The following is a 57671-nucleotide window of genomic DNA, read 5'->3' on the forward strand; positions in this document are numbered from 1 at the left end:
CCGCCGCTACGCGCGGCGTGCAGCGCGAAAGCCGCAAGCGTGAGCGGCGGCGGTCGGCGTAGCCGGCCGCCTAGACCCCCGTTTACTAACAGGGGGGTCGTAAATGACACCTATCAACCTGATTTCCCGGTAGAAACGTTGATAGATCGCAAGAGCCAATGACTGGACAATTCCGGTGATTGTCTGGAAGCAAGACAAATTAGGAGGTAGACGATTGGGATATTGGAGCGATTCAGTCCGGCGACGACGCAAGGAACTGAATTTGACACAACTACAATTATGCAAGCGACTAGGCATTACACAGCGCCATTTGAGCCGGATTGAAAATGGTGAATCTTGTAGTGGTGGCTTACAGATGCATATCGACAAACTGCTAAATAACTGGACTGATGAGCCAGAACTGCAAATGATGATTGATTATGTACGAATCAGATTCCCAACGAATGATATCAAGCGGATTGTTCGCGAGTTCTTGCGGCTAAATGAAGATTTGGTCGGATATGATGACAGAGCCGCTTTTGGTTACGTGTACACAGTGTCGCTTGGTCAAATCAAGGTGTACGGATCAACGCCGGATACCAAGCTCGGTACCCTAGTGGAGCTACGTGGCCAAGGGTGCCGACAAATGGAGAGCATTTTGCTCGGCCGTGGAGAAACCTGGTACGACTTCCTAGACCAAGCACTCGATCGAGGCGGCGTTATCAAGCGCTTGGACTTGGCAGTGAACGATATGGCAAACCTACTGGACATTCCCAACCTGATTCAGAAAATTCGGGCTAACGAGTGCATATCTGTCATGCGTGAATATCAAGGAATCGTTTCGGGTCACATTTTCCATGAAGATGACGAAGACATTGACGATGAGGTCGGCACAACATTGTATATAGGCTCCACCAAAAGCGAGTTGTACTTCTGCCTTTACGAAAAGGCAGCCGAGCAGCATAAGAAAGGGCTGACCACTCAGATTCGTAACCGGTTCGAGGTACGCTTGAAGAATGATCGCGCAGCTAAGGCCGTTGAAGATTTGCTTTGCTATCGCGATGAGGAAAAGACAATCTTTGGTATCATCACACGGTATCTGCGGTTTGTCGACGCGCGGCCGGGTAGCCCTCGATTAAAGTGGCCCACCAACAAGAACTGGGAACGATTCGTCGGGCATGATCGTCAGCCACTTCGGTTGACGATGGCGCCTGTGCCTTTGGATCTGAACCGCACGCGGGCTTGGATCGACAAGCAGGTCGCTCCGATGCAACGTGTGCTGCATGAAATTGACGCTTATTGGGGGAACCAGGAAACGATGAATGCGATTCGGCATGCACCCTTAACTGATAAGCACCGGCAGTTGATTGATCAGTACACAGTTGGTGCCGAGCAGCTTGAGAATGGTTTGTTCAAGGAAGCAACACCTGAAAGTGAGCAATCAAAAAAAGGATGACCACGCCGACCAAAGCAAGTAGTCACCCTTCACAGATAAGATATGGGTCCTATCTGGTTTGATTATCTCACACAAACTCTATTCGTAGAAGGAGTGAGATTGAAATGGAATATCCAAACGCTATGCAACTCCCGTATTTGCTGAACCGACAACAGGCCGCTGACTTTCTCGGCGTTGATCCAGTGACGTTTGATAAAGTCTTTCGGCGGCACCGCGACTTCCGGTGTTTCATGATCGGTAAGCAGGCTCGCTTTACCATCGAAGAATTGACCAGTTTCGTGCGCGAGCATCTGGTCGATTAAGTTGTAGTTGTCGTCCAGACAAATTGGATGCTAAGCTGGACCTAAGTATTTACGGGGCCAGCTTAGTTTATTTAGGAGGTAAACGAGCATGGCTTCATTTATGAAACGTGGAAAAAGTATTTTGACGCAAGTCGCATTCACGAAGAAAGGAAAGACCTATCGACTGTCAAAGTCGTTTTCGAATAAGCAAGACGCCAGATCTGGCGCATACGCTGGAGATGAAGAAGGCTGGTGGCGTGGACTTAGTTGATCGTCAAACGCCGATGATGGATTACTATGACTACTGGCTTGAATTTGCCAAGAAAGGAGAGTTGAAGGAAACGTCTTACCTGTCATATCACCGGATTGGTAAGACCTTCCGCAAGCTATTTGAGGAGGTAAGGTTGTGCGATGTGACCGATACTTACTTGCAGACAATGCTCGATGAGTACGGGAAGACCCACGCGCAGAAGACGGTGAGTGATATGATTCGACCGCTGCGTTCCATGCTCAAATACGCTTTCGCGCATGGGTTGTTGGTCAATGACATTTCCAGCCTGATCAAGGCACACGGGAAGGCGTCAGAGAAACGGAACGTGCCGCTATCGATCACCGATATGAAGACGTTGAAGCAATACTGCTTTGAACATGCCGCCGAGGACGAGTTCTGCGTCATGGTGTTGGTGGCGTTGCTGACCGGATTGCGCCGAGGCGAGTGCCTGGGGCTGCGGCCGGAAGCATTATATGACGAGCAAGGTGACTGTGGCATTCACGTTAACCAGCAGCGAAGTCCTTGGGTGAAGAACGATACTACCTTGAAGACCAAAAAGGCGTATCGAACGGTATCATTGCCTCGTGAGCTATATGATCTCCTCAAGCAGGTCAAACCAAAGGCTGACGGCTACATCTTTGAGACATACGGATTCCGGGTTGCGCTACGATTGGAGCCGCTATTGAAAGAGGCAAAAGTCAGTCATACGACCTTCCATGGTTTGCGCGACACGTTCGCTTCATTTTTATTCAGCCAAGATATTGATTTGGCCTATGTTTCGGCGCATCTAGGCACGCGAGCTTGAGTATCACACAAGACTATTACATCTCGTTAATGCCCGAAAAAAAACACGCCCAGAATGGGCGTGCAATGGATTTGCTATCCGAGTTGTAAATTCTGCAACAATCTGCAACAGTAGAAGTCCGGTAAACGTTGCGGTAACGACGTTTGCGAGGCTGAATATTACAGCAACTGGTTGTAGTATTCAACGACGAGGGCTTCGTCGATTTCTGGTTCGAGTTCTTCACGCTGTGGCAGGCGAGTCAGCTTACCTGACTTCTTGTCTTCATCGAATTCTACGTATGCCGGACGGGCAACAGTAGCTTCGATTGCGGCATTAACAACAACCAGGTTCTGGGAACGTTCGCGCAGGCTGATTTCCTGACCAGGCTGTACTTCGTAAGAAGGAATGTCAACGCGCTTGCCATCAACCAAGATGTGGCCGTGGTTTACCAACTGACGAGCCTGAGGCGGGTAGTAGCCAAGCCCAGACGGAAAACAACGTTGTCCAAACGCTGTTCCAGCAAGATCATGAGGTTATCACCATGGGTACCCTCAGTAATCTTACCGGCACGAACGAACAAGTTACGGAATTGGCGTTCGTTCAGACCGTACATCAAACGTAACTTCTGCTTTTCACGCAGTTGTGTACCGTATTCAGAAATCTTCCGACGGCTGTTAGGACCGTGGTCACCAGGTGCATAGGGGCGACGTGCGAGTTCCTTACCAGTACCGGAAAGGGATAGACCCAGACGGCGTGAAACCTTCCAGGTAGGGCCAGTATAACGAGACATATTAATAGTCCTCCAAAAAATTTTATTGGAGTAAAATAAAGGTTCGTGGGTTTAACACACGGGCAGTTGACCCTAGGGTTTCGCCATTGCAGCGCGGTTACTTCCCAAGTAGATCCTTAGTCAACTGGAGCCGACCATGCCGCCCACAGCTGCATTATTTTACACGCATGCTAGCATACCGCAGCAAGTGCCTCAATGTCAAGGTGCGCGGCGAGTTGCGTGGCGAAGTCCACCAGCACTTTTTGGTCGTTTTGGCTGAAACGGTCCAGGCTTGGGGAGTCGATGTCGAGGATGGCAACAGTCTGACCGTTAACGGTGATGGGTACGACGACTTCCGAGTTGCTAGCGGCATCGCAGGCAATGTGGCCGGCAAAGGCGTGCACGTCCGGCACAATCATGCTGTCCCCGCTGGCAAAGGCGGTGCCCACAACACCTTTGCCTGGCTCAATGTGCATACAAGCAACCTTGCCCTGGAAAGGACCGAGGTCGAGTTGCTTGCTAGCGCGATTGAATAGGTAGAAACCAACCCAGTTAACGTCGGTGAGTGAATCGTTTAACAATGCCGCGGCGTTCGCGAGGTTGGTGATGGGATTATGCTCATCCGTAAGCAGTGCGTCGACCTGAGCAACAACGATTGGGTCTAATTGGGACATAAAATTGCCTTCTTTCAGTAGTAATTTGCAAATAGGGGTTCTAACTTGCGCCGGTTTTTGGGATACTGGACAATAGGAATCAGTACATACAAATACCATTTCTTTATTAACGGTATTGTAGCCGCCAACGGTGTAAAATGCAATCGTAGCGGTATTCGATTAAGAGGGTGACACGGAATGTTGTGGATAGTGTTGACGGTCGTGGTCCTACTGGTGGCCGCGTTAATCGTGGCGTTAGTGCTCAAAGGGCGCTACACCAAGCAAATTAGTGAGCTGGACGCGCGGTCTGCGGATTTGGCGAATGCAGATATTGAGCAGACCATTCATGTCCTGAAGGGTGCCCACTTAGGCGGTGAGAGTCTCAAAACCCTCACCCGGCTGGAGCGCGAGTACCAACAGGCTAGCGAGGGACCGGGGGCCGAGGTCGAGGCCATTTTGCTGGACCTGGAGACCGCCAATGCCCAGTTCCGCTTTGCCGCGGTGCGCGAGCAGTTGCAGGACGCCCGGGCGAAGCTAGATGTGGTGGCGAAAAAGTATGAGCAGGTGGACGCGGAGTTGCAGCGTCTGCAAGCGGCCCAGGCGGCCAACCAGCACTTGCTCGACCAGCTTCAAGAAACCTACCAGAACGCACGCAAGGATCTTCTGGCCAAAAACTTTGCTTATGGGAGTGCCATGGCGCCTTCGAGCAAGAGTTGGCCGATTTAGCTACGGAATTTGCTAACGTCGAGGAAATCACGGCGGCTGGTGACCACCAGGCGGCAGCCGTAGCACTTAAAGACCTCAAGCAAAGTGTCGGGCAGTTGGCTGATAACGTTGCCGCGGTACCGCCGCTAGTGACAAACCTGGTCAAGGTCTTCCCGGAGCAGTTGGATGAGATTCAGACGTCTTACCAGTCGTTAACTAAGCATAACTTCCACTTTCCCGATATTGATATTCCCGCGCAGATTGAGCAGGTTCAGGAACAGATGGCGGCCAGCGATAAGGCAATCGCGGCGATGGATTTGGTTCAGGCCCAATCGGATAACCAAGCCGCGGCGGACGCAATCGACAGCATGTACGCCGCGATGGAACGGGAAATGACGGCTCGGCGGACGGTTGAGCGTGACGAGGCCATGGTGAGTCGCTTTATTGTGCATGCACAGCGGCAGAACCACGCCTTAATTGTTGAGCTGGACCACTTGAACCAAAGTTACACCCTGAATAACGGTGAACTACAGGAAGCTAAGGACCTCCGCGAGGAATTAGTGACGTTAGACCGACAACACCAGGCGGACGTCCAAGCGGTTGATGACCATACAGCCGTGTTCTCCGCTGTCGCCGATCACCTCAACGCCGCTACAACAAGGTTACGGGCAATTGAGGAGCGTCAGGTAGCGATTAACGCGGCGGTTTCGAAATTAAAGGATGGCGAGAAGTCCGCTAACTTAGCGTTGAAGGCGCAGGTGACGGCCATGCGCGCGGTACAACGGTCACTGGACCAACTCCAACTGCCAGGGTTACCGGAAAGCTATACGGACCGGCTACACCACGTGCAATCAGAAATTGATACCATCGCCACGGCACTAGATCAGATTAAAATTGACTTGGATGACATTAACCAGCAACTCGTTGGTTTGGCTAGCGACGTCAGTGACCTCGAAGATGAGGGACGTGCACTAGTGGACGCGGTGGGGATGACTGCCCAGTTGTTGCAGGCAGCCAACCGCTACCGTGATGAACACCCAGAGGTAGCGGATGCGGCCCGCAAGAGTCGGGCGTTGTACAACGAGTACCGCTATCAAGAAGCGGCTGATAACTTGGCCACGGCTTTGGAAGAGGCCGTCCCGGGTAGCTATAAGCGCGTTGAGGACGCCTACCTCGATAGCAAGGACAACGTTTGATGATATTAACGCAACAGGAAGGCGGAGCAGTCGGCTCCGCCTTTTAGATGAAATCAGGTTGGCACCGGGTGTACCTTTGCCTAGTTTGAAAAACCTGTTATAATGCGGTACGACATTACTTATTTTTTGGAAGGACATACGCGATGATATATTTCGATAATAGTGCAACGACAAAGCCACTCGACAGTGTGTTGGACACCTACCGGACGGTGGCCACAGACTTCTTTGGCAATCCCAGCTCGCTCCACAACCTGGGGGATCAGGCCCGGGCAGTGGTTGATCAATCGCGGGCACAAATTGCACAACTGATTCACGCGCAGCCAGAGGAAATCTACTTTACCAGCGGTGGTACCGAAGGCGATAACTGGATTATTAAGGGTACGGCCATGGCGAAGCGCCAATTTGGCAAGCACCTGATTACCACCCAAATTGAGCACCCGGCCGTGCGTAACAGCATGCTACAACTAGAAAAGCTGGGCTTTGACGTGACGTATTTGCCGGTCGACAGCCGCGGATTTGTGAGTGTTGACGCCGTACGGAACGCCATCCGGCCCGATACCATCCTGGTTTCGGTCATGGCGGTGAATAACGAGGTCGGCAGCATTCAGCCAATCGATGCCATCGGCGACCTGCTGGAGGACTACCCGACCATTCACTACCACGTGGACGCGGTGCAGTCCGTGGGCAAAGGTGTGCTGGACAAGGTGCGCCACCCACGGATCGATTTCCTGACGTTTTCGGGACACAAGTTCCACGCGCCCCGCGGTACAGGGTTCATCTTTGCCAAGTCGGGCCGTATGATTGACCCGTTGATGGCGGGCGGTGGTCAAGAACGTGACTGGCGTAGTGGGACGGAAAACACGCCGGGTATTGCGGCGATGGCGAAGGCCTTGCGCGTATGCCTAGCGGACGAAGAGACCAACGTAGCGCGTGAGCAGGCCATTCGGACCGAAATCGCTAATTACGTCAACCAACAGGATGACGTGACGTTGTTCAGCCAGCTAGACGATGGCTACGCGCCGCACATTTTGACCTTCGCCATTGCGGGTGTCCGCGGCGAGACCATTGTGCACGCCTTTGAACATGAAGGCATTTTTATGTCGACGACGAGTGCTTGTTCGAGCCGGTCGGGGGCCGAGAGTAGTACGCTGAAGGCCATGCGCGTCCCGGATGCCCTGGCTACCAGCGCCATTCGGATTAGTCTCGACGAGGAGAACACGATGGCGGAGGCACAGGCCTTTGAACGCGCATTCGACAAGGTACACGCGGAGTTTCAGAAGCTTGCTCCGGCCAAGTAGTCATTCAACCAAAGAGGATACGATTTATGGAATATAGCGAAATTATGGTTCGTTACGGCGAACTCTCTACGAAGGGTAAGAACCGGCGGGCATTTATTGGCCGGCTACAGGGTAACATCGTGAAGGCGTTGCACCAGTATGTTGACCAGCTGACGATTCGCCCCAAGCGTGACCGTCTGCACATCGAGTTGAACGGTACCGACGCCGAGCCGATTATGGACGTGCTCAGCCACGTCTTTGGTATTCAAACGTTCTCGCCATCAATTAAGGTGGACAAAGACGACCTGGATCACGTGAAGCAGGTGGCCCTGGAGCTCGTTAACGCAACGGTGCCAGCCGGTAGCACGTTTAAAGTCCAAACTAAGCGGGCCGACAAGCAATTCCCACTGGATACTTACGGCATGGACCGGGAGATGGGGGACTTTTTGACTGATGCCCGCCCAGATTTGCAGGTACAGATGAAGCGTCCGGACGCGACTTTGCGTGTGGAGGTGCGGGTCGACGGCATTTACCTGTCGACGGAAACCATTCAGGGTGCCGGTGGATTACCAGTCGGGACGGCGGGCCACGCGACGATGATGCTGAGCGGGGGAATTGATTCACCCGTGGCGGCGTACTTAGCGTTGAAGCGTGGCGTTGACATTGAGATGGTGCATTTCTTCAGCCCGCCGTACACTAGTGAAAATGCGTTGAATAAGGCCAAGCAGTTAACGGCCAAGTTGACACCGTACGTTGGCCGCATCAACTTTATTCAGGTGCCATTCACACACATTCAGGAAGAAATTAAGGCCAAAGTTCCGGAAGGCTACCTGATGACGATTCAACGCCGTTTGATGTTACGGTTGACCGAGGCAATTTCGGAGCAGCGGGGTGACTTGGCAATCTTCAACGGTGAGTCGGTGGGCCAGGTTGCGAGCCAGACGTTGTCGTCGATGGCCGCAATTAACGACGTCACAACGATGCCAATTGTGCGGCCGGTCGCAACGATGGACAAAACGGAAATCATTGCGCAGGCAGAGAATATCGACACGTACGAACTGTCCATCATGCCGTTCGAGGATTGCTGTACCATCTTTGCACCGCCATCACCAAAGACGCAGCCGAAGATGGACAAGGCGCGCTATTACGAGACTTTCATCGACGTTGACGCGTTGATGAAGGAGGCGTTGGATGGCATCGAGGTCACGGAAATCAAAGTCGGCGACGAGTACATGAACCAGCAGCAAGACATCATTGCGGAGTTGCTGTAAACGTAACGGTCGTCGGTTAGTGGTGCGGTAGGAAGAGTTGATTGCACCAATGTGAATGTTATCAACTACAGCGGACGTCCAGACAGTACGCCCTTTTCTTAACGGTTCATGCTGTTTTTTTGTATAGACTAGCGATATTGCTCAAACGGATTCCGTGGGCAAGGTCTGTGCTGAAGTGTTGACAACAGTAGTGTGAGGCCGCGTCAGTTGGACCGGGGAGCGGAGGCGTGTGGGGTCGGAATGGTAACCACTGCCAGGGGGGACCGCCGTAGGAACGCAGTGACGTACAGCGCGACGAGTTCGGAAACTGACCGGTGGTTTTCCGGGCAGGTTCCGAATCGCGGCGGAAACACGCCCGCACTTGGCGGGTTGGAGCCTTCGCCCTAGCAGTGGTTACCATGGAGCACCCCACGTAAGCCGCAGCTCCCCGGCCCGACCGACGCTGCCGTTCGCTAAAAAGCCATCCTTTTACAGTCGCCAACCGTTGACCGTTCACCGGCTATCGGCTATACTGTAGCCAATACGTTGAGCAAGAGGGTTAACAGCGCCGGCTTCACAGAGACGCAACGGTGAGTGCAAGTTGCGACCGGGTTGTTAATTGTAGCTTGTGAGTGCCGTCCTGAACTAGCAGTAAGGATGGTCGGCTACGGCCGTTATCCGTACTGAGTGGGTTGCCGCAGGGCGACCAATTTAGGTGGCACCGCGAGTAGACTCGTCCTAATACGTTAGGATGGGTCTTTTTTTGTTTTCGCGGAGCACAGTCACGGCGACAGTCACTTTTTTTGCACTAACGAAAACACTTTTTATGGGGGAATCAGCATGACGGAACACAAATTAGCACCAAAGTACGATCCCAAGTCCGTTGAAAACGGCCGCTACCAGCAATGGGTCGAATCGGGTGTCTTTAAACCAAGTGGCAACCAAAAGGCCAAGCCATACACTATCGTTATCCCACCGCCAAACGTAACGGGTAAGCTGCACATGGGGCACGCTTGGGACACGACTTTGCAGGACATGATTATTCGCCAGAAGCGGATGCAGGGCTTCGACACCCTCTACCTGCCAGGGATGGACCACGCGGGTATCGCTACCCAGGCCAAAGTTGAGGCCAAACTGCGTGAGCAGGGGATTAGTCGCTACGATCTCGGCCGGGACAAGTTTGTTGAGAAGGTCTGGGAGTGGAAGGATGAATTTAGCAAGATTATCCGCAACCAGTGGGGCAAAATGGGCCTGTCACTCGACTACGACCGCGAACGGTTCACCCTGGACGAGGGGCTGTCTCAAGCCGTGCGCAAAGTGTTCGTCGATCTGTACAACCAAGGCTTAATCTACCGTGGCGAGTACATCGTTAACTGGGACCCGCAAGCCCGGACCGCGCTGTCCGACATCGAGGTTATTCACCAGGACGACGAGGGTGCCTTTTACCATATGATCTACAAGTTTGCTGACGGTACGCCGGGCGGCATCGAAATTGCGACGACGCGGCCTGAAACCATGTTTGGTGATACCGCGGTGGCCGTGAACCGCCACGATCCGCGCTATGAGAAGGTTATTGGTAAGAAGGTCATTGTCCCTGGCGTTGGTCGGGAAATCCCGATTATCGCTGATGAGCACGCCGACATGAACTTTGGGACTGGTGCCGTTAAAATTACGCCCGCCCACGACCCTAACGACTTCCAGGTCGGCCTGCGCCACAACCTAGAACGCATCAACTGTATGAATGATGACGGCACGATGAACGACGAGGCTGGTAAGTATGCAGGCATGGACCGGTTTGATTGCCGCAAGGCCCTGGTAAAGGACCTGCAGGCTTCCGGTGACTTAATTCAGATTGAACCAATCGTGCACTCGGTTGGGCACTCTGAACGTACCGGTGTGCAGGTGGAAGCCCGCCTGTCGACCCAGTGGTTTGTGAAGATGAAGCCACTAGCCGAGAAGCTGCTGGACAACCAGAAGACGGACAACAAAGTCGACTTTGTGCCTGGCCGCTTTGAACACACACTCACTAACTGGATGGAAAACATCCATGACTGGGTTATTTCCCGTCAACTTTGGTGGGGACACCGGATTCCGGCCTGGTTTAACAAGGAAACCGGAGCCATGTACGTGGGGATGGAAGCACCAGAAGACGCTGAAAACTGGGAACAGGATCCCGACGTTCTGGATACCTGGTTTAGCTCCGCGCTCTGGCCGTTCTCCACGCTGGGCTGGCCGGACACGGATGCGGCTGATTACAAGCGCTACTACCCGACCAACACGTTGGTAACTGGCTATGATATCATTCCGTTCTGGGTTGCCCGCATGATGTTCCAGGGGCTACACTTTACCGACCAACGTCCTTTTGAGCACGTGTTGATTCACGGGTTGATGCGTGACGAGCAGGGCCGCAAGATGAGTAAGTCTTTGGGCAACGGGATTGATCCCATTGACGTCATTGATAAGTACGGGACCGACGCACTGCGCTGGTTCCTGGCCAACGGGACGACTCCTGGGCAGGACGCCCGCTTTAGTTACACGCAGCTGGATTCGGCCTGGAACTTCATCAACAAGATTTGGAACGTTTCGCGTTACATCATGATGAACCTGGATGCTGACCAGGCCCCCGCCCACAAGCCCGACCCAGCGAAGTTCGATTTGGCCGATAAGTGGATCTTTGCTGAGTTGAACCGGACGGTTGCCAGTGTAACCGCCAAGTTCGATAAGTTTGAGTTTGGTGAAGCTGGCCGTGACCTGTACAATTTTATTTGGGGCGAATTTGCGGACTGGTACATCGAAATCAGTAAGGCTACGCTGACTGGCGACGATGAGGTGGCCAAAGCCGAGAAGCGCAACAACCTGTTGTACGTCCTGGACCAGATTCTGCGGTTGCTCCACCCAATCATGCCGTTCGTTACTGAAAAGCTGTGGTTGAACATGCCACATGAAGGTGATTCAATCGTGACGGCGGCCTACCCGGTCACGCACGCCGAGTTCGATAACGATGAAGCCGCTGCGGAAATGACGAACGTGCTCGACTTGATCCGGGCCGTCCGGAAGATTCGTAACGACGTGAACGCCCCATTGAGCACGCCAATTGACGTGATTATTTCGCTGAACGACAACCAACTCGAAAATGCGTTTACTTCAAACCGCGAAGTGTTGGATCGGTTCCTGCACACCAAGACGCTGGAAATTCTGGCTGACGGGGTGGAGGTCAAAGAGGCGCAGAAATCGGCGTCCGCCGTTATGGCCGGTGCCACCGTCTACGTGCCCTTGGCTGAGTTAGTCGACTTTGACAAGGAAACTGCCCGGTTGAACAAAACCCTCGCTAAACTTGATGGTGAGATTACGCGGATTGATAAGAAGTTGGGTAACCCCGGCTTCACCAAGAACGCACCTGCAGAAGTCATCGAGGAACAGAAGCAAAAGCGTGCTGGCTTCGTCGCTGAGCAGGCAGCTGCTCAGGAACGTCTGGCACAGCTGGATGCTGCACAAAACTAATTAATGGTTCCGTAATATTGTGTGTTAGGCGATAGGGCCGCACGCACCGCTCATGGAGGGCGGCGCGTGCGGCCCTATTAGCGTGCGCCAATAATTGTATTTTGGTCACTACGGTTAACGTCGTGGGTGGGTAACATGGTAAAATTAACTTAACGGTAGTGGATGTGAAGGGGGAAAAGTAGTGGTCGATTTTAACTTTGTGCCGAACGTCACTAATCAGGCGGCGATGGCTAAGTATATGCTCAACCAGTTTCCCTTTGCGGGTTTGAAGACACCCGAGCGCAAACTCCAGTCGCGGCTGTTGCTTCTGTCTAGCCGTGGCTGGTCGGTGCCCACGGTCATTCAAACCGTTAATGATTTGTATGCCCGTGATGAACGCGAATATCAGTACCTGGCAATCGATTTGGCGCGGAAGCACGCGCGCCAATATGAATTAGCGACTTGGTGGCACTGGGTCCACTAGTCATGCGCAAAAGCTGGTGGGATTCCGTCGATGCGTGGCGGCCACTATTTGGCGACTATGTGCGGCTGTATCCGCAGACGCTGGCAGATGTGTTCGGCATCTTTGCGGAGCACGATAATTTTTGGATGCGGCGGGTCGCCATTACCCTACAACTGGCCAGCAAAGATGCTACGGATACCGCGCTGTTAACCCGGGCCATTGAGTACGACATCGATACGGACGAGTTCTTTATCCAGAAGGCCGTTGGGTGGGCGCTACGGCAATACAGTAAGACGGATTCAGCTGGGTACGGCAGTTCATGACTGATCATTCACAACTCAGCACGCTTGCGGTACGTGAGGGCAGTAAGTACTTGTGAAGCCCAGCGCGAGCAAACAGTGTTGGTAGCGATAATGAGGAGGAAAAAGGAATATGTTTACAGATTATGCGGGCGCGTTGGCGTTTATTCATGACTTACCCCGGATCACCAAAACGGCGGACCACACAAACCTGTTGAAGGTCCTCGCAGCACTCAATCATCCGGAGCAGCATGGTCATTATATCCACGTTACCGGGACCAACGGTAAGGGCTCGACGACCAACATGATTGCCAGTATCCTCCAGCAAAGCGGCCTGACGGTGGGGATGTTCACGTCCCCATTCATCAACCGCTTTAACGAGCGTATTCAAATTGACCGGACTCCCATTAGCGACGATGAGTTACTCAACCTGGCCCAACAAGTTGCTGGTATATACACAGAACTGCGGGCTCAGGATAGCGACTTTGTTTTGAAGGAGTTTGAATTTGTGACCGCCATGGGGTTCGCGGCGTTTGCCCAGCATAACGTGGACGTAGCGGTCATTGAGGTTGGCATCGGGGGTACGCACGACGCGACCACGGTGATCAAGCCGGATGTGGCCGTCATTACCAACGTGGCTTTGGACCATACGCGGATTTTGGGCCATACCATTGGCGCCATCGCGACCGAAAAGGCGGGGATTATCACCCCTGGAAGTTCGACGGTGACGGCGGACTTGGTTGCGGACGCGTTGGGCCCGGTGCGTAAGCAGGCTGCGGCGGTTGAAAGTCCGCTGGCTACGCTGGGCGACGCCTTTGCGGTTAGCGGGGTGCATTACCGGAATGGTGGCACCGTGTTTAAGTACCAGGACGGGGATGGCAGTATGGCCGGCCTGTGGGTCCCGATGGCCGGTGATTACCAGGCACACAACGCGGCTGTGGCCGTGCGGGCGGCGAAAACCTACGCCCGATTGCAAAGTTGGCCAGTAACGGCTTTGGAAATTAAGCGGGGATTGAAGGCGGCAGTCGTGCCAGCACGTATGGAAGTGATTAGCACGGACCCGACCGTGGTGCTTGATGGTGCCCATAATCCTGACGGTATGCGCAACGCGTTGGGTGCGGTCAAACTTTTTGGTGGTGCCGGCGACGTGGTCATTATTGCGGGCATTCTGCACGATAAGGATCTGGACACCATGATGGGGCAGCTGGCCAAGACGGATTGGCCCGTAGTGTACGTGCCGGTACCGGACAACCCACGTGCGGCCAGCATTGACGAGTACAAAGCGGTCGAGGAGGACGCCATGGTGGCGGCTAGTTGGCAGGACGCCCTGGCCACCATCTTGGCCGGTGACGCAAGTCGCACGGTGGTGATTATGGGCTCGTTGTACTTAGTGAGTGATGTCCGCCAAACTTTGTTAGGTACTAAGTAGTTTTGTGTCACCCCCTTGCGAAATATCTTTGCGAGGGGGTGTTTTGGTGGAACAAAACGAACGTATTATTGCTATGCCGACTGCGGCCAACTTGCTGGGGGACCGCGAGTTGGTGACGGCTGCCGTCCACGTAGCGGGTGCGGCCGACGCTACGCGAGCCGTCCAGTCGGTATTGCAACATTATCCGGATTTGGAGCAATTAGCCGCAGCGACGGTGAACGAGGTAGCCGCATTACCGGGATTGAGTAGCACGGTGGCGCAGAAGTTATTGCTGATGGTTGAGCTAGGCTGCCGGGCGCAGTCGCGGTTGGCGGTGCGGCACGGCAAAGTGGTGAGTGCGGGTGAGCTAGGGTCAACGATGATTCGCCACTTTGCGGGCCGGACGTACGAAGAAATGCTGATTCTGTACCTGGACGTGAAGAACCAAATCATTAAGCAGGAAACCGTATCGGTAGGTGGGATTGAAAGTAGCCTCATTGACCAACGGGTGTTGTTGCGGAAGGCAATTCTGTACGGCGCGGCCAGATGATTATGGTGCACAACCATCCGAGTGGTGATCCGCAGCCGAGTTCAGCCGATATTAGCGTGACACAAAATGTGTTGGAGGCCAGCAACTTGGTGGGCATCGCGTTGGTAGACCACCTGGTGATTGGCAGCACGGACTACGTATCGTTCCGCGAGCACGGGTATATTTAGGCATTGCATCAACGGCTGGTCGATCGCGGAGACGTGACGTTCCAGCCGTTTTTGCGTGGGGTGGTTGTGGCCGGTGGGGGTGCCGTGAGGTGCTGCGACTTGGTGGACCGCTCCACGGTGACCGCTGCTAGGGCGAAACCTCCAACCGCAAAGACCGCGGTTTCCGGTGCGACTTAGAGCCTGCCTGCCAAGCCCGGGCAGTCAGTCTCTAAGTTCGTCGCGCTGTACGTCACTTCGCCCTCGGGCTGGCTTTGCCAGACCTGCGAATTAACTCCCAGTAAGGTGCTAAAGCACCAACTGGAAGTAAACCTACTGCGGCAAGCCCCTAACAGCGGTCACCGTTCCGGGTCCAGTCGTCTCCGCACCCCACGGCACCCCCACCGGCCAGAACCACATTTGCGAACGGATTTATGTGGTAATAACAGCCAGTCACCGTTTGTGAATTAATTCTAGCAAGCATTCAGCTTTATAAAATTAAGTTAGTTCAACCGATACAGTTTTGCAGATCTAATCTGCTTTGGTGGACCGACAAACGGTCAATGGATTTAGTGTTTACGGTTTGGACTGGGTGTCGCGACTCTAAATGTAGTGTGAGGCCGCGTCGGTCGGGCCGGGGAGCGGAGGCGTGTGGGGTCGGAATGGTAACCACTGCCAGGGGGTACCGCCGTAGGAACGTAGTGACGTACGGCGCGACGAATTTCAAGACTGACCGGTGGTTTTTCCGGGCAGGCTTGAAATCGCGGCGGAAACACGCCCGCACTTAGCGGGTTGGAGCCTTCGCCCTAGCAGTGGATTACCATGGAGTACCCCACGTAAGCCGCAGCTCACCGGGCTGGCCTACGCTGCCGCCATACGCCAACCCTAACTGTGTTGAAACGCGGCGCTGCAAAATGTTACCCTATGTACTATAAGGAAAGACTAAGACTATGAAATTTCCAGTACCGAGCATTGGTATCGCCTGCAACTGTGATATACTGCTTTTGTTAGAATTTTCATGATGCCCAAAGGAGAGAACGGCTTGTTTGGATTAGGGACTAAAAATATTGGAATTGATTTAGGTACAGCGAACACATTGGTTTACGTCGAGGGTAAGGGCATCGTTTTGCGCGAACCTTCCGTTGTGGCCAAGGATACCCACTCGGGTGAAATCACCGCTGTCGGTACTGAAGCGCGGGATATGATTGGCCGTACGCCGGTGAACTTGACCGCCATTCGTCCCATGAAGGACGGCGTAATTGCCGACTACGACACCACCGCAGCCATGCTCAAGTACTTTATCCAGAAAGCCCTGGGTGGCAACGCACATCCATACGTTATGGTTTGTGTGCCAAGTGGTGTAACCGAAGTTGAAAAGCGGGCCGTTATCGATGCCGCGAAGGTTGCTGGTGCCAAGGAGGCCTACGTCATCGAGGAACCGTACGCGGCTGCCATCGGTGCAGGTTTGCCCGTCATGGACCCAACCGGTAGCATGGTGGTTGATATTGGTGGTGGTACTACCGACGTTGCCACTATCTCTTTGGGCGGAATTGTATCCAGTCGTTCAATTCGTATGGCTGGTGACAAAATTGACGAGGCTATTATTACCTACGTTCGCCAGAAGTTTAGCCTGCTGATTGGTGAACGGACCGCTGAAGACATCAAGATTGCGATTGGTTCGGCCTCGGTTGAGGAAGCCAAGGACATCGAGGTACGGCCATTCGTGGGCGTAACCTGTTGACCGGCTTGCCAGAAACGGTCGAGATTGCCGCTGTAGACGTGGCAACGGCCATCAACGAAATTGTGCAGGAAATTATTACTGCCATCAAGGAGACCCTGGAAGAAACGTCACCGGAAATTGCGGCCGACGTCATCGACCACGGTATCGTGTTGACTGGTGGTGGTGCCCTGTTGAAGGGTATCGACGGCGTCATTAGCGACGCAACAAAGGTGCCTGTATTTATCGCGCAGGACCCACTGGACTGTGTGGCTACCGGTACCGGTGAATCCCTGAAGAACATCGAAGCGATGAAGAAGTAGAGCAACAGGGTGGGCCGGGACAAGTTATTTTGCCCCGGCCCTTTTTTTTGTTGAGGGTACGTACCAGTTGCTTGCGTGGTTGAACAATTGATGTGGTCCCAGCACCGGCAGAAGCGGGATGGCAACCAGCGTCATCCTGGAGGAGCAGTGTCATGCAGAAGTTTTTTCTCAAACAAACGGTTAATTGTGCTGATGGTGTCGTTATTGGTCTGTGTAGGGCTAATTGCGGCTTCAGTTAGCGTCAGGAACAACAAAAACACCCCACCAGTTGTACAACAGGTGGGGAACGACGTGGTGGGTATCACCAGCTGGGTGGTGGCTATTCCCGCCAACGGGATTAGTAACGCCCTGGACGACGTGGCTAACCTTTTCAATACTTATTCCGAAAACGAACGGTTGAAGTCCAGTTTGGACGACTTAGCCCAGACTAAGGTGCAAAACCAGTCGTTAAAACAGGAAAACAAGCGCCTGAAAAAGGAGCTGGCCCTCAACGCGACTTTGACTGATTACAGCAAGGCCACGGCCTCAGTAATCTCACGGTCACCTTCAGATTGGACTAACACCGTGGTGATTAACAAAGGGTCCGTGGCGGGCATCAAGAAGAACATGCCCGTCATGTCCGGCTCTGGTTTAGTCGGCCGGATTGTCGAGGTTAATAAGACTAACTCTAAAGTTGAAATGATCAGTACTAACAGTTCGGCATCGAACCGTTTTGCGGCCGAAGTCGTCCGTAGTAGTGGCAACGCGGTTAATGGTATCATTACTGGGTATAACAAGGCCCGGGTGAACTGGTGCTGGGCCAAATTTCTACTAACCAAACGATTAAGAAGGGCGAACAGGTGATGACATCCGGATTGGGTGGACTCACTCCGAAAGGCCTATTGATTGGTAAGGTGGCTTCGGTTAAAACTGATAACTACGGTTTAGCGGACAAAGTTTACATCAAACCGGCCGGTAACTTGGACGATATGGATGTAGTAACGGTGATCAAGCGGACAATTGGGGGGTAACGGCGTGGACGAAAAGAAATTTACCCGGCACTGGGTTGCCATTGCCACCGTCTACTTGGCCGTCTTGCTCGATGGAGCGGTCGCGCACGTACTGGTCAGTGGATTATGCGGGCCACGTACACTGGTGTACCCCAATTGACTTTGCTGAGCCTTGTACTGGTCGTCGTCTTTGTGCCCCAGGAAAACTGGGTGATGCCCATTGCCATCGGCGCGGGCTTAATCACTGACTTTTTCTACACTGGTATCTTGGGCGTGAATACCTTTATCCTGCCATTGATTGTATTTCTAGTGACGCAGGTCCGCCCAATCGTTCCGCGACGGTGGCTGTTTGTATGGGCCGTATTTGTCATTGCGGTGACCATCAGCGAAGTTGCTAGCTACGTGGTGGCGATGATGCTGGGGAGTACAACCGCTTCGGTTGGTGCGCTGATTACGCAACATATTGCACCCGGTTTGACCGTGAATATTATTCTCTTTGCAATTATGTACTACGTTTTATCACGATTACTGGTAAAATTAACGCAAGACTAATATTTGGATGGAGGGGTGCGTTGTGGATGCAGTTGTGTTGAAGGCCAGTTCGGATGGGTTTACCCTCCGGTTGGATGAAGACGCCAGCTTTGAGGCCATTCTCGCCCAGTTGACTGATTTAATAGCACACTTGTACGCGGAAACACCTGAGGGCAACGTTAGCTTCACGGTCACGACGGGGAATCGCTTGTTGACAGAGGATCAGCGGCAGCATTTGGCCGCGGTCTTTGACGACTATCCGCGCTTTGCTGTGAGCGCGTTGACGGCTGATGTGGTTGATGCCCAGGTAGCCGCAGCCAAAGTAGCGGCAGCACGCACCCACTTTGCGGGTGGGGTGGTGCGCTCCGGTCAAGACCTGCGTTACGAGGGTGACGTGGTCTTTACGGGTGTACTCCACCCTGGCGCTAGCATTAAGGCGACCGGCTCAATCTTTTTGTTGGGCCATGCTGAGGGTGTCGTCCACGCTGGGTTTCCCGACAACGCTCGCGCAGTGGTTGTGGGTGACATGACGGGTGTGGAACAAGTGCGGTTGGCTGATGCAGTGGCCATTATTGACGATGAGCATCCAGCCGCGGGCGATTTGTGCTACATGGATGACGCACACATGCTCAACTTTGCCCCTAGTGTGCAGCTACGGCAGTTACGCCCGTGGATTTTTGACCAAGTGGAGGATAAATGATGGGAACAAGTTACGTTGTGACCTCCGGTAAGGGTGGGGTCGGAAAAACGACAACGAGTGCCAATATTGGCACCGCGCTCGCACTACGCGGCAAGCGCGTGGTGTTGTTGGATTTGGACATCGGGTTGCGTAACCTGGATGCGGTACTGGGGTTATCCAACCGCATTATTTACGATATCGTGGACGTGGCGACGGGTCGCGCCAAGCTGCGACAGGCCCTGATCAAGGACAAGCGCTTTGATGATAACCTGTACTTGTTACCCGCCCCACAAAATGCCGACAAAGACGCGTTGGAACCAGAGCAGGTAGCCGCGGTGGTGGCAGAGTTGAAGCCCGACTTTGACTTCATTATTTTGGATTCACCCGCGGGGATTGAACAAGGATTCCGGAATGCCATTGCTGGCGCGGACGGAGCCATCGTGGTGACCACTCCAGAAGTGTCGGCGGTGAGTGACGCTGACCGTGTCGTGGGTCTGATTGAACAGTCGAGCATGTCGTTGCCACCCAAGCTCATTATCAACCGGGTGCGGCCACACATGGTCCAAAACGGCACCGCGATGGACGTTGACGACGTTACGCAGCACTTAGGCATTGATTTGCTGGGACTGATTACGGATGACGATGACGTCATCGTGCAATCCAATAAAGGCGAGACCGTAGTGATGGACCCGGACAATGACGCCAGCAAACGTTACCGCAACGTGGCCCGGCGGCTGCTGGGCGAGACGGTGCCATTACTGCCGGTTACCGCACAAAAGACAGGTTTTTGGCACAAGCTGTTCCACCGTTGATAAGTTAGGTGGGCAGGCTGGTTGGCGGTTCTGACCGGTGGGAGCGCTGTGGTGTGCTGCGACTTGGTGGACCGCTCCACGGTGACCGCTGGTAGTGGCTGGTCGTACTGGCGCGGTGGCTCCGTTTGAGCGGCTGGTCCCCGCGACCGGTGCTGAGAGCCTCACGCTCACGCCCGTTCCGGGCTACCGCGAATTGCCCTAGCCCGAGAAAACCACTCGGTCTAGCCAATTTGATTCTGTAATTCATAACTGCCAGTAGGTGCTTACGCACCAACTGGCAGTAATTCCAACAGAACTACGGGCATACAGCCGTCGCGGGAACCAACCGCTCAACCTCCGCCACCACGCCAGTACGACCAACGGTAGAGGGTAACAATTAGGTTGATAGGGCAGCTAATAGTCCAAAAACCAGAAAGCAGCCCCCGGATAGTCCTGGATACTGACGATAATATTGAACCCTGTACCGGTACTACTTCAGCTGGACAAAGCTTGGGTAAGGGATCACATAGTCTGAGATTAGAAACCACGAATTATCGGGAACCCGTGGGTGGCATTTGGATGGAGGCGTCGTGCCCGGAGACGTAGTTGCTGCGGCCCCGGAGCGCTGTTTGAGCGGAGCGAATTACAGCGGCAAATTCTGGAGACAAAGTGGTTTTTCTTTGGCTCCAGAATTCGTGGAAGCCCGGCACGGGCTGGAGCGTGCGGGTGTAGCAACCTACGGCGTAGGGCACGTAAGCCGCAGTCCCAAAGGCCACCCGCGTGTTCGTAACCACCTGGCCTTCGCCCTAGCAGTGGTGACCATGGAGTACCCCACGAAAGCCGCGGCTCACCGCCCCGGCCTACGCTGCCGTTTCACAAAAGTTGAAACTTTTTGACGAATGTTGTTGACATTAGATTTACGTGAGTGTAGATTAAGAGTCAATCAATGAGTACATAAATCTTTGAACGGAATTGGTTAGGTGCATTGGCGCACAGAGACCCTGCGGTGCTGGGAAGCGGGGGGCCACCACCTATCCTCACATCCGCGAGTGGGACGTTGAAGCCTGTTAGTAGGCGTCCTCGGTTGGGCCCGTTAGCGCCGTGGTTGTTGAAGCAACCAGCTAAGGTAATACCGGTGACGGTATTGCGTACATGAGGTGGAACCGCGAAGCTAATTCGCCCTCTGATGACTCCGGTCATCAGGGGGCTTTTTTTATTTGCGCAACTGCACATGGCTGGTACCCAACAACCACATAAGGTTAGCCGTGTGAGCGGCTAACGTATCAGAGGTGGAACCGCGCATGGCGCCCTCTGTGGTTACTAAGGTAATCACAGGGGGCGCTTTTTAAATTGAAGGGGGAAGTTATTATGCAATACATTGCCGAAATTATGCCCGCCCTGCTCAAGGGCACCTGGACAACGCTCTGGGTATTTGTTATCACGTTGGTTTGCTCGTTACCACTAGGCTTGGTGCTGTCGCCAGGACTGGGCTCTCGCTCAAAAAATCCGCTGGCGGTTGCGTTACGGTGGTTGCTGAGTGCTTATACTTGGATTTTCCGTGGCACGCCACTCTTGCTGCAGATGATTTTCATCTTCTACGGATTACCAACCATCCACATTGTCTTTGACCGCAATTCGGCCGTTCTGGTAACGTTCATCCTGAACTACGCGGCGTACTTCGCGGAAATCTTCCGTGGTGGCTACCAGGCAATCGACAAAGGCCAATTCGAGGCGGCAACCGTCCTCAAAATGTCGCGCTGGCAGACATTCCGCTACGTAATTATGGGTCAGATTACCAAGATCGTTTTACCAAGTATTGGGAACGAAACAATCAACCTGATCAAGGACAGCTCGCTGGTATACGTTATCGGGATTGGCGACCTGCTCCGTGCCGGTAACATTGCCGCCAGTCGCGACGTGACGCTGGTACCGTACCTGTTGGTAGGGGTCATTTACCTGTTCCTGACGTTCATATTGACCGTCGCGCAGAAGCGGGTTGAGAAGCGCTTTGCCTTTTACCGTTAGTCAAAGCCGAGCGTAACCAGGCGTTTAGGAGGAATCATTATGCTGGAATTAAGTGGAATTAGTAAACAATTTGGTAGTCGCAATATTCTCAACGGTTTGAACTTGACCGTTCCTGACGGGCAGACACTTGCTATCGTTGGACCTTCAGGGGTGGGTAAAACAACTTTGCTGCGGATTATCGCGGGTCTGGAGTCGGCTGATGCCGGAACCATCGCGTGGGATGGTCAGGCAACCATTCCAGAGCAGCTACGCGAACAGGGAATTCTTGGGGTAGTGTTCCAGGGCTTTGAACTGTTCCCACAGTATACGGTACGGCGCAACATCACGCTCGCCCCGACCTTAACGGGGGCAACCAAAGCCGCTGCGGATGCTCGTGCCAACACGCTGATGGAGCAACTGGAGTTGACGGACCAGGCTGATGCCTACCCGTACACGCTGTCAGGTGGACAAAAGCAACGGGTCGCCATTGCGCGGGCCCTCGCGCTCGATCCACAAGTGTTGCTTTACGACGAGCCGACTAGTGCTTTGGACCCGGCTTTGCGCGATAACGTGGCCGCATTGGTTAACCAACTGAAGCAGGGGGGGATGACCCAGGTTGTGGTGACTCACGATATGGACTTTGCCCGGAGCGTGGCGGATAACGTCTTCACAATGCCAACCGGAACGGAGGCGTAAACCTATGCGAAAATTTTGGAAAGTAGCGGTGGCGGGGCTACTGGCGCTGGTCGCGGTCACCAGTCTGTCGCTTGCGCCCGGACGACCGCCAAGAACTCATGGCCCCGCATCGAAAAGACCAAGAAGGTGGTTATCGGTTTGGATGACACCTTTGTACCGATGGGTTTTCGTGAAAAGAACGGCCAGCTCGAAGGGTTTGACATTGACCTAGCGAAGGCGGTGTTTAAGCGTTACGGCATCAAGGCGGACTTCCAGACCATTGACTGGTCAATGAAGGAAACCGAATTGCGCAACCAAACCATCGATTTGATTTGGAACGGTTATACGGTCACCCCGGAACGCGAAAAGCAGGTACTGTTCTCTGACACTTACCTGAAGAACTATCAGGTGCTGGTAACCAAGCGTAATGACAACATCAAGTCGTTTGCGGATATGGCCGGTAAGACGGTTGGGGCCCAGACGGACTCCAGTGGGGCGGCGGACATTGATGCTGAGCCTAAAAAGCTGAAGGATATTATTAAGGGCAAGGAGCCCGTACTGTACGATACTTACGATAAGGCGTTCATCGACCTCAACGCCGGGCGGATTCAGGGGATTGCCATTGATGGTGTGTACGCGCGTTACTACGTGGCTCACCAGCCTAACCCGCAGAAGTACCGGATTGTTGACGGCACGTTCCCGGCTGAGAAGTTCGCGGTGGGGATGCGCAAAGGTGACACCCAACTGGCGGCAAAGATTAACGCCAGCCTGAAAGTATTGCAGAAGGACGGGACCATCGCGAAGTTGCAGCGCAAATGGTTCGGCGAAGCGACACAATAATTGGTGGTCAGATGCTTGGCGTTCGTCCTATTTTGTAGCGAAAGCTTGACGGTGATGCGGTGATTGCGTATGCTATTCCTTGTAACCGTTATTATTAATAGTAAGTAACCTTCACAAAGGGGTGCCGTAAGGCTGAGAAATACCCTTCGAACCTGTTTCGTTAGCACGAGCGTAGGGATTGTGAAATGAGGCAAACTGTCTCCTTTGTGGTGGGTGAGTGTATACACAACACAAGGGAGGCTTTTTTTATGGGACGACAACGGGTACGCATTATGGTGGAGGTCGCCGTGATGGCCGCGGTTGCCACTGCTTTGCATGTGATTCCGCACACTACAGGGGTTTCCGCGATTGAACTAGAGTGGGGCATTATTCCTATCGTGGTGTTGGCGCTACGGCGTGGTACAGGCGCGGCCATGATGGGTGGCTTGATTTGGGGTGTACTGGACATGATCCTGTTTGGGTTGGCGTCGGGCAGTGTGCTTAACCCGATTCAAGGAATTGTGGAATACCCCATTGCATTCACTTGCGCCGGCTTGGCGGGTATTAGTTACCGGGCATTCCAAAGTGGACAGCGAGGACGTCAGGTGGGAGCCATTATTACGGCGGCGTTTGTGGGTACCTTTGCCAAGTACTTCTGGCACTTTATTGCCGGCTGGATTTTCTGGGGGAGTTACGCACCAAAGGGACAGGCTGCATGGTTGTACTCGCTGATTATCAATGGCGGGTCAGCACTATTTACCACGGTGGCAGCGATTGTGGCGGTACTGTTGGTTTACCGGCTAGCTCCGCAGCTGCTACGGGAGCCGTAGTCTTAGGTACAATCAAAAAGCGTGTGGGCCAAAGCCCACAAGCTTTTTGATTGCGTCAATTAGTAACTGATTATTGGAACGCGGCCACGGCGGTAAACACCACGCCGAGAACCGTAATGAGAATCATGACCCAAACGAAAATCTGGGTGACGTGCTGGAAGGCAGATTTGTGTTCCTTTTCCGCCTTGACCTTGCTAACGTTGACCTTGCTCATGCGTACACCTCCGTGACTGAAACAATATCCTGAGTGCATTGTACATTGTTTTCCGCCATTCGGCAAATTCCGGCCTTAGTCGGATGTGCTGTGGTGGCGTGGTGGTTCTGGCCGGTGGGGGTGCTGCGAGGTACTGCGACTTGGTGGACCGCTGCGGTGGCTGTCCGTACTGGTGTGGTGGTTCCGGTTGAGCCGCTGGTCCCCGCGACCGGCTACGTGCCTCACGCCCGTGCCGGGCTACCGCGAATTGGCGTAGCCCGAGCAAAACCCGCTCGGTCTAACCAATTTGATTCTGTAAATCGTAACTGCCAGTAAGTGCTTGCGCACCCACTGGCAGTAACTCTAACAGAACTACGGGCATGCAGCCGTCGCGGGACCCAGCCGCTCAACCTCCACCACCACACCAGTACGACCAACGGTAGGTGTTGATCTTTATGTTTACGAAGGAGTTTACAGTCCCAATTGAAATAGTAGAACCGCCCCGCGCAAATCTGTAGTCATATTCACGTGATTACTGGAGCTTATTCCGGTACGAGTTCGGTCAGGTAATGTATTGGTATAGGACTAGGCTCAAGAGATTAGAGACCACGAAATATCGGGAACCCGCGGGTGGGCTTTGGGACGGAGGCGTCGTGTCCGGAGACGTGGTTGCTGTGACCCCGGAGCGCCGTAGGAACGTAGTGACGTACGGCGGCAAAGTTTATAGACCGAGTGGTTTCCTCGGGCTATAAACTTCGTGGGAGGCCGGAACGGCCGGAGCGTGCGGGTATAGCAATCACGGCGTAGGGCACGTAAGCCGCAGTCCCAAAGCCCACCTGCGGGTTCGCAACAACCCAACCTTCGCCCTAGCTGTGGTTACCGCGGAGCACCCCACGTAAGCCGTAGCTCCCCGGCCCAACCCACGCTGCCGGTGACCACTACTGCTGCAGGTACCAAACACCAACCCGTGAATTTTTGGTACAATCGGAGTAGAGGTGAATGACATGCATACTGTCGGTTTGGTTTTACCCCTGGTGTGGTTAGTGGTAACGCTAGCTCTGTGGGTGCTGGTGCGCCATCGTCGTCGTGGGTTGAAGCCGTTGCTACTCCTAATCCCGGTCGTGAACGGTGCGGGCATCATCTTGTTAACGTGGTCACACCCTGACTACCTGTTCGTGTGCGCCTTTGCGACTTGCTTGGTTGCACTCATTTGGGTGGGGGTGACCATCTACCGGGAATATGACTTATTATTCAAACGGTACTTTACCCAGCTCGCTGGTATTTTAGGGGTCCTGTCAACCGTTTGGTGGGTCGGCGCCATCATTTGGACCGCTTAATAACACGAACAAGGGTTCGATTTGGGCGAAATCACCACCTAATTGCCCAAAATAGGGGCGCAGTCCCCACCACTCCCCACATACCCGTTAAGGCCCGAAAGCCAATGCTTTCGGGCCTTTTGCTTGCCTTTTGTTTAAGGTCATCGTCAAATAAGTGGAAAGTGTGGAGAAAATAACACAAATTGTGGTGGGAAGTGGGGGATTGTGGTAATATTAGAATCATGAAGGGAGGTGCCGTCTATGTTCATGGGTGAGTTTCATCACAACTTGGATGCAAAGGGACGTTTAATTATCCCCGCAAAGTTCCGCGAACAACTGGGTGATGACTTTGTTTTGACCCGCGGGATGGACGGCTGCCTCTTTGGTTATCCCCAGTCGGAATGGGCCAAGCTGCAGGAAAAGCTACAAACCCTGCCGCTAACCCAGAAGAACGCCCGGACCTTTGTTCGTCTGCTGTACTCCGCAGCCACGGAGTGTGAGCTGGACAAGCAGGGCCGGATCAACGTTCCTAAACCGCTGATGACCCACGCAGCTTTGGATAAGGCCTGCGTACTGGTCGGGGTTGCCAACCGCATCGAAATTTGGAGCACCGAACGTTGGGAACAATTTGCAACGGACGCTGAGTCAGACTTCGATGAAATTTCTGAAAACTTAATGGACTTCGGGTTATAGCTTATGACGTATACACACGAGACAGTATTACTACATGCAGGGGTTGAAGCTCTTGCCATCAAGCCAGACGGAATATACGTTGACGCTACCTTGGGACGTGCCGGGCATACGCAGTTGATTCTGAGTCACCTGCAAGACGGCCAGCTCTACTCCTTTGATCAGGATGCCGAAGCCATTGCCGCGGTTGAACACCAATTACAGCCATTTCCAGCCAACCTACACCTGCTACATACGAACTTTCGTAACTTACAATCGGCACTGGCGGCGGAAGACGTACGTGGATTCGACGGCATTATCTACGACCTCGGCGTTTCCAGTCCACAATTTGATGAATCTACGCGCGGGTTTTCGTACCGGTTTGATGCACCCTTGGATATGCGGATGGATCAGAGTCAAACGTTGACTGCCCGCACCATCATTAATGAGTGGCCATTTGGTGAGTTGGTTCGCATCTTCAGCCGTTATGGGGAAGAAAAATTCGCCAAGCAGATTGCCCGGCAGATTGAGCAGGCTCGGGCACAGCACCCAGTTGAAACCACGTTTGAGTTGGTCGATCTGATTAAGGCCGGTATACCTGCCGCTGCTCGACGGACTGGTGGTCATCCGGCGAAAAAAGTCTTCCAGGCCGTTCGGATCGCCGTTAACGATGAACTCGGTGCCCTTGAGGAATCGCTGACGCAGGCGATTGCCACCGTCAATCCTGGTGGACGCATTGCCGTCATTACCTTCCAATCCTTAGAGGACCGGTTGGTCAAGACGATGTTTAAGGAACAAACTCAGGTGGCGGATGTGCCCCGTGGGTTACCGGTCATTCCGGATAGCGCCCAGCCAGACTTTAAGCTAGTATCACGCAAACCGATTTTACCTAGTAATGAAGAAATCACACACAACCACCGCGCACACAGCGCCAAGCTCCGGGTGCTGGAACGGTTAATGTAGGGGGTATCATTATGGACAATACAGCAAGAAAATTTGATGCGGCCGCACCACAGCTACGGCCGACGCCACAACCACAAACCCGGCCGTACCATCGGCGCGACCGAAGACGGTTGCACAACCCCAGCGGGTGCCGTTCAGCATGGTGGAACGCGTGCTCACCGCTTGCATTGGGCTGGCGACCGTGGGCATCGCATTATTAATACTTAGCACTCAGTTTGGGTTAGCGTCCACCACGCGTACATATCAAAACCTTCAAACGAAGATTACCAGCGCTTCCGACCGCGTGACCAATTACCAACAGTCGGTTGGGGAACTGACCGCTTCGAGCCGGCTAGCCGCCTTTGCCCAGCAGCACGGGCTGACGGTTAACGACGGTAATATCAAGCAGGTTACCAAATGAATAAGCAATCAAAACAACGGTTTTCAAAATCGCGCCTCCGGATGAACCGCCAAGTCTTTGGTGTCTTGATATTGGTGATTACACTGGTCGTCTTCTGCGTTTTTGTTTATCGTTTTTGTGTTATTTCCGGGGGGTATGTTGACGCACATAACCTCAAGAAGAGCCGGCTAACCCAAGAAACACGGACCTCGGTGCTGCAGGCCCAGCGGGGAAGCATTGTTGACGCGAATGGTAACACGATTGCGACAGCCAGCAAAACCTACTCGATTTATGCTGTTATTCGGCCGCTATACTCGGGTGACAAAGAAAAACTGGTGACCGATAAGGAACGCACAGCGACGGAATTGGCCAAGTACCTGCCGTTGGCGAAAGACAAGATTTTGGTCTACCTGAATCCAACCAGCAAGAAGACCAAGCAGGTGGAATTCGGTTCTGCTGGTAGTGGGTTGTCGCTGGCAATCAAACAGCAGATCAGCAAGTTGAAGCTGCCAGGTATTCACTTCACCAGCGAGTCCTCACGCCTGTATGAAGATGATATCTTTGCCTCACACGTTATCGGTCAGACTACGGTTAAGGGGACTGGCGATGACGCGACGATTGTGGGCACGATGGGACTGGAAAAGTATTTCAACAGCCTGCTGTCGGGTAAAAATGGGCACACGTCCAGCCAGGTGGATAACTACGGCTACCAGTTAAGTACCAGCAAGGCGCAAACCGTCGCGGCCAAAAACGGCGGTACCGTGTACACAACCATTAATAGCAACCTACAAAACTACTTGGAATCATTGATGAGCAATGTACAGACCGAGTACGACCCTAAAGAAATGACGGCCGTGCTCATGAATGCCAAAACGGGGGCGATCATCGCTGCGAGTCAGCGGCCGACGTTCTCACTACAAACCGGGGACGGAATTAGTGACATGTGGCGTGATGCGCTAGTACAAGACGCGTACGAACCGGGGTCCGTGATGAAAATCATGACCCTGTCCGCGGCAATTAACTCCGGTCACTACAACCCGAACGAATACTATCAATCCGGTAGCATTCAGGTGGGCGACACGACTTTGTACGACTGGAACCGCAGTGTTGGGGCACCATTCCTTTGTCAGAGGCCTTCACCCGTAGCAGTAACGTGGGGATGGTTAAACTGGAAGAGGACATGGGTAGCTCAACGTGGCATCACTACCTGAAGAAGTTTGGTTTTGGTAAGAAGACGGGCGTGACGCTACCGAGTGAAAATCCGGGTACGCTGTCGTTTAGCAACTCTACCACCCAAGCCACTACTGCGTATGGTCAAGGGGTGAACGTTACCGTGATGCAAATGTTACAGGCGATGTCGGCTGTGTCCAATAACGGGGTCATGCTGAAACCACGGATTATCAGTAAAACCGTGGCCGCTAACGGTACGGTGACAAAGTACGGCAAGCAGACCGAGGGCCGGATTATTAAGTCCAGCACCGCTAAAGACGTTCGTAAGGCCATGGTGCAAGTTGTGCAGTCCGATATTGGTACCGGTGGTGCTTATAAGATGGATGGCGTCGACGTCGGCGTTAAAACCGGTACCGCTCAAATCGCCGGGAACAATGGTTACCTGACTGGTGCTTCGAACTATATCTTCAGTGTTGCCGGTATGGTGCCGTCGAAGAATCCAAAGTACCTGTTGTACATCACCATGAAGCAGCCGCAAAACTACACGAAGTCGGCCGAAGAAATGATGGCCGAAATTTTCAAACCGCTGATTACACGCGCCCTGGCTTTGGACGCGGCCAGCATGATGCGGCGAATACGACCACCACTGAGGACACGACCAGCGCTAAGATGGTGGCAGTAACGAATAAGTCAACTTCTGCCGCCCAATCGGAGCTCACCAACGCTGGCTATAACGTTGCCACGGTGGGTACTGGGAGCAAAGTTGTGCAGCAATTGCCGGTGGCGGGACAGACCGCGCTGAACGGCAGCCGGGTGCTTTTACTCACCAACGGTGCAATGACCATGCCAGATGTCAGTGGTTGGTCTAAATCGGATGTGTTAAAATTGGCCCAGATTACCGGAAAGAAATTTAAGTTGAAGGGTTCCGGTTACGCAAGTGCACAGAGCATCAAGGCAGGTGCGTTAATCCCTGATACAGGCGGTACCATTACGTTTACCGCACAATAGAAAACGAGGTTTACCATGCAACTTGCACAGATGTTAATTCCTGCGGTGTCGGCATTTGCCATCACCGTGATCCTGCTCCCCCTGTTCATTGTTTATGCGGATGAATCATGAGGGGCAGACGATTCGCGACGAGGGCCCTAAATGGCACGCCAAAAAGAACGGTACCCCCACAATGGGGGGCGTCGTCTTCATTCTGGCGATTGTCGTGTCGGCAATCTGGGTGGCAGCCTGGACGCACCAACTAACCATGACGGTGTGGGTGGCCCTGTTTATCCTAGTATTGTACGGCGTTCTGGGATTTGTGGACGACTTTGTGAAGGTGGTTAATCACCGTAACCTTGGTCTTCGTGCCTGGCAAAAGTTGCTCGGACAGTTAGTGGGGGCGCCGTGTTCTTGGTGGTATTTCTCCACGAAGCTTCGCGCCGGTAATCACCGTGCCGTTCATTGGCCCCGTTAACAGTGTTTTACTCTACACTTTGTTCGCGGCATTCTGGATGGTGGGCTTCAGTAACGCGGTTAACTTGACTGACGGTTTGGACGGCCTGGTTGCGGGTCAAGGGACCGTTGCCTTTGGTACTTACGCATTCATTGCCGCTCACGATCACCGTACCGATGTCCTGATTATCTGCTTAGTGACGGTGGGGGCGCTCCTAGGGTTCTTGCTCTACAACCACAAACCAGCCAAAATTTTTTATGGGTGATGTGGGTAGTCTCGCGCTCGGGGGGATGCTGGCCGTGGTGGCGCTGATGCTGCACCGTGAGTGGTCGCTATTACTCATTGGGATTATCTTTGTCTGCGAAACCGCCAGCGTGATTCTCCAGGTTCTATCGTTCAAGTTGACGGGTAAGCGAATTTTCAAAATGTCCCCAATCCACCACCACTTTGAGATGAGCGGGTGGAGCGAGTGGCGCATCGATATTACCTTCTGGATCGTGGGCGCAGTTGCGAGTGGCCTATACTTGGCGTTCGCACTATAAGATTGGTTTAAGCAGTTAAATACACGCTCCGTCGCTGTGGCGGAGCATACATAATAGAAAGAAGTTTAGGGCACTATGAAGCAAATTACTGACTATCAGAATAAAAAGGTGATTGTTCTTGGTTTGGGCAAAAGTGGGGTGAACGCAGCACGGTTACTGAACAAGCTGGGCGCGTTAGTGACGGTCAACGACGCACAGGACTTTGATAACAACCCGGATGCACAGGAGTTATTGTCCGAGGGGGTCCGGGTCATTACCGGTGGTCACCCCGTGTCGTTGCTCGACGAAGACTTTAGTTTGATGGTCAAGAATCCTGGGATCCCGTACAGCAACGTGATGGTTCAACGGGCACAGGAACTGGGATTACCGATTATCACCGAACCAGAATTGGCCTTCCAGGTATCCGAGGCAGAGTGGGTTGGCATTACTGGGACGAACGGGAAGACTACCACCACCACTTTGATTGGGCTGATGCTCAATGAGGGTGGTGTTGAGGCACACGTCGGTGGGAACATCGGCATTCCATTGTCCCAGGTGGCACAAGAGGCCGGCCCGGGTAGCAAAATTGTGGCGGAGCTTTCCAGCTTCCAATTACTGGGAATTGATACACTCCGGCCACACGTGGCGGTACTGAACAATATTTACGAGGCACACCTCGATTACCACGGCTCGCGGGCTAACTACATCGCTGCTAAGATGCGGATTACGATGAACCAAACGGCTAATGACTACTTTGTCATTAATTGGGACAAAGAGGAGTGGCGGGACCTCGCGCAGAACGTGAAGGCCCAAGTGGTACCGTTCTCGCGCACCGGTGTTGCTGGTGCCCGGGCGTTGGTGGACGCGGACGGTTGGCTGTGCTTTGACGGTGAACGTGTTGTTGAGGCGGATACGATTAAAATTCCTGGCGCACACAACGTGGAGAATGCCCTCGCGGCGATGACCGTCGCTAAATTGTACGGTGTGGGCAACGCGGCGATTGCGCACGTACTGGCAACCTTTGGTGGGGTGAAGCACCGCATTCAGTTCCTCAAGGAGCTGAACGGTCGGCGGATCTATAATGACAGCAAAGCCACCAACGTTGAGGCTGCCAGTGTGGCGATTGAAGCATTTAAGGCACCCGAAGTCTTGATTGCCGGCGGGCTTGATCGTCACCTATCGATGGACGCGCTGATTCCCTTACTGAAGGAACACGTTCACGCACTGGTGACCTATGGTGAAACGGCCGCACAAATGGTGGAAGTGGCCCAAAAAGCCGGGATTGCAGATATCAAACGTGTTGATAACCTCGACCAGGCGGTACCGGCGGCTTATGCGCTGAGCAACCCCGGGGACGTATTATTATTGTCTCCCGCTGCGGCCAGTTGGGATCAATTCCATACCTTTGAAGAACGTGGTGATCGGTTCATTGCCGATGTTGATAAATTGCAATAGGACGATTGGTTAGCTAATTAAGGAGACGGACTTATGCGTATCATTGTTTCGGGTGGGGGCACCGGTGGACATATTTACCCGGCGCTAGCCCTAATTGACCGTTTGAAGGAACGCGATTTGCTGGATGACGTCCTTTACGTGGGAACACAGCGAGGACTGGAAAGTCGCATTGTGCCAGACCATGGCATCGCCTTCGATACCATCGAAATCGAGGGCTTCCGCCGCAAGCTGAACTGGGCGGGCCTGAAGTATAACGCGCACACGGTGCAGCTGTTCCTGAAGAGTGTGGGTGCTGCCAAGCAAATTCTACGCAAGTTTCGGCCGGACGTGGTTGTGGGTACCGGTGGCTACGTATCGGCGGCCACCCTGTACGCCGCGGCCCGTTTGCACATTCCGACGGTCATCCACGAATCCAACTCAGTGGCCGGGGTAACGAACAAGTTCTTGGGGCACTTCGTGGATAAGGTGGCAATTAGCTTTCCGGAGGTTGCGCGTGATTTTCCACGCGCAAAGGTGGTGATTACGGGTAACCCCCGTGCCCAACAGGTGGCCGGACTGGCGCCAAACGACCGGCTGGCCGACTTTGGACTGGATCCAAAAAAAACGCACCGTGCTGATTTTTGGGGGTTCGCGTGGTGCACCCATGCTCAACAAAGCCGTGTTGGCGGCCTTACCGACCTTTGCACGGAGTGACTACCAAGTCCTCTTTGCCACGGGTCGGACGCACTACAAGCGGGTGCGTGAAGACGCGGGTGACACTACCGGTAATATCAGTATTGTGCCCTACATCGACCGCATGGAGCGGGTGTTACCAGACGTGCAGTTGCTAGTGAGTCGCAGTGGGGCCACTACTTTGGCGGAAATTACGGCGCTCGGCTTGCCGTCAATCCTGATTCCTAGCCCGAACGTGACGCACAACCACCAGTTTCACAATGCCCAGGCATTAGCAGACGCTGGTGCGGCGGTCGTGGTTACCGAACCAGAGCTGGACAGCACATTCACTCAATCCATCGATACCCTGATGGGGGATGGCAACCGGCTGCAGGCAATGGCGCAGGCAGCAAAGGGTCAGGGTGTACCTGACGCCACGGACCGCTTAATTAAGACGATGCAGGATGTCATGAGGGGGTAGAACCGCATGGGACGCAAAGACGAACCCGCAACACCCGGGAGGGTAATTTTAAAAATCCGACGCCGCACCCACAGAAGGGTCGGCGGGGTGTTGCCGCGCCTTTGCCCCACCTCGAGGGGGTCCGGCAACACCGTCTCCGCCGGAACCTCGCAATCATCGTGCCACCGTTGGTATTGTTGACCATCGTTACGGGGTACCTGGCGTTACCAGTATCCAAGGTTAGCACGGTGCGTGTTCGTGGCAACACGAACGTTAGCGCCAGTACGGTGCAGCGGGCGAGTGGCTTGACCAATAGTAGCCTGATCCCCACTGTCTGGCTTAACGGCCAGCATGTCGGGCAAAGGGTGGTTAAACACGTCGCGCGCGTGGCGTCCGCCAAGGCGCAGGTGACTGGTGCTCGTGACGTCACGATTACCGTCACTGAACACGAAACGGTGGGCTATGTCCAACGCGGCGACAGTTACCACGCGCTACTCGACGATGGCACCATCATTCGCACTGGTACGTCCGCCCCCAAGTCGGGGGACCTCATCTTTAAGGGTTTTGGCAATGGCCTGCAACGGGTAGTGCGGGTGGTGGCTAAGTTTCCGACTAGTATTCGCCACGATATTTCCGAGGTGCAATCCGCTCGTGGTGGGGGCAATCCCTACCAGATTACTATCACCATGAGTGATGGAAATACCATCGTGGCCGATAGTCGCACCGTTGGCAAAAAAAATTAAGTATTACCCTACAATTATTAAACAGGTTAATAAAACAGGAACCGTTGATTTAGAGGTGGGGGCCTTCTTCACTCCCAAGAGTACTAAATAGCCGTTAATTACGTTAATCTGGCCTTTACGTGGTGCGCATTTGGGAAACAGTGTGGTACACTCAAAGAAGTAATAAAAACTATTAAATTGACGATTACGAATAACGAAAAAAATAAAGGAGGGTCCAGATTAATGGCTAATCAAGACATTTATGTCGGCCTGGATATCGGGACCACCTCAATTAAGGTCATTGCTGCTGAAGTTAATTCTGGACAAATGAGTGTGATTGGCATGGGTAACCAGCACTCAAGCGGCTTGTCCCGTGGGGTGATTGTGGATATTGACCAGGCTGCGGCTGCCATTCAGACTGCCGTACAGCAGGCCGCAGATAAGGCCAGCATCACCATTAACCAGGTGGTTGTGGGTGTGCCGGCCAGTCTGCTACAAATTGAACGCGTGACCGGTATGATTGCCGTGGGTGAAACGAGCAAGGAAATCACGGACGCCGATGTCCGTAACGTGGCCGCAACGGCCATGATGAGGAACTTGCCACCCGAACGGGAAGTTATCGCGGTGATTCCGAGTCAGTTCACGGTTGACGGCTTTGATGGTATTCAGGATCCACGTGGGATGATTGGTGTTCGGGTTGAAATGCGCGGCCTCCTGCTTACGGTACCGAAGACCGTGGTGCACAACATCAAGCGGGCGGTTAACAAAGCCGGCCTTGCTATTGAGCAGATGGTAGTCAATCCGTTGGCATTGGGTGAGTACATACTTTCCGATGGGGAACAGGACTTCGGAACGGTGGTCATTGATCTTGGTGGCGGCCAGTCGACGGCGGCGGTCATTCACGACCATAAGTTGAAGTTCACGTAGCTGACCGTGAGGGTGGCGAGAACATCACGAAGGATATTTCCATCGTGCTCAATACCGACTACACATCCGCGGAGAAACTCAAGCGCGACTTTGGTAATGCCGATTCATTCGCCGCCAGCGAGGATGAAACCTTCCCCGTAACGGTGTGGGGAAACCCAACCCGGCAATGATTTCAGAAAAGTACCTCTCGGAAATCATCGAAGCACGTGTGACCCAGATCCTCACGCGGCTCAACGAAGCGTTAAGTGACGCGCACGCATTGGACTTGCCCGGTGGCATTGTGATTACTGGGGGCACGGCGGCGATGCCGGGAATTACTAGCCTGGCAAAGGAGATTTTCCAACGCGAGGTTAAGTTGTACATGCCGTCCGAAGTGGGATTACGCCACCCGTCATTCAGTCAGGCGTTGGCTTTGATTAAGTCGGCGGCCGCCATGACGGATATTGACAAGTTGGCCAACAGCGCCGTGACTCAAGAAGAAATCACGGCCACTGGTGGTCGGAGCACCCAGAGTACGGAGCAGCCGCGTTTGGCGCGGCAACCGTCTGCGGACCAGCAGCGTCCGGCGCGTAAAGCTAAGGCCGACACCGCGTCTGAGCAGCAGGACGAGCCGGAACCCAAGGAAACGGGCAAGAAGATTCGTCATTTCTTCAGCTCATTCTTTGAATAAACAGACAAATTAAACCCCTAGTAGGAGGAACGAAGATGGAATTCGCAGCAGATGAACAAATGAGTGCGAACGGCGCCGTGATCAAAGTCATTGGTGTCGGTGGGGCCGGCGGTAATGCCGTTAACCGTATGATTAAGGAAGACGTGAAGGGTGTGCAGTTTATCGCCGCCAACACGGATTTGCAGGCACTAGGCGCGTCCGACGCTGAAACGAAGATCCAATTAGGACCCAAGTTGACGCGTGGGTTAGGTGCCGGGGCGGCTCCCGAAATTGGTCAGAAGGCCGCTGAAGAGAGTGAAGAAGCCATTGCTGAAGCACTGCAAGGGGCCGACATGATTTTTATCACCTGTGGTATGGGTGGTGGCTCTGGTACTGGTGCCGCACCGGTAGTCGCCAAGATTGCGCAGGAACAAGGCGCATTGACTGTTGGTGTTGTGACAAAGCCGTTTACCTTTGAGGGCCCGAAGCGTGCGAACAACGCGACTGACGGCATCAAGGAGTTGAAGCAGCACGTTGACACCTTGGTGATTATTGCTAATGACCGCCTGCTAGAGATTGTGGACAAGAAGACACCAATGTTGGAGGCCTTCCAGACTGCCGACAACGTTCTGCGTCAGGGTGTGCAGGGTATTTCCGACTTGATTACGAGCCCTGGTTACGTCAACCTGGACTTTGCCGACGTGAAGACGGTCATGGCCAAGCAGGGTAGTGCCCTGATGGGTGTTGGTTCCGCAACCGGCGAAAACCGGACTGAGGAAGCCACCAAGAAGGCCATTTCCTCGCCACTACTCGAAGTCGGTATCGATGGTGCCAAGCAGGTACTATTGAACATTACCGGTGGTCCGGATCTGTCCCTGTTCGAGGCACAGGCTGCTTCCCAGATTGTGACGGATGCCGCTACCAGCGACGTCAACATCATCTTTGGTACTTCGATCAACGAGGACTTGGGCGACGAAGTACTAGTGACGGTGATTGCGACCGGGTTGGACGACTTGGACAACGCGCCTACACCGCGTCGTGGTTCTGTTCGTCAGAGTATCAACCAGGCGGAGAAGAACGACCAGCCAGCTGACAATCAGCAGGCCAAGCAGGACGATCCGTTCGGCGACTGGGACTTACGGCGCGAGCCTCAAAGTGCGGCCGCTGACGACCAGCACGCCAGCTTTGACAACGTGCAGAAGACCGAGTTCGACGTGTTCGAATCCCAGCCGAACGTCAAGGATAACGATGATAGTGATGACCAACCGCCGTTCTTTAAGCGGCGGCGGATGGATAACTAGTACGCCAAGCAAGTGAGGAGTTGACAATTATGGCAATGGACAAACTTGGGAGTATGTTTGGGAAATTTTTCGAAATGGACGACGATGCTGAAGAGCAAGATTACGCCGATGACGAAATGATGCAGAGTGCCGTGGGGGCGAGCACGACTGCAGATTCAGTACGACCACAAAAGCAGGCGCAGCCACAGAACAGGCCCAACACGACCCGGACTAGCAATGTTTTGCCGATTAGTGGGGCGCAGAAGGGCAATTCAAAGATTGAATTGTACGAGCCGCGCGTGTACTCCGACGCCAAGGAAGTGGGTCGTAACCTGTTAGCGGATACGGCCGTCCTGGTTAACTTTTCGCGCATGGAGCCCGGTGACGCCAAGCGTATCGTTGACTTCCTGACTGGGTTAGTATTCGCTATTAACGGCGAAATTAAGCGGGTGGGCAACATGATTTTTCTAGTGACCCCGGCTAATTTTGAAGTTAGTGGTAGCCTGGCCGAGAAGATCCACGACGATTTGGACCTTGAGTAAACATAGGTGAACACTGATGACGACTGGTATTTATCAACATTTTCGTCCGGAAGAGCGTATCCTAGTTGACCAGCTCCGCGATTACATCGCCACGGCGCAAGTGGAATACCGGCCCGTAGTTACCCCCTTTGCCAATCCGCGTACTCGTGCCATTGCCCGTATCTTACTGGGTGATGACGACAGTATTGGGATGTGGACTGACGGGGGCTTCGACGACGCTGAATGGCAGCGCGTCGTGTTCGCACCGGATTATTTTACGCCGGAGCCGGCTGATTATCAGGTGCAACTGATGGGGATTAAGTACCCCACCAAGTTTGCTGAGCTGCATCACAGCACGATTTTGGGCACCCTGGTCCACCAGGGCATCGAGCGTGAGGTCTTTGGCGATATTGAGACCGATGGTACGCGGTGCAGGTGGCCGTGGATGCTAGTATGACGGACTTCTTCGTGGACAACGTGGATCATATCGGCAAAGTAGCGGTGCGGCTCGTGCCCCTAACGCGTGATGAGCGGGTGCACGGACTCAGTGACTGGGAGGACGAAGTCGCTTTGCTGCCTGGTCTGCGCGTGGACGCATTGGTCAGTCACGTCTATCACGTATCACGGCAGCGGGCTAAGGAGCTGGTGGAACACGGCGACGTGACCTTGAACTGGCAGGCTACGTTACGTCCAGACGCGGAGGTGGCACCGAACGACATGGTGTCCGTCCGCGGCTTTGGGCGGATTGCTGTCGACGCCGTTACCGGCCAAACAGCTAAGGGGAAGTTACGCGTGGAGACGCGCGTGATTCGTAAGCGTCGGGACCACTGATTGACCGGTGGCGCCGGTGACTATTAGGAGGAATGAGCATGTTGAGCCCAATTGATATTCATGACAAGCAGTTTAACGTTAAAATGCGGGGGTACGATCAGGACGAGGTGAACGATTTTCTCGACCAGATCATCCAGGATTTTAGTGACCTGATTAAGCGGAACGAGTCGTTGAGTGCAGACTTGAAGGCCGCCCAGGCCCAGGTGGACGAATTTCAGGGAATGAAGGAAGCCCTGAATAAGTCGCTGATTCTTGCCCAGGACGCTGCGGATAACGTTAAGCAAAACGCTCAGTCCGATGCGGATGCCATCATTGCTCGCGCACAGAAGCACGCTGACCAGCTGGCTAACGATGCGAAGGCGCACCATGACCAAGTGGTGGGTCGCGCAGCTGATGATGCCCGGCGTTACAAGATTGAGGCTGACGATGCCAAGCGCAACGTGCAGGAGTTCCGGCAGCACATGAAGATGCTCTTGGAAGCCGAATTGGAAGCTATTGGTGGCGCGGAGTGGAACCAAACGGTGGGTGCACCCATTGACCAGCCGGTACCAGCTAGTGCTGAAAATAAACTTGACAACGAGGGTCCAGCTCCGGTAGAATCGTCGTCGAACGGGTCGGACAATGGCGTCACTGAGATTGTCTTTCCTGACGAACCAATTAAGTAATTTAACCATTGACGGACACGCGTCGATGGGATGACGCGCAACAGCGACCCGGTGTAATGGTGTGAGACCGGGAGTGACGTATCCCACCGGTATCACGTCCTGAGGTCCTACCGAGCCAACGGTAGGCGGGGAGTTGCACGATATCGCAACGGTGAGGGTGGTTGCCTACTGCGGTAGGTGGCGACCGAACTTAGGTGGTACCACGAATATCTCGTCCTAACTATAGGACGAGATTTTTTTTATGCTAATAAGGGGGCACAACATGAAAGTCAAAGACACTTTGAACTTGGGCAAAACTGCATTTCCAATGCGGGGTAACTTGCCTAACCGCGAACCAGATTTCCAGAAGGACTGGGAGGAAAATCACGTCTACCAGCAACGCCAGAAATTGAACCAGGGCCGGCCGGCGTTTGTATTGCACGATGGACCTCCATTTGCGAACGGTGACATCCACATGGGTCACGCCCTGAACAAGATCAGTAAGGACATCATCAGTCGTTACCACGCCATGGCGGGTTACTACTCACCATACGTTCCGGGCTGGGATACACATGGGCTGCCCATTGAACAGCAGTTGGCAAAGCAGGGCATCAAACGCAAAGAGATGGCCATGGCCGACTACCGCGAATTGTGCCGTCAGTTTGCCATGAAGGAAATCGACCGCCAACGCACCGAGTTCAAACGGCTGGGTGTCGCTGGTGATTGGGACCACCCGTACATCACGCTGCTGCCTGAATTTGAGGCCGCTGAGGTCCGCGTCTTTGGTGAGATGGCCGAGAAGGGCTACATCTACCATGGTTTGAAGCCAGTTTACTGGTCATGGTCGTCCGAATCGACTTTGGCTGAGGCCGAAGTGGAATACAAGGACGTGAAGTCACCATCCATCTACGTGGCGTTCCAGGTCAAAGACGGCAAGGGCATCCTTGATGACGATACTGCCCTGATTATTTGGACCACCACGCCGTGGACCATTCCGGCGAACCGTGGGATTGCGGTTAACCCGAAGTTTGAATACTCGCAGGTGGCGGTTGACGGCAAGAAGTACGTCGTGGCCTCCGAAATGTTGAACCGCGTGGCGGAAGACCTCGGCTGGGATGCACCAGAAGTGCTCAAGACGTTCAAGGGTGTGGACATGGACAACATGGTTGCCCGTCACCCGCTGTACGACCGTGACAGCTTGGTCATGAACGCCAACCACGTTACGTTGGATGCAGGTACCGGACTGGTGCACACTGCTCCTGGGCATGGTGAAGATGACTACAACGTGGGTGTACGGTACGGCTTGCCCGTTGAGTCCGTGGTTGACGCTAAGGGTTACATGAACGAAAACGCTCCGGGCTTTGAGGGCGTGTTCTACGACGACGCCAACAAGATGGTCACCGAGCAGCTCACAGCCAAAGGTGCACTGTTGAAGCTGGACTTCTTCACTCACAGTTACCCTCACGATTGGCGGACGAAGAAACCCGTTATCTACCGCGCAACGACGCAGTGGTTTGCGTCGGTGGCCTCATTCCGCGACCAAATTTTGGACCAGATTGAGAAGGTTAACTTCACTCCAAGTTGGGGGAAGACCCGTCTCTACAACATGATTCGGGACCGTGGCGACTGGGTTATCTCGCGTCAGCGGGCCTGGGGTGTACCTTTGCCAATCTTCTACGCTGAGGATGGCACACCGATTCTGGAGAAGGAAACCATCGACCACGTGGCCGATTTGTTCGGTCAGTACGGCTCCAACGTGTGGTTTGAACGGGAAGCGAAGGACTTGCTGCCAGAAGGTTATACTCACCCAGGCAGCCCTAACGGCGAATTCACTAAGGAAACCGACATCATGGATGTGTGGTTTGACTCCGGTTCGTCATGGGCGGGCTGCCTCAAGGGCCGTGATGACCTCGCTTACCCGGCTAGCCTGTACTTGGAGGGCTCTGACCAATACCGTGGCTGGTTCAACAGTAGTCTGATTACGAGTGTGGCCGTTAACGGCGTAGCGCCATACAAGGGTATCTTGTCGCAAGGCTTCACGCTGGACAGTAAGGGCCAAAAGATGAGCAAGTCACTCGGCAACGTTATTGCCCCCGAAAAGGTGGAGAAGCAGTACGGTGCTGAAATCATCCGTCTGTGGGTTGCTAGTGTTGACTCGAGTTCTGACGTCCGCGTCTCCATGGACAACTTTGCTCAGACGAGTGAAGCGTACCGGAAGATTCGTAACACCATGCGTTTCATGCTGGCCAACACGACGGACTTCGATGCGGCTAAGGATACGGTGGCCTGGGATAATCTGGGTGACGTCGACCGCTACATGCTAGTTCGCTTGAACCAGGTGGTCCGTGACGCGCACGCTGACTACGTGAAGTACGACTTCAGTAGCGTTGAGAAGGTCATTTCTGCCTACCTCGTAAACGACTTGTCCGCCTTCTACCTCGACTTTGCCAAAGACGTGGTTTACATTGAGGCGGCTGATAGTCTGAAGCGGCGGCGGATGCAGACCGTGATGTACCAGGCGCTGGTGGCATTGACCCAGATGCTGACGCCAATCCTGCCACACACGATGGAAGAAATTTGGCCGTTCTTGAACCGGCAGGAAGATTACGCCTTCCTGTCCGACATGCCAGAGGCGCGTACCATTGATGGTGAGGATGATATTCTCAACCGCTGGCACGCCTTCATGGACTTCCGCAGTGACGTTGCAAAGGCGTTAGAGGAAGCGCGTGACGCCAAGCTGATTGGTAAGTCGATGGAAGCTAAGGTGACGGTTTACCCAACGCAGCAGCTGGCCGACTTGTTGGCTAGCCTGGGTGACAGCGACGTGATGCAGATGCTGATCGTGTCTGGTTTCAGCCAGGCTGCGGTGGGCACTGCCGCACCAGCGGAGGCCCTGACGTTCAAAGACGGTGCGGTCTTGGTAGAGCATGCCGATGGCGATGTTTGTGAACGTTGCCGGATGACCCGGACCGACGTCGGTACCGACGATGCGTTCCCAACCCTGTGTGCCCGTTGTGCCGCTATCGTTCGTGATAACTTCCCGGAGGCCGTGGCTGAGGGACTGGAATCTAAGCAAAGTAAATAGTTTCGTCTTAGTAAGGAGTCAGCATGGTGCTGGCTCCTTTTTGGGTGGTGGTGGGCGGCAGCGTCGGTCGGACCGGTGAGCTGCGGCTTACGTGGGGCACTCCATGGTAATCCACTGCTAGGGCGAAGGGGGAGTAGCTATGAACGCGCGGGTGACCTTTGGGACTGCGGCTTACGTACTACGCCGTGATTGCTGCAATAGTGGGTGGGCGGCAGCGTCGGTCGGACCGGTGAGCTGCGGCTTACGTGGGGTACTCCATGGTAATCCACTGCTAGGGCGAAGCTCCAACCGCCAAATGCGGGCGTGTTTCCGCCGCGATTCCAAGCCCGTCCGGAACCCCACCGGCCGGTCTTGGAATTCGTCGCGTTCTAACGGCTAAAGCCGTAAGAACGTTACACCCCGGCAGTGGTTACCATTCCGACCCCACACGCCTCCGCTCACCGGTCCGACCGACGCGGCCGCCTGCTACTAGTGCCCGCACACGAGGACTCCGTGCCAAAGGCCACCCGCGGGTTCCCGATAGTTCGTGGTCTCTAATCTCATGAGCCTAATCCTATACCAATACGTTACCTGACCGAACGCGTACCGGAATATACTCCAGTAATCACGCGAATGTGCACTACAGATTCGTCTAGGGCCGTTCTACTATTTCAATTAGGGCTGTAAACTCCTTCGTAAACATAAGGATCAACATCTACCGTTGGTCGTACTGGTGTGGTGGTGGAGGTTGAGCGGCTGGTCCCCGCGACGGCTGTATACCCGTAGTTCTGTCGGAGTTACTGCCAGTTGGAGCGCAGCGACTACTGGCAGTTACGACTTACAGAATCAAATTGGCTAGACCGAGCGGGTTTTGCTCGGGCTACGGCAATTCGCGGTAGCCCGGTACGGGCGTGAGCGTGAGGTTCACAGCGCCGGTCGCGGGGACCAGCCGCTCAACCGGAGCCACCGCGCCAGTACAACCAGCCACTAGCAGCGGTCACCAAGTAGTAGCACCCCACAGCACCCCCGCCGGCCAGAACCGCCACCGGGTGGTACAATAAAGCGACAGAAAGATATGACACTGGAAGAGAGGCAGCCTATGCAGTTTATCATCGCGCCGGCCAAGCAGATGCGCACGGATACGGATAGTTTCGACACATTGGGGTGGCCCCAGTACATCGACGAAGCCGCTACTTTGCTAACGCAGTTGCGGTCGCTAACGTACGCGCAGGCGAAGAAGCTGTGGGTAGCCAGCGATAAGGTCGCCCGCCCCAACTATGACTGGCTCCAGCACGTGAATCTGCGTGAACACGTTACACCAGCCGTAATGGCTTACGTTGGTATTCAGTACCAAAATATGGCGCCCGATCTGCTGGACCACGCTGGTCTGGCGTACTTACAGAAACATTTGCGGATCTTGTCTGGCTTCTATGGCGTGCTGCGTCCCTTTGATGCTATCGTGCCGTACCGTCTCGAAATGGGTAGTCGCATGCAGGTAGGTACGGACCGGAACTTGTACGCATTCTGGGGGCGCAAAGTTTATGGCGCACTCGACTGGCAATGCCCCGTTATTAATTTGGCCTCGCAGGAATACGTGCGCGCGGTTACCCCATACCTAGAGGGTCCTGACCAATTAATTGACGTTGTTTTTGGTCACCTAGTTGATGGGCACGTAAAAACGCGCGCCACCTATGCAAAGATGGCGCGCGGATCCATGATTCGTTTTGCTGCGGAACGTAATGTGGGTACAGTTGCTGAGTTGACGGAGTTTGACGATCCGCACTACGCCTTTGCACCCGATTATTCTACGGATCGCCGGCTCGTGTTCTTGCGCCGGGACTAATCACTTTTCCAGATAGAGGCGCACAAAATCCTGAATATCGTGAGCAGACAGCCGCAGTTCTTGCCGAGCATATTTCTGCCAGCCACCCAACTCATCATTAACAAACTGTGCTACGGAGTCAAAGGTGGTACCGCTCGCCGTCTCCGCGTTCATCTCGTTGACCACAGCGGACCCGCCGTGGAGTAGCCGCTCGTTAACGCTCGCACTACTCATACCCTCAGGATTAGCGAGCACCAAGTTGGTGAGTTGGTAGTCAGCACGCATCACGCGCTCTGGCACCCCCAATATGCCCTCAATCATCATCGCGCCAATCCCGGTACGGTCCTTGCCCGCTGCACAGTGGAAAACCAGGCGTGGTCCGGCGCCGTGTTAGCCAACATGAGCGCGAACATCTGCCGGTAGGCGGCCAAAGCGTGATGGTCAACCAACATTTCTAGGTAGGCATCCGCGAGGTCCCAGTTGCGGTGTTGCGGGTGGGGCCGCCGCCGAATTTTATCCCAGAAGCTGGGTTGGCCAGATAGCGGGTAGACTGAAAGGTGATGGTAGTCCGTGCCGGGCAACAACTTATCGGGGGACATGGCTACCTCCGTGTCGCTCCGTAAATCGACCACCGTGTTTACGCCATAGTCCGCCAAGGCTTGCTCACCATCGGCATCGAGGTAGCTCAATGTGCCTGACCGGAGAATTTTGTGCCACGCTAACGTCCGGCCCGAACTGGTGGGATACCCACCGAGTTCGCGTAGATTGATGGCGTTAGGAATTGATAGTACTCGCTCATTAGTCATCGGGTGCACCTTCTTTGCAGTAGTTACAATGAGTTAGCAGACAAAGACGCTCACGCTACCCAGGGCGACGTGAGCGTCTTTGTGTAGGCGTGCCTACATGTGCATGCCCATCTTCTTGTATGACTCCATGCCGCCCAGCCACAGGTCATCCATGGAAACGCCACGTTCTTCAGCAAAAGCCTTCATCAACGTGTGGTGATCCATCAGGTGGTACTGAACGTCGGGGTGCTTGGGGTCGACCACTTTGATCTGCGCCATCATCCCACCGTCCTCGTGCTCAATAATGTGGCAGTGGTACATGAAGACGCCGGGCACGTTAAACAGTACCTTGATCCGCACGTGTTCGTGTGGGTTAATGCTGACGGTATCCTTCAGGCCAGTTTCGTTGGGGTACGGTGCATGCCCGTTGCGGCTAATAACCTGGAAGGCCGTCCCGTGCATATGGTAGGGGTGGATCATCCCGCCTACCATGGTGTTGGTGCTGGTAATATCCCAAATTTGGGCCTGGCCCATCGGCATTTCGTAATCGATACGTTGCATATCGAACTTTTTGCCGTCAATCATGACTTCTTCATCCATACCGGAGAGGACCACGTTCTTGACCGGCAATTCCGGGTCAACTTTGTATTCAGGCACGTCGAATAGGTGTTCCGGAATGGTGGTAGTGTCGGGGGCAAAGTCGCGAATGCGGAACGTCACAATTGGGACGTCATCCGAGTAGAGCGTCACCTCGTCGCCCGGCTGGTACTGACCAAAGTCGACCACGATTTCCTGCCGTTCCGCACAGGTAATCATGAGGTGCGTGAACGGTACCGGGGTCGGCAGTAGCTATTATCGCCCGCAATTTGGGTGAACTGCAGGTCGTCACTAAAGTGCAACCGCCACTCCCGACGGTTGGAACCGTTCAGGATGCGGAGACGCACCTTCTGCGTGGTCACGTCAAAGTAGGGGTTGATGGTGCCATTAATCATTGCCGTTGGCCCCTGGACGCCATCGGGATCGTAGTCGGCGCGGTAGTCCCACTGGTTGTCCTCGTGAAAACGCCGGTCCTGAAGAATCAACGGAATGTCGTCAACACCATAGTTACGTGGTAGCGGCAAAGATTCCTCGTGTTCGTCCTGCACGATGGCCATCGCCGCGAGACCGTGCCAAACTTGCTCGGCCGTGGATGGACAAGGGTGCGCGTGGAGCCAGTCCGTTGATGCGGGCTGGTTGATTGTGAACGTGACGTCACGACTTTCACCAGGGTAAACCGGAGCATGGCACCCGCCGTCTTCAATTGGCCCGGGAATATCCAGCCCGTGCCAGTGGAACGTGGTCACTTCGGGTAGGTGGTTCACTAGGTGTAGGTGAATGGTTTGACCATCCCGGTAAACAAAGGTCTGGCCCAACAGTGGGGCGTTGTAGCCCCACGTTTTGGTCTTGGCTCCAGGTAATAGCTGGACTTCACCGGTTTGAGCGGTGATTGTATAGTAAACATCTTTGCCGTCAACGCGATCGGGTGTGGCAATGGCGGGAATGGCTAGTGGTTGCGGTGGCGTGGAGGGTTTTTCCAGCGGTATGTAACCACCATCATGGGTATTGTAGGCTGCTTCATCAAACAAATAATCGGTAATTACTGGTTGTGTCATTACGAGAACCTCCCTTTGATTTGCACCCTGATGATAACATAGTTCGGCAATTTATTCAGCGGCAAAATGCCCGTTTATGGGCAATGAATGCGCTTTGTTGGGTATAAATATTATGCCCAAAGTGGTCACTAAGATGTGCCGCCAGCATGTTGATTGTGTGGGCGGCTGTACCGGTAAGGCTAACCCGTTTTAATTGCCTGCATAACTTTGCCTTAAAGATTGGGCGGGAGATTTTGGCAAAGGCTCCACAAACGTGTATTATTATTACCAGTTATAGGAACAGGAGGACCACCAATGGAGCCACAAACGCGTAAGGAAGCTCGGGAAGCTCGTGAGCAAGCCGCTGAGGCTGCTCGCGAACGGGACCGCCAGCGCGTCGCCGTTGAACGCGATTATGCGCGGGAGCAGGAAGCAAGTCGCGCTGAAGCCAAGGGCAAGCAGCGGATTGACCAGGAAGCGTACCACAAGGTCTCCGCACTGAAGGCCAAATTGAACTGGGCCATTGGGATTGTGGTGGTGATGCTCATCATCGTGGCGTTGGTGCTGTTTTTCGTTTAGTTAGGGTAGTAATATCGTCGTCAAGGAGGACGTCTCGTAATGAAAATTGGTGTTATCTGTGCAATGGAAGAAGAAATCCGTGAACTGTTGGCGGTACTCGAAGACCAACAGGAAGAAGTGGTCGCCAGTCAACACTACTTCCACGGTCATATTAGTGGCCAAGAAGTCACCCTGGTGGAATCCGGGATTGGCAAAGTGCAGGCCGGCATGGTTGCGGCCGTACTATTGGACCACTACCAGCCGGATGTACTGATTAACACTGGTAGCGCAGGTGGTATTGGTACTGGACTAAAAGTGGGCGACGTGGTGGTCAGCACGGGTGTGGCTTATCACGACGTTGACTCCACGGCGTTCGGTTATAAACCGGGTCAATTGCCACAACAACCGCAGATTTTCACTGCCGACGCCGACTTTGTGGCTAAAATTGCTGCGGCAGCCGAAGCAACGGATCTGACTACGCACACTGGACTCATCGTTTCTGGTGACCAGTTTATTAGTAGTACACCAGCAATCGAACGGATTAAGGGTATTTTTCCACAAGCTTTGGCTAGTGAAATGGAAGGGGCTGCTATCGGCCAGGTAGCGAGCCAGTTCCACACGCCATTTGTGGTCATCCGCGCGATGAGCGACGTGGGCGACGAAAATGCCAGCGTCAGTTTCGACGAATTCATTGTCGAAGCGGGCAAGCGTAGTGCGTCCATGCTGTTGGCGTTCCTTGCGGCGCTTTAATGTAGATTATTAACTAGATTTACTGCTGGCCACGGACCCAAATTGGGTTGGTGGCTTTTATTAGCTATGGCGGGGGAGCCCGCCAGGAAAAGGGGCACAGAAATGAAGCACGTATACTTGGACAATGCGGCCACCACACCAATGCATCCGGACGTGGTGGCGGCCATGACGGAACAAATGAACGCAGATTTTGGGAACGCCAGCTCGACCCACTACTATGGGCGGCAGGCGCACTCCGCGCTGGACAAAGCTCGCCAGACGGTGGCCGATGCGCTGCACACGGATGCCGCTAACGTGGTGTTTACGGGTGGGGCGACCGAGAGTAACAATACTGCCATTATCAGGACGGCGTACGCACGGCGCGATCAGGGAATGCACATTATCACGAGTGCAATTGAGCACTTGTCGGTATTGAACCCGTTGCGGCGGTTGGAAAGTGAGGGCTTTCGGGTCACGTACTTGCCGGTCGATGAAAATGGTGAAATTAGCGTGAGCGACTTTGATGCGGCCCTTGATGACGAGACCACGTTGGTAACCCTGATGTGGGGTAACAACGAGGTTGGCAGCCGGATGCCGATTGACAAAGTGGGGGCGCGCTTGCGCAACCATCAGGCGTGGTTCCACGTGGACGCGACACAGGCGTTCGGGTTGGAGGACATCAATCCGGCCGCGCTGGGGATCAACATGCTGTCGGCGTCGGCCCACAAGCTGAATGGTCCGAAGGGTGTGGGCTTGTTGTACCGGGATGACCAGGTGCACATTCAGCCGTTTTTGTTGGGCGGTGAGCAGGAGACTAAGCGTCGCGCTGGTACGGAAAATATTCCGGGCATTGTCGGCTTTGCGGCCGCGGTGCAGCGACTGGATAAGCACGCTAAGGCGGAGCTAGAGGACCGGTACGTGGGCTTTACGCGGCAAATTACTTCCGCGTTGACGGATGCAGGGGTAGAGTTCCACGTGAACGGTAACCTTGAACATGAGCGGTTGCCACACGTGCTGAATTTGTGGCTGCCGGGAGTGTCCACGTACGCGCTGCAGACCAACCTAGATTTGGCCGGCTTTGCGGTTTCGGGTGGCTCGGCATGTACGGCGGGCAGTCTGGAGCCGTCACACGTCCTGACGGCGATGTTCGGTGAGGATTCGCCGCGCATCGCGGAGTCTATTCGCATATCGTACGGCACGGTGACGACGGCGGAGGACATCGACGCGTTTGCGGCCGCCCTCATTAAAGCCGTCCAACGCCTACGTGCCCGGGCAGCGGCGAAGTAGCGGGTGGCGGCAGCGTAGGTTGGACCGGTGAACTGCGGCTTACGTGCCCTACGCCGTAGGTTGCTACGCTAGTGGAGGCCGCAGCGTTGATCGGACCGGTGAGCTGCGGCTTACGTGGGGCACTCCATGGTAACCACTACTAGGGCGAAGGCTCCAACCCGCCAAGTGCGGGCGTGTTTCCGCCGCGATTTCAAGCCTGCCCGGAAAACCACCGGTCAGTCTTGGAATTCGTCGCGTTCTAACGGCTAAAGCCGTAGAGCTCTCGGACTGCTGCGCCATTCCTGCGAGAAGCACGCAGTAAGCGCTAAAGCACAAACTGCGTGCGTTCCCCGGCAGTGGTTACCATTCCGACCCCACACGCCTACGCTCACCGGTCCGACCGACGCGGCCTCACGCCACTGTGGCAATCACGCCTCCGGACACATCACCTCCGTGCCCAAGGCCATCCGCAGGTTCCCACTAATTATTTGATGGTTACGGCCACAACCATTAGGTCTGTTGGTTCATATATTACCCGTGATAACTGACCATCCTCGAATTGACGGGTGCCGGCAAAGTGGTGGTGGGGTGGAGGCGACTGAACCCGGAGTTATGACCGCTACCGGGGTGTAACGCAGTAGGAGCCGGAGGCGACGTACTGCGCGACGAACTTTGAGACTGACTGCCCGAACTTGGCAGGCAGGCTCAAAGTCGCACCGGAAACTCGCGTACTTTGCGAGTTGGAGGTTTCGCCCCAGAAGCGGTCATGACGGAGTGGTTCACAAAGCTGCAACCTCACCACTGCTTTGTCAGCACACCACCCTCAAATCAGATTCACCCGCAACCAGTCGGTGGCGTGTGCTAAAATAATGGTATAAACAATGACGAATGGAGTGGTGGTTATGGCTTTGGCAACGACAGCACAGGTGGCAGGGGACACGCGGCAGTTTCGGTTGAGCCCCAACGTCAAGCGTTACACGTTGATGGATACTGGGTTTAAAAAGACCAACAAGGGTGGTTTTGAACTGGAGCGTTCCCTCGACTTGAACAGCCCGTTCACCAGCAACACTAAACTGAAGGTTCTGGTGAACGCCGACCTCGATAAATTGTCGATGGCTGTCACCACTGCTAACGGTCTGCGCGCCGTGGACATCTTCAAGTCCGATAAGACTGCCGGTAACGTTGAGCAGTTCAACTACGTGCTGAATGATTTGCTCCAGCGTCAAGTATTGGAGCAGGTCACCGACTAAACGCAATGAGCGTTCATAAGACGTAAAATAATAGCCGCACTGGCTAAGTATCGTTCACGGAAACCCATTCCGTGTTGATAACTAGCCAGTGCGGCTATTATTTTGTTTCCTTGCCAAGCGCACAACTAATCAGAATGCTAAACCGACCAGATAGTGAATGGTAATGGTAATCAAACCAATGATAATGTTACGAATAATGGCGCGCCGGGCGAAACCGTGGCCGAGTTCGGCGGAAAAGTAGCCCGTCAGGCCGACCGCAATGACGGTGGCGATAATGGTGGCCGGCCACTGCCAGAAACCATTGATAAAGGTGAGGGCGAGTAACGGCAATAGTCCGCCAAGTGCTGCACACACCATCGAAGCAAAGGCCGCTGCCCACGGGTTCATGAGTTCGCTTGGATCCAGACTGTACTTAGCACTTACAATTGCGGGGAGCGGGTCGTTCGCCATAAATTCATCCGCAATTTCTGCGGCCGTTGCCGGCGTGACGCCGCGGTCCGTGTAACTAGTCACAATCACCGCCCGTGCCGCTGCGGGATCTCGCCGCAACGCGCGCGATTCCTTCCGCACCGCCGACGCTTCGGTGTCTCGTTGTGCACTCACACTTGCATACTCACCGCCTGCCATCGAGAAGGCTACAGCAATGAGGTCGGCCAACGCGGCGATGAAGAGGGCAAAGGAGTCGGTAGTCGCGGCCCCAACGGAAAACAGTACGCCGACAACGGTCAAAATTCCGTCGTTCGCACCCAACACACCAGCCCGGAGTGTGTTGGCCCGCGTCGCCAGCGAGGCATCCTTGTTCACTTTGATTTTTTTCATTTCGCGGACCTCCTAACGTGCAAAGATGTGGCCGACCATTGTAGTGATAGCCATGGTGATTAAGCCAGCAACCACGTTACGGACGGTGGCCTTCAGCACGTTGGCATTACCCAACTTGGCGGCAATGGCACCGGTAATCATCAGCGCAATCACAACGGAGGCCACCGTGGCCGGAATGCGCCAGGCGTTGCCCACTAACGAAATGGTGAGCATGGGCAATAATGAGCCCAGCGGAAACGAGATGAACGATGCGATGGCGGCACCAAACGCACTCGTTTGTTCACCGGGATCAATGTCGTAACGTTCGCGCACTGCGGTCACCACCGGCGCTTGGTCGAACATTTCCTGCGCTGCTTTGGCCGCTAAATCGTGACTAATCCCCGCGGCGACGTATTTGTGGGTGACAAAGTCGACCTCTGCCTGCGGGTTGAGTTCCATACGCTGGGTCTCATCGGCAGTGGCGCGCTCCTCGGCATCGCGTTGGGCGTGGACACTCACGTATTCGCCCATCGCCATAGAAATGGTGCCCGCTAGCATACCCGCAAAGCCGGCCAACAGGATGTTGTGCGTGCTGACGTTGGCGGCCGCTACACCCAAAACGATGGCGGCCACGGACAGAATACCGTCGTTAGCGCCCATCACGCCGGCACGAATGAGGTTAATTTGGGCATTGAGGCTCAGTTTGCGAGCGCCTTTTTTTTCTTCTTATTCAATCAGATCAATCCCTTCTAAGTTCCTTCGCTCCCCAGCAAAAGTTATCCTAAACAAAAAAAACCAGCATTCACCCACGAGGGGGAGTGCTGGCCAATCGGTTTACTCAGCGGGCCACGGTGACGGTACACGGAGCGTACCGGACTACGTAAGCGACTTGAGAACCAAAGTGGCGGTGTGCGCCAACCTTAGTTTCTGCGCCGACAATGAGTAAATCGGGTTTGACCTGCGGGATGGCCTCGTTAACGAGGACGTCTCCCGGCATGCCTTCTGCAAAAAAAAGTTGTGACTGTTGTTACGCCGGCTTTGCGGGCCAGCCGGGCGTATGTATGCAACCGGTGGCGCATGCCCGTACGCGCGCGGTCTAGCAACTGCGTGTTCATGCGGACGTACACACTCACATCATATGGTTCCATCACCATGGCTAAGGTTAACGTCGCGTGCTCAGTTACGCCCGAGCAACAGCCAACTGTAATCCTAATTGGGTGGTGTCAGTGGCTCTACGCCCACCATGATGTGTCGAACGGGTTGGATACTGGTACCCGGAAAACTAGCAACTTTGGCCATGTCTACGCCTCCTCACCAATCTGCTTGGAGGCAGGGACAACATGGAATTCATGGCGGTGACCACCGTGATTTGTTTGTACGACATCGCAACGCAGTCATTACCCCCAGTTTGCCGACGATTAACAGCAATCGTCATCAAGCTACTAATTATGGCTGCTAGCCGATTGTTGCGGCGAGCAATCAGTCGTCCCTGACCACCGATAGGCTAAACAAAAGCACTCCTTTCTATCCTTATTAACCTAACTGTCACCAAAGATAGGCTCACCTAAAAATATCCCACTATTGGCGATTGTTTGCAACCGCCAACGGGAAGGTAACAGCGTATTAAAAAAAGAGTAGCACCCCAAAGGCACTACTCAATCAAGTCCGCCCGTAGCTTAATTTATCTGGTACGCGGCGAACGTATACTGTTTTGGTAACCCGTTTAGCTGGCTACAGCCGACCGTAATGTGGCCGTAGCAACGTGTGGGGCCCGAATCAACTCGGCGTCCTCAGGTTTACGCTTTGTCAGCTGGCTGAGGACGTACTCAATCTCGGCGTTTTGAATGTTACGCCGCTCGTTACGGAGCACCACTTCCTGGTGGTGGGGGGACTCGGTGAAAATCACCGTTGTCTGACCCAAAGAGTAAACCTGAACAAGCTTAGCGTTAGTGTGCGCCAGTTGCTGTTGCACGAGGTTCGGAAAACTGTTGGTAATGTCGACAAGCCGCATGGCAATCAAACCTTTCTTCTTCTTGTTACCATTATTATACAATGATTATCCGTGTGATGAAAGCGGTAGCAACAATTAATGTGGACGGTTGCTGTCTGGAGAGCCGTTATTGATTAGGAAACGAAAGCCGCTCTGAATAATCAGGGCGGCTTTGTTGGGTCCAGTGTAACGTATTACTTGCTTTGCTTAGTCTGCGGTGCCGGTGCTGGAGCGGCCGCGATGGTAATTTCACCATCGCTGATGCGCGCTTCCAGCTGGTGGTTGGTTGGGTGGTCCAGGTAGAAGTCCGCAACGCGGTCTTCGATTTGTTCCTGGATGACCCGCCGCAACGGCCGTGCACCCATGGCAGGATTGAAGCCTAATTCCACGAGCTTCTCCTTAACAGGGGTAGTGACGTGGATGTTCAGTCCCTGGGCGGCAACGTTGGCGTTCGTGTCGTCAATCATCAAGTCGACAATCTGGAGCAAGTTCTCCTTCGTCAAAGCCTTGAATTCAACGATGTCGTCAAAACGGTTCAGGAACTCGGGCTTGAAGTAGTTGCCTAGCTGGTTAACCACACTGTGCTCAGTGCCCGATGCCGCGGCGGCAAAGCCCACGTTAGCTTCGGCGTCCGTGGCACCCGCGTTACTGGTCATAATGATGATTGTATCCTTAAAGGAAACCGTCCGGCCCTGGCTATCAGTCAAACGGCCATCATCCAGAATCTGGAGGAACATATTCATAACGTCAGGGTGGGCTTTTTCAATTTCGTCCAGCAAGATTAAGCTGTACGGATTACGACGCACCTTTTCGGTTAACTGACCAGCCTCTTCGTAACCAACGTACCCAGGAGGTGAACCGATCAACTTCGACACGCTGTGCTTCTCCATGTACTCGGACATATCGAAGCGCACCATGGCGTCCTCACTCCCGAAGAGTTCGTTAGCGAGCTGCTTAGCGAGTTCCGTCTTACCAACGGTAGGGCCGACAAAGAGGAAGCTACCAATTGGGCGACCAGTCTTGTTAAAGCCGATCCGGTTACGCCGGATTGCCCGCGCAACTTTATCCACGGCCTGGTTCTGACCAATAACTTTGGCCTCCAGGTGTGGGGCTAAGTCCTTCAATTGCTCCTGTTCCTGCTGCTTCAGTTCGCCGACAGGAATGTTGGTCTTCTGCTCGACAATCTGTTCCATGTCTTGCTCAGTAATCTGTGGTACATCTTCATCAGCACTAGATTGCTGTTCGGACTTCATCTTGTTGAGCTTGGTAACCTGATCACGGTAGAAAGCAGCCTTCTCGTAGTCTTCCGCCTTGAGTGCCGTCTGCTTCTGTTCCTCCGCGTCAGCAATCTTTTTGTCAATTGCGGCGGGGTCGATGGGCGTAATGGTCAGGTTCTTGCGACTACCTGATTCATCTAGCAGGTCAATGGCCTTGTCGGGCAAGAAACGGTCCTGAATGTAGCGGGCCGACAACTGAGCCGCAGCCTCAATGGCCTTATCCGTGTACTTGACGTGGTGATAGCTTTCGTACCGGCCTTGGATACCCTTCAAGATGGCAATGGTCTCCTCAACGGAAGGCTCGTCCACCGTGACGGGCTGCAACCGGCGGGCGAGGGCGGAATCCTTTTCAATGGTACGGTACTCACTATTGGTGGTAGCACCGACCAGTTGAATTTCGCCGCGGGCCAAAGCTGGCTTCAGCACGTTACCAGCATCCATACCACCCTCAGCATTGCCGGCACCCACGATTTCGTGAATTTCGTCAATGAAGAGGATGATTTCAGGGTTTTGCTTCATTTCCGTCAGCAGTTGCTGCATCCGTTGCTCAAACTGACCACGCATGCTGGTACCTGCACGAGGGAAACGACGTCCAACTGAATAACTTGGCGGTCCTGCAATTTCTGCGGCACGTCGCCATTGGCAATCTTCAGTGCCAAGCCTTCAACGACGGCCGTCTTACCGACACCAGCCTCACCAATTAGTACTGGGTTATTCTTGGTCCGCCGGTTAAGGATTTCAATCACGCGGGCAATTTCGCTGTCCCGGCCAATGACGGGGTCGATTTCACCTTTCTTGGCCTGAGCCGTTAAGTTCACGCCATATTGACCAAGCAGTGAGTTGCCGTTGTTTTTCCCGCCACGCGGAGGGCGAGGGCCCTGACCACCAGCCTGGGTCTGTGGTCCCTGACTGTCGGCTGCGCGCTGTTGGTTGTCGTTCATAGCACGAAAAATGCTTTCGAGACTGTTAAAACCGAACGGATCGCCAGCGGAGTTGCTAGCTTCTGCCTGCGCCTTTAGTTCCTGGTAGCAGTTTTGGCAGAGGTTAATCTCACGCTTGGTGCCGTTCACGTTGGTATAAAGGTGAATTGTCGCCGGGTTCTGATGACAGTTTTCACACAACATGCACAACACGTCCTTTCATAGAGGGTTCTTGATCAACGTCAGGCGTGTTTGACCTTTGCTGACCTTGATGTTAGTGTACAACCATTGCTTACTGAATGCAAGCACTCGTGCCTATCGAGTGCTAAGTTAGCAGTGACTTGCGTCCGAAATGTTATTTTCAGGCACACTGGTCGCACTTTACGACCACTATACCTATTATAATACACCGCGGTCGTCTTGCCCTAAGGTTAGCGCCGATTACTACCGTCATGACGGTCAGGACGATATTATTATGCGATATTTGTCACGGATTGTGTAGGGCATACAATTAACCAACACTTGTAGTGACGCGCCAGTAGTGAAAATGTAATGATTGTGGTGAAACCGATTTCGTGATAAAATTGGCAGTACCTGTTGAAGGGGGTGTCCACGAATGGCAGATGACTATGTAGCACTGATGGATCAGTTGCGTGATGGCTCCCTGGCGGAGTTACGCGTGAAGCCGGATCAATTTATGGCCTTTCGCGCCGCTTGGAATAATTATCCAGAACGTAAAGAGATTGTGGGAACGGCGGAACGCGGTGGTGACATCGTGTATCATGCCGAAGGCGACAAATAGTAACCGTATTCACAAAAAGTGTTGTACACCGTCTGTAAAAATGGTAACCTTTACAGGAATTAACTTTTACTAGCCAAAGGAGAGATTTTTCATGGAAACACGTGATTATAACATTATTGCTGACAGCGGGATTCACGCACGTCCTGCTACCCTGTTGGTACAGTCTGCAAGCAAGTTCCAGTCTGACGTTAACTTGGCCTACAACGGCAAGTCCGTCAACCTCAAGTCCATCATGGGTGTTATGAGTTTGGGTGTCGGCAAGGGTGCTGACGTTACCATTACCGCAGAGGGTGCCGACGAAGCCGACGCCATTGCTGCGATTGACGAAACCATGAAGAAGGAAGGCCTCGCTTAACATGACCAAAGAACTCAAGGGTATTGCAGCTTCCGACGGTATTGCCGTTGCGAAGGCCTACATGCTCGTGGAACCTGATCTTTCCTTCGATCAGAAGACCATTACGGACACAGATGCCGAAGTATCGCGTCTCAAGGACGCCACTAAGGCTTCTCACGACGACCTGCAGCTGATTCGTGACAAGGCAAAGGAATCGCTCGGTGAGGAAGAAGCACAGGTTTTTGATGCTCACATGATGATTCTGGACGACCCTGAGTTCACCGGCGCCATCGAAAGCAAGATTACCGACGATAAGGTTAACGCTGAACAGGCGTTGGATGACGTCTCCAAGATGTTCATCGCCACCTTTGAAGCAATGACCGACAACCCCTACATGCAGGAACGTGCAGCCGACGTGAAGGATGTTTCCAAGCGTCTGCTGAGCCATCTGCTTGGTGTGGCTTTGCCGAACCCTGCTTTAATTAACGAAGAGGTTGTCATTGTGGCGCACGACTTGACGCCTAGTGACACGGCTCAACTCAACAAAAAGTACGTTAAGGGTTTTGTTACCGATATCGGTGGACGTACGGCGCACTCCGCCATCATGCGCGGTCACTGGAAATTCCTGCCGTTGTTGGTACCGACTCCGTTACGACTAGCGTTGAAGCCGGTCAAATGATTGCGGTTGATGGGTTGACGGGTGACGTAGTGGTTGAACCTTCCACGGAACAGCAGGCTAGTTTCAAGAAGGAAGCCGAAGACTACGCTGCCGAACGTGCCGAATGGGCTAAGCTCAAGACAGCCACAACCGTTACGGCTGATGGTAAGCACTACGAACTGGCCGCTAACATTGGTACGCCAAAGGACCTCGACGGTGTTCACGCTAACGGGGCCGAAGCCATTGGCCTTTACCGGACTGAATTCCTGTACATGGACTCAGCCGAACTGCCGACCGAGGACGATCAGTTTGAGGCTTACAAGGAAGTTCTTGAATCTATGAGTCCAAAGCCAGTGGTTGTGCGGACCATGGACATTGGTGGGGATAAGCACCTGCATACATGCCGTTGCCAGAAGAAATGAACCCATTCTTGGGTTACCGTGCCATTCGGATTAGCTTGGACCGTCAGGAAATCTTCCGGACACAGTTACGCGCTTTGCTACGGGCATCTGCCTTTGGTAAGTTGCGGATTATGTTCCCAATGATTGCTACGATTCAGGAATTTGAAGCCGCTAAGAAGATCTTCTTGGAAGAGAAGGCCAACTTGGAAAAGGCTGGTACTAAGGTTGCTGATGATATCCAGTTGGGTATCATGATTGAAATCCCAGCC

At 54.0% G+C, this 57671-nt stretch carries 43 protein-coding genes, 15 pseudogenes, 1 riboswitch and 1 other annotated feature (1 of these 60 running past the window's edge); of the genes and pseudogenes, 47 read left to right on the forward strand and 11 right to left on the reverse strand.

The window, feature by feature from the left end:
* The first annotated feature begins 175 nt into the window (after positions 1-175).
* From JCM12539_RS01865 to JCM12539_RS01875, 3 genes are all read left to right on the forward strand, one after another.
* Positions 176-1435 carry a replication initiation factor domain-containing protein gene (locus tag JCM12539_RS01865; protein WP_369396038.1) on the forward strand — a complete coding sequence of 420 codons (1260 nt, stop codon included), beginning with the start codon at positions 176-178 and terminating at the stop codon, positions 1433-1435.
* Positions 1436-1539: 104 nt separating this feature from the next.
* A complete protein-coding gene (locus JCM12539_RS01870) occupies positions 1540-1737 on the forward strand; it encodes a helix-turn-helix domain-containing protein (protein WP_225350180.1) in 198 nt (65 codons plus the stop codon).
* 236 nt (positions 1738-1973) lie between these two features.
* The gene (locus JCM12539_RS01875) at positions 1974-2792 is read left to right on the forward strand and encodes a tyrosine-type recombinase/integrase (protein WP_225350181.1); all 819 of its coding nucleotides are present in this window, start codon (positions 1974-1976) and stop codon (positions 2790-2792) included.
* 158 nt (positions 2793-2950) lie between these two features.
* Here the strand turns inward: JCM12539_RS01875 and rpsD are convergent.
* Positions 2951-3561 (reverse strand): annotated as a pseudogene (gene rpsD, locus JCM12539_RS01880) (30S ribosomal protein S4).
* A 170-nt stretch (positions 3562-3731) separates the two neighbouring features.
* Entirely contained in the window at positions 3732-4214 is a 483-nt protein-coding gene (locus JCM12539_RS01885; RefSeq protein WP_054648823.1) for a free L-methionine (R)-S-oxide reductase MsrC, read from the reverse strand.
* Positions 4215-4391: 177 nt separating this feature from the next.
* Between JCM12539_RS01885 and JCM12539_RS01895 the strand changes: the two are divergent.
* The 17 genes and pseudogenes from JCM12539_RS01895 (at position 4392) to thiT (ending at position 24322) form a co-directional block, all read left to right on the forward strand.
* Positions 4392-6094: pseudogene (locus JCM12539_RS01895) on the forward strand (septation ring formation regulator EzrA).
* Positions 6095-6237: 143 nt separating this feature from the next.
* Positions 6238-7392: a cysteine desulfurase family protein gene (locus JCM12539_RS01900; RefSeq protein ID WP_054648830.1), complete on the forward strand. Its 1155-nt coding sequence runs from the start codon at positions 6238-6240 to the stop codon at positions 7390-7392.
* Between the two features lie 26 nt (positions 7393-7418).
* A complete protein-coding gene (gene thiI, locus JCM12539_RS01905) occupies positions 7419-8642 on the forward strand; it encodes a tRNA uracil 4-sulfurtransferase ThiI (protein ID WP_054648832.1) in 1224 nt (407 codons plus the stop codon).
* A 516-nt stretch (positions 8643-9158) separates the two neighbouring features.
* Positions 9159-9365, forward strand: a binding site (T-box leader).
* A gap of 96 nt (positions 9366-9461) precedes the next feature.
* A complete protein-coding gene (locus JCM12539_RS01910) occupies positions 9462-12122 on the forward strand; it encodes a valine--tRNA ligase (RefSeq protein ID WP_054648833.1) in 2661 nt (886 codons plus the stop codon).
* A 226-nt stretch (positions 12123-12348) separates the two neighbouring features.
* A pseudogene (locus JCM12539_RS01915) lies at positions 12349-12943 on the forward strand (DNA alkylation repair protein).
* 53 nt (positions 12944-12996) lie between these two features.
* Positions 12997-14292 carry a bifunctional folylpolyglutamate synthase/dihydrofolate synthase gene (locus tag JCM12539_RS01920; RefSeq protein WP_054648835.1) on the forward strand — a complete coding sequence of 432 codons (1296 nt, stop codon included), beginning with the start codon at positions 12997-12999 and terminating at the stop codon, positions 14290-14292.
* A gap of 394 nt (positions 14293-14686) precedes the next feature.
* Positions 14687-14988, forward strand: a pseudogene (locus JCM12539_RS13745) (JAB domain-containing protein).
* Between the two features lie 1018 nt (positions 14989-16006).
* Positions 16007-17004 (forward strand): annotated as a pseudogene (locus tag JCM12539_RS01930) (rod shape-determining protein).
* A gap of 192 nt (positions 17005-17196) precedes the next feature.
* A pseudogene (mreC, locus tag JCM12539_RS01935) lies at positions 17197-18014 on the forward strand (rod shape-determining protein MreC).
* Between the two features lie 4 nt (positions 18015-18018).
* The gene (locus JCM12539_RS14470; protein WP_263849721.1) at positions 18019-18153 is read left to right on the forward strand and encodes a hypothetical protein; all 135 of its coding nucleotides are present in this window, start codon (positions 18019-18021) and stop codon (positions 18151-18153) included.
* Positions 18150-18545 (forward strand): rod shape-determining protein MreD, encoded by a 396-nt coding sequence (gene mreD, locus JCM12539_RS01940; protein WP_054648838.1) that lies wholly within the window; start codon positions 18150-18152, stop codon positions 18543-18545. The genes JCM12539_RS14470 and mreD overlap by 4 nt, the downstream gene beginning before the upstream one ends.
* Before the next feature lie 22 nt (positions 18546-18567).
* Positions 18568-19224, forward strand: coding sequence for a septum site-determining protein MinC (locus JCM12539_RS01945; RefSeq protein WP_054648839.1), 657 nt, complete (start codon positions 18568-18570; stop codon positions 19222-19224).
* On the forward strand, positions 19224-20015 hold the full coding sequence (minD, locus tag JCM12539_RS01950; RefSeq protein WP_054648841.1) for a septum site-determining protein MinD: 792 nt from the start codon (positions 19224-19226) through the stop codon (positions 20013-20015). Before JCM12539_RS01945 ends, minD begins: the two co-directional genes overlap by 1 nt.
* A 1347-nt stretch (positions 20016-21362) precedes the next feature.
* A complete protein-coding gene (locus JCM12539_RS01955; RefSeq protein ID WP_054648842.1) occupies positions 21363-22019 on the forward strand; it encodes an amino acid ABC transporter permease in 657 nt (218 codons plus the stop codon).
* Between the two features lie 39 nt (positions 22020-22058).
* Complete coding sequence (locus tag JCM12539_RS01960; protein ID WP_054648843.1) at positions 22059-22694, forward strand: amino acid ABC transporter ATP-binding protein; 636 nt, start codon at positions 22059-22061, stop codon at positions 22692-22694.
* A gap of 15 nt (positions 22695-22709) precedes the next feature.
* Positions 22710-23513 carry an amino acid ABC transporter substrate-binding protein gene (locus tag JCM12539_RS01965; protein ID WP_225350182.1) on the forward strand — a complete coding sequence of 268 codons (804 nt, stop codon included), beginning with the start codon at positions 22710-22712 and terminating at the stop codon, positions 23511-23513.
* 107 nt (positions 23514-23620) lie between these two features.
* Positions 23621-23708: riboswitch (TPP riboswitch) on the forward strand.
* Positions 23709-23761: 53 nt separating this feature from the next.
* Positions 23762-24322, forward strand: a complete 561-nt coding sequence (gene thiT / locus JCM12539_RS01970; RefSeq protein WP_054648846.1) for an energy-coupled thiamine transporter ThiT — start codon at positions 23762-23764, stop codon at positions 24320-24322.
* 70 nt (positions 24323-24392) lie between these two features.
* Here thiT and JCM12539_RS12495 read toward each other — a convergent pair whose 3' ends face one another.
* The gene (locus tag JCM12539_RS12495) at positions 24393-24536 is read right to left on the reverse strand and encodes a DUF4044 domain-containing protein (protein ID WP_156301991.1); all 144 of its coding nucleotides are present in this window, start codon (positions 24534-24536) and stop codon (positions 24393-24395) included.
* A 983-nt stretch (positions 24537-25519) separates the two neighbouring features.
* Between JCM12539_RS12495 and JCM12539_RS01975 the strand changes: the two genes are divergently transcribed.
* The 19 genes and pseudogenes from JCM12539_RS01975 to yaaA all read left to right on the forward strand — a co-directional run bounded on the left by JCM12539_RS01975 (position 25520) and on the right by yaaA (position 44024).
* The gene (locus JCM12539_RS01975) at positions 25520-25852 is read left to right on the forward strand and encodes a hypothetical protein (RefSeq protein ID WP_054648848.1); all 333 of its coding nucleotides are present in this window, start codon (positions 25520-25522) and stop codon (positions 25850-25852) included.
* Positions 25853-26092: 240 nt separating this feature from the next.
* Complete coding sequence (gene mraZ, locus JCM12539_RS01980; RefSeq protein ID WP_054648849.1) at positions 26093-26524, forward strand: division/cell wall cluster transcriptional repressor MraZ; 432 nt, start codon at positions 26093-26095, stop codon at positions 26522-26524.
* Between the two features lie 3 nt (positions 26525-26527).
* On the forward strand, positions 26528-27463 hold the full coding sequence (gene rsmH, locus JCM12539_RS01985) for a 16S rRNA (cytosine(1402)-N(4))-methyltransferase RsmH (RefSeq protein WP_054648850.1): 936 nt from the start codon (positions 26528-26530) through the stop codon (positions 27461-27463).
* A 139-nt stretch (positions 27464-27602) separates the two neighbouring features.
* The gene (locus JCM12539_RS01990) at positions 27603-27863 is read left to right on the forward strand and encodes a hypothetical protein (RefSeq protein ID WP_054648852.1); all 261 of its coding nucleotides are present in this window, start codon (positions 27603-27605) and stop codon (positions 27861-27863) included.
* Between the two features lie 41 nt (positions 27864-27904).
* Positions 27905-29694: pseudogene (locus tag JCM12539_RS01995) on the forward strand (peptidoglycan D,D-transpeptidase FtsI family protein).
* Entirely contained in the window at positions 29682-30020 is a 339-nt protein-coding gene (locus tag JCM12539_RS13750; protein ID WP_225350183.1) for a PASTA domain-containing protein, read from the forward strand. Before JCM12539_RS01995 ends, JCM12539_RS13750 begins: the two are co-directional and overlap by 13 nt.
* 15 nt (positions 30021-30035) lie before the next feature.
* Positions 30036-30998 (forward strand): annotated as a pseudogene (gene mraY, locus JCM12539_RS02000) (phospho-N-acetylmuramoyl-pentapeptide-transferase).
* Between the two features lie 75 nt (positions 30999-31073).
* Positions 31074-32432, forward strand: a complete 1359-nt coding sequence (murD, locus tag JCM12539_RS02005) for a UDP-N-acetylmuramoyl-L-alanine--D-glutamate ligase (RefSeq protein ID WP_054648854.1) — start codon at positions 31074-31076, stop codon at positions 32430-32432.
* A gap of 33 nt (positions 32433-32465) precedes the next feature.
* A pseudogene (gene murG, locus JCM12539_RS02010) lies at positions 32466-33564 on the forward strand (undecaprenyldiphospho-muramoylpentapeptide beta-N-acetylglucosaminyltransferase).
* 101 nt (positions 33565-33665) lie between these two features.
* Positions 33666-34286, forward strand: coding sequence for a cell division protein FtsQ/DivIB (locus JCM12539_RS02015; protein ID WP_054648856.1), 621 nt, complete (start codon positions 33666-33668; stop codon positions 34284-34286).
* 222 nt (positions 34287-34508) lie between these two features.
* Positions 34509-35862 (forward strand): annotated as a pseudogene (ftsA, locus tag JCM12539_RS02020) (cell division protein FtsA).
* 35 nt (positions 35863-35897) lie between these two features.
* Positions 35898-36858, forward strand: a pseudogene (gene ftsZ / locus JCM12539_RS02025) (cell division protein FtsZ); the annotation flags it as partial.
* Between the two features lie 77 nt (positions 36859-36935).
* Positions 36936-37142, forward strand: a pseudogene (locus JCM12539_RS15455) (cell division protein FtsZ); the annotation flags it as partial.
* A 29-nt stretch (positions 37143-37171) separates the two neighbouring features.
* Positions 37172-37663 (forward strand): cell division protein SepF, encoded by a 492-nt coding sequence (locus JCM12539_RS02030; protein ID WP_054648863.1) that lies wholly within the window; start codon positions 37172-37174, stop codon positions 37661-37663.
* 16 nt (positions 37664-37679) lie between these two features.
* Entirely contained in the window at positions 37680-38099 is a 420-nt protein-coding gene (locus JCM12539_RS02035) for a YlmH/Sll1252 family protein (RefSeq protein WP_054648865.1), read from the forward strand.
* Positions 38096-38473: a S4 domain-containing protein gene (locus JCM12539_RS02040; protein ID WP_054648867.1), complete on the forward strand. Its 378-nt coding sequence runs from the start codon at positions 38096-38098 to the stop codon at positions 38471-38473. The genes JCM12539_RS02035 and JCM12539_RS02040 overlap by 4 nt, the downstream gene beginning before the upstream one ends.
* Positions 38474-38511: 38 nt before the next feature.
* Positions 38512-39138, forward strand: a complete 627-nt coding sequence (locus JCM12539_RS02045; RefSeq protein WP_054648869.1) for a DivIVA domain-containing protein — start codon at positions 38512-38514, stop codon at positions 39136-39138.
* Positions 39139-39400: 262 nt separating this feature from the next.
* The gene (gene ileS, locus JCM12539_RS02050) at positions 39401-42202 is read left to right on the forward strand and encodes an isoleucine--tRNA ligase (RefSeq protein WP_054648871.1); all 2802 of its coding nucleotides are present in this window, start codon (positions 39401-39403) and stop codon (positions 42200-42202) included.
* Between the two features lie 1078 nt (positions 42203-43280).
* Positions 43281-44024 (forward strand): peroxide stress protein YaaA, encoded by a 744-nt coding sequence (yaaA, locus tag JCM12539_RS02055; protein ID WP_054648872.1) that lies wholly within the window; start codon positions 43281-43283, stop codon positions 44022-44024.
* Here yaaA and JCM12539_RS14475 read toward each other — a convergent pair whose 3' ends face one another.
* From JCM12539_RS14475 to JCM12539_RS02070, 3 genes and pseudogenes are all read right to left on the reverse strand, one after another.
* Positions 44025-44327 (reverse strand): tyrosine-protein phosphatase, encoded by a 303-nt coding sequence (locus JCM12539_RS14475; protein ID WP_054648874.1) that lies wholly within the window; start codon positions 44325-44327, stop codon positions 44025-44027. It lies immediately after the preceding gene.
* Complete coding sequence (locus JCM12539_RS14480) at positions 44324-44809, reverse strand: tyrosine-protein phosphatase (protein WP_054648876.1); 486 nt, start codon at positions 44807-44809, stop codon at positions 44324-44326. The genes JCM12539_RS14475 and JCM12539_RS14480 overlap by 4 nt, the downstream gene beginning before the upstream one ends.
* A gap of 93 nt (positions 44810-44902) precedes the next feature.
* Positions 44903-46440, reverse strand: a pseudogene (locus JCM12539_RS02070) (multicopper oxidase family protein).
* Between the two features lie 294 nt (positions 46441-46734).
* On the opposite strand from JCM12539_RS02070, the gene JCM12539_RS02075 reads away from it, so the two are divergent.
* The 4 genes from JCM12539_RS02075 (at position 46735) to JCM12539_RS02090 (ending at position 50222) form a co-directional block, all read left to right on the forward strand.
* On the forward strand, positions 46735-46998 hold the full coding sequence (locus tag JCM12539_RS02075; protein ID WP_054648877.1) for a hypothetical protein: 264 nt from the start codon (positions 46735-46737) through the stop codon (positions 46996-46998).
* Between the two features lie 39 nt (positions 46999-47037).
* Positions 47038-47727, forward strand: coding sequence for a 5'-methylthioadenosine/adenosylhomocysteine nucleosidase (locus JCM12539_RS02080; RefSeq protein WP_054648879.1), 690 nt, complete (start codon positions 47038-47040; stop codon positions 47725-47727).
* 102 nt (positions 47728-47829) lie between these two features.
* On the forward strand, positions 47830-48993 hold the full coding sequence (locus JCM12539_RS02085; protein WP_054648881.1) for a cysteine desulfurase family protein: 1164 nt from the start codon (positions 47830-47832) through the stop codon (positions 48991-48993).
* Positions 48994-49874: 881 nt separating this feature from the next.
* Entirely contained in the window at positions 49875-50222 is a 348-nt protein-coding gene (locus JCM12539_RS02090) for a DUF1831 domain-containing protein (RefSeq protein WP_054648883.1), read from the forward strand.
* 129 nt (positions 50223-50351) lie between these two features.
* Here JCM12539_RS02090 and JCM12539_RS02095 read toward each other — a convergent pair whose 3' ends face one another.
* From JCM12539_RS02095 to JCM12539_RS12500, 3 genes are all read right to left on the reverse strand, one after another.
* Complete coding sequence (locus tag JCM12539_RS02095; protein ID WP_054648885.1) at positions 50352-51041, reverse strand: VIT1/CCC1 transporter family protein; 690 nt, start codon at positions 51039-51041, stop codon at positions 50352-50354.
* Between the two features lie 12 nt (positions 51042-51053).
* Positions 51054-51722, reverse strand: coding sequence for a VIT1/CCC1 transporter family protein (locus JCM12539_RS02100; RefSeq protein ID WP_054648887.1), 669 nt, complete (start codon positions 51720-51722; stop codon positions 51054-51056).
* 136 nt (positions 51723-51858) lie between these two features.
* Complete coding sequence (locus tag JCM12539_RS12500; protein WP_082405287.1) at positions 51859-52017, reverse strand: universal stress protein; 159 nt, start codon at positions 52015-52017, stop codon at positions 51859-51861.
* Between the two features lie 343 nt (positions 52018-52360).
* Between JCM12539_RS12500 and JCM12539_RS13010 the strand changes: the two genes are divergently transcribed.
* Positions 52361-52513 (forward strand): hypothetical protein, encoded by a 153-nt coding sequence (locus JCM12539_RS13010; RefSeq protein ID WP_156301993.1) that lies wholly within the window; start codon positions 52361-52363, stop codon positions 52511-52513.
* Between the two features lie 230 nt (positions 52514-52743).
* On the opposite strand, the gene JCM12539_RS02105 is transcribed toward JCM12539_RS13010, so the two are convergent.
* Entirely contained in the window at positions 52744-53073 is a 330-nt protein-coding gene (locus JCM12539_RS02105) for a DUF1827 family protein (protein ID WP_156301995.1), read from the reverse strand.
* Positions 53074-53204: 131 nt separating this feature from the next.
* Positions 53205-55411: pseudogene (locus tag JCM12539_RS02110) on the reverse strand (ATP-dependent Clp protease ATP-binding subunit).
* 412 nt (positions 55412-55823) lie between these two features.
* On the opposite strand from JCM12539_RS02110, the gene ykzS reads away from it, so the two are divergent.
* The 3 genes and pseudogenes from ykzS to ptsP form a co-directional block, all read left to right on the forward strand.
* A complete protein-coding gene (ykzS, locus tag JCM12539_RS02115; RefSeq protein WP_054648889.1) occupies positions 55824-56009 on the forward strand; it encodes a protein YkzS in 186 nt (61 codons plus the stop codon).
* Positions 56010-56100: 91 nt separating this feature from the next.
* Positions 56101-56364 (forward strand): phosphocarrier protein HPr, encoded by a 264-nt coding sequence (locus JCM12539_RS02120; protein ID WP_054648891.1) that lies wholly within the window; start codon positions 56101-56103, stop codon positions 56362-56364.
* Between the two features lies 1 nt (position 56365).
* A pseudogene (gene ptsP, locus JCM12539_RS02125) lies at positions 56366-57671 on the forward strand (phosphoenolpyruvate--protein phosphotransferase) (it continues 413 nt past the right edge of the window).

It is taken from the genome of Lacticaseibacillus pantheris DSM 15945 = JCM 12539 = NBRC 106106, assembly GCF_001311175.1.
GTDB classification, from domain to species: Bacteria; Bacillota; Bacilli; order Lactobacillales; family Lactobacillaceae; genus Lacticaseibacillus; species Lacticaseibacillus pantheris.

Bases quoted from the DNA above. Each gene is read 5' to 3' on its own strand.
- JCM12539_RS01990 (WP_054648852.1), top strand. From the start codon at position 27,603: ATGGTGGAACGCGTGCTCACCGCTTGCATTGGGCTGGCGACCGTGGGC.
- JCM12539_RS01885 (WP_054648823.1), bottom strand. From the start codon at position 4,214: ATGTCCCAATTAGACCCAATCGTTGTTGCTCAGGTCGACGCACTGCTT.
- JCM12539_RS01960 (WP_054648843.1), top strand. From the start codon at position 22,059: ATGCTGGAATTAAGTGGAATTAGTAAACAATTTGGTAGTCGCAATATT.
- JCM12539_RS02090 (WP_054648883.1), top strand. From the start codon at position 49,875: ATGGCTTTGGCAACGACAGCACAGGTGGCAGGGGACACGCGGCAGTTT.
- JCM12539_RS02045 (WP_054648869.1), top strand. From the start codon at position 38,512: ATGTTGAGCCCAATTGATATTCATGACAAGCAGTTTAACGTTAAAATG.
- rsmH (WP_054648850.1), top strand. From the start codon at position 26,528: ATGACGTATACACACGAGACAGTATTACTACATGCAGGGGTTGAAGCT.
- JCM12539_RS02095 (WP_054648885.1), bottom strand. From the start codon at position 51,041: ATGAAAAAAATCAAAGTGAACAAGGATGCCTCGCTGGCGACGCGGGCC.
- thiT (WP_054648846.1), top strand. From the start codon at position 23,762: ATGGGACGACAACGGGTACGCATTATGGTGGAGGTCGCCGTGATGGCC.
- JCM12539_RS13010 (WP_156301993.1), top strand. From the start codon at position 52,361: ATGGAATTCATGGCGGTGACCACCGTGATTTGTTTGTACGACATCGCA.
- mraZ (WP_054648849.1), top strand. From the start codon at position 26,093: ATGTTCATGGGTGAGTTTCATCACAACTTGGATGCAAAGGGACGTTTA.
- ileS (WP_054648871.1), top strand. From the start codon at position 39,401: ATGAAAGTCAAAGACACTTTGAACTTGGGCAAAACTGCATTTCCAATG.
- JCM12539_RS13750 (WP_225350183.1), top strand. From the start codon at position 29,682: ATGGTGGCAGTAACGAATAAGTCAACTTCTGCCGCCCAATCGGAGCTC.
- JCM12539_RS02040 (WP_054648867.1), top strand. From the start codon at position 38,096: ATGACGGACTTCTTCGTGGACAACGTGGATCATATCGGCAAAGTAGCG.
- JCM12539_RS12495 (WP_156301991.1), bottom strand. From the start codon at position 24,536: ATGAGCAAGGTCAACGTTAGCAAGGTCAAGGCGGAAAAGGAACACAAA.
- JCM12539_RS02035 (WP_054648865.1), top strand. From the start codon at position 37,680: ATGACGACTGGTATTTATCAACATTTTCGTCCGGAAGAGCGTATCCTA.
- JCM12539_RS14480 (WP_054648876.1), bottom strand. From the start codon at position 44,809: ATGACTAATGAGCGAGTACTATCAATTCCTAACGCCATCAATCTACGC.
- ykzS (WP_054648889.1), top strand. From the start codon at position 55,824: ATGGCAGATGACTATGTAGCACTGATGGATCAGTTGCGTGATGGCTCC.
- JCM12539_RS01920 (WP_054648835.1), top strand. From the start codon at position 12,997: ATGTTTACAGATTATGCGGGCGCGTTGGCGTTTATTCATGACTTACCC.
- JCM12539_RS01900 (WP_054648830.1), top strand. From the start codon at position 6,238: ATGATATATTTCGATAATAGTGCAACGACAAAGCCACTCGACAGTGTG.
- JCM12539_RS01910 (WP_054648833.1), top strand. From the start codon at position 9,462: ATGACGGAACACAAATTAGCACCAAAGTACGATCCCAAGTCCGTTGAA.
- JCM12539_RS01975 (WP_054648848.1), top strand. From the start codon at position 25,520: ATGCATACTGTCGGTTTGGTTTTACCCCTGGTGTGGTTAGTGGTAACG.
- JCM12539_RS02030 (WP_054648863.1), top strand. From the start codon at position 37,172: ATGGCAATGGACAAACTTGGGAGTATGTTTGGGAAATTTTTCGAAATG.
- JCM12539_RS02085 (WP_054648881.1), top strand. From the start codon at position 47,830: ATGAAGCACGTATACTTGGACAATGCGGCCACCACACCAATGCATCCG.
- thiI (WP_054648832.1), top strand. From the start codon at position 7,419: ATGGAATATAGCGAAATTATGGTTCGTTACGGCGAACTCTCTACGAAG.
- JCM12539_RS01955 (WP_054648842.1), top strand. From the start codon at position 21,363: ATGCAATACATTGCCGAAATTATGCCCGCCCTGCTCAAGGGCACCTGG.
- JCM12539_RS01870 (WP_225350180.1), top strand. From the start codon at position 1,540: ATGGAATATCCAAACGCTATGCAACTCCCGTATTTGCTGAACCGACAA.
- minD (WP_054648841.1), top strand. From the start codon at position 19,224: ATGGGAACAAGTTACGTTGTGACCTCCGGTAAGGGTGGGGTCGGAAAA.
- JCM12539_RS12500 (WP_082405287.1), bottom strand. From the start codon at position 52,017: ATGCCGGGAGACGTCCTCGTTAACGAGGCCATCCCGCAGGTCAAACCC.
- JCM12539_RS02075 (WP_054648877.1), top strand. From the start codon at position 46,735: ATGGAGCCACAAACGCGTAAGGAAGCTCGGGAAGCTCGTGAGCAAGCC.
- JCM12539_RS14475 (WP_054648874.1), bottom strand. From the start codon at position 44,327: ATGATGATTGAGGGCATATTGGGGGTGCCAGAGCGCGTGATGCGTGCT.
- JCM12539_RS02120 (WP_054648891.1), top strand. From the start codon at position 56,101: ATGGAAACACGTGATTATAACATTATTGCTGACAGCGGGATTCACGCA.
- yaaA (WP_054648872.1), top strand. From the start codon at position 43,281: ATGCAGTTTATCATCGCGCCGGCCAAGCAGATGCGCACGGATACGGAT.
- JCM12539_RS02080 (WP_054648879.1), top strand. From the start codon at position 47,038: ATGAAAATTGGTGTTATCTGTGCAATGGAAGAAGAAATCCGTGAACTG.
- murD (WP_054648854.1), top strand. From the start codon at position 31,074: ATGAAGCAAATTACTGACTATCAGAATAAAAAGGTGATTGTTCTTGGT.